48 protein-coding genes (1 of these 48 running past the window's edge) are annotated in these 57,671 nt (G+C 61.5%); 34 read left to right on the plus strand and 14 right to left on the minus strand.

What is annotated here, in order from left to right:
• The 9 genes from BV034_RS03105 to BV034_RS03145 all read right to left on the minus strand — a co-directional run.
• Nucleotides 1–189, minus strand: a 189-nt coding sequence (locus tag BV034_RS03105; RefSeq protein ID WP_265592561.1) for a hypothetical protein, incomplete at its 3' end; no start/stop codon positions are given.
• A complete protein-coding gene (locus tag BV034_RS03110) occupies nucleotides 186–806 on the minus strand; it encodes a hypothetical protein (RefSeq protein ID WP_265592562.1) in 621 nt (206 codons plus the stop codon). The genes BV034_RS03110 and BV034_RS03105, both read right to left, overlap by 4 nt.
• Nucleotides 803–1,366, minus strand: a complete 564-nt coding sequence (locus BV034_RS03115; protein WP_050024028.1) for a hypothetical protein — start codon at nucleotides 1,364–1,366, stop codon at nucleotides 803–805. The genes BV034_RS03110 and BV034_RS03115 overlap by 4 nt, the downstream gene beginning before the upstream one ends.
• A gap of 3 nt (nucleotides 1,367–1,369) precedes the next feature.
• Complete coding sequence (locus BV034_RS03120; RefSeq protein ID WP_050024030.1) at nucleotides 1,370–3,247, minus strand: hypothetical protein; 1,878 nt, start codon at nucleotides 3,245–3,247, stop codon at nucleotides 1,370–1,372.
• A gap of 46 nt (nucleotides 3,248–3,293) precedes the next feature.
• Nucleotides 3,294–3,701, minus strand: a complete 408-nt coding sequence (locus BV034_RS03125; protein ID WP_050024032.1) for a type II secretion system protein — start codon at nucleotides 3,699–3,701, stop codon at nucleotides 3,294–3,296.
• 278 nt (nucleotides 3,702–3,979) lie between these two features.
• A complete protein-coding gene (locus BV034_RS03130; protein ID WP_265592563.1) occupies nucleotides 3,980–4,468 on the minus strand; it encodes a hypothetical protein in 489 nt (162 codons plus the stop codon).
• A 101-nt stretch (nucleotides 4,469–4,569) separates the two neighbouring features.
• Complete coding sequence (locus tag BV034_RS03135; protein WP_050024035.1) at nucleotides 4,570–5,544, minus strand: D-2-hydroxyacid dehydrogenase; 975 nt, start codon at nucleotides 5,542–5,544, stop codon at nucleotides 4,570–4,572.
• Nucleotides 5,545–5,583: 39 nt separating this feature from the next.
• Nucleotides 5,584–6,288 carry an LrgB family protein gene (locus BV034_RS03140; RefSeq protein WP_265592564.1) on the minus strand — a complete coding sequence of 235 codons (705 nt, stop codon included), beginning with the start codon at nucleotides 6,286–6,288 and terminating at the stop codon, nucleotides 5,584–5,586.
• Nucleotides 6,272–6,646 (minus strand): CidA/LrgA family protein, encoded by a 375-nt coding sequence (locus BV034_RS03145; RefSeq protein ID WP_050024037.1) that lies wholly within the window; start codon nucleotides 6,644–6,646, stop codon nucleotides 6,272–6,274. The genes BV034_RS03140 and BV034_RS03145 overlap by 17 nt, the downstream gene beginning before the upstream one ends.
• 81 nt (nucleotides 6,647–6,727) lie before the next feature.
• On the opposite strand from BV034_RS03145, the gene BV034_RS03150 reads away from it, so the two are divergent.
• Nucleotides 6,728–7,606 carry a LysR family transcriptional regulator gene (locus BV034_RS03150; RefSeq protein ID WP_050024038.1) on the plus strand — a complete coding sequence of 293 codons (879 nt, stop codon included), beginning with the start codon at nucleotides 6,728–6,730 and terminating at the stop codon, nucleotides 7,604–7,606.
• Between the two features lie 783 nt (nucleotides 7,607–8,389).
• On the opposite strand, the gene BV034_RS03155 is transcribed toward BV034_RS03150, so the two are convergent.
• Nucleotides 8,390–10,582: a sialate O-acetylesterase gene (locus BV034_RS03155; RefSeq protein ID WP_050024040.1), complete on the minus strand. Its 2,193-nt coding sequence runs from the start codon at nucleotides 10,580–10,582 to the stop codon at nucleotides 8,390–8,392.
• Between the two features lie 107 nt (nucleotides 10,583–10,689).
• Nucleotides 10,690–11,976: a hypothetical protein gene (locus BV034_RS03160; RefSeq protein WP_050024042.1), complete on the minus strand. Its 1,287-nt coding sequence runs from the start codon at nucleotides 11,974–11,976 to the stop codon at nucleotides 10,690–10,692.
• Nucleotides 11,977–12,129: 153 nt separating this feature from the next.
• Between BV034_RS03160 and BV034_RS03165 the strand changes: the two genes are divergently transcribed.
• Nucleotides 12,130–16,338, plus strand: coding sequence for a PVC-type heme-binding CxxCH protein (locus tag BV034_RS03165; protein ID WP_050024044.1), 4,209 nt, complete (start codon nucleotides 12,130–12,132; stop codon nucleotides 16,336–16,338).
• Between the two features lie 681 nt (nucleotides 16,339–17,019).
• Here BV034_RS03165 and BV034_RS03170 read toward each other — a convergent pair.
• From BV034_RS03170 to BV034_RS03175, 3 genes are read right to left on the minus strand one after another with little or no spacing between them, the layout of a single operon-like run.
• On the minus strand, nucleotides 17,020–17,649 hold the full coding sequence (locus BV034_RS03170) for a LysE family translocator (RefSeq protein ID WP_050024046.1): 630 nt from the start codon (nucleotides 17,647–17,649) through the stop codon (nucleotides 17,020–17,022).
• 5 nt (nucleotides 17,650–17,654) lie between these two features.
• A complete protein-coding gene (locus tag BV034_RS35575; protein WP_265592566.1) occupies nucleotides 17,655–17,867 on the minus strand; it encodes a hypothetical protein in 213 nt (70 codons plus the stop codon).
• 20 nt (nucleotides 17,868–17,887) lie between these two features.
• Entirely contained in the window at nucleotides 17,888–18,886 is a 999-nt protein-coding gene (locus BV034_RS03175; protein ID WP_050024048.1) for an MBL fold metallo-hydrolase, read from the minus strand.
• 270 nt (nucleotides 18,887–19,156) lie between these two features.
• Between BV034_RS03175 and BV034_RS03180 the strand changes: the two genes are divergently transcribed.
• From BV034_RS03180 to BV034_RS03335, 32 genes are all read left to right on the plus strand, one after another.
• Entirely contained in the window at nucleotides 19,157–21,871 is a 2,715-nt protein-coding gene (locus BV034_RS03180) for a hypothetical protein (protein WP_265592567.1), read from the plus strand.
• 71 nt (nucleotides 21,872–21,942) lie between these two features.
• The gene (locus tag BV034_RS03185) at nucleotides 21,943–22,494 is read left to right on the plus strand and encodes a transcription termination/antitermination NusG family protein (RefSeq protein ID WP_265592568.1); all 552 of its coding nucleotides are present in this window, start codon (nucleotides 21,943–21,945) and stop codon (nucleotides 22,492–22,494) included.
• A gap of 420 nt (nucleotides 22,495–22,914) precedes the next feature.
• Nucleotides 22,915–23,991, plus strand: coding sequence for a 3-deoxy-7-phosphoheptulonate synthase (locus tag BV034_RS03190; protein ID WP_050024054.1), 1,077 nt, complete (start codon nucleotides 22,915–22,917; stop codon nucleotides 23,989–23,991).
• Nucleotides 23,992–24,041: 50 nt separating this feature from the next.
• Entirely contained in the window at nucleotides 24,042–25,028 is a 987-nt protein-coding gene (gene rfaE1, locus BV034_RS03195) for a D-glycero-beta-D-manno-heptose-7-phosphate kinase (protein WP_050024056.1), read from the plus strand.
• Between the two features lie 52 nt (nucleotides 25,029–25,080).
• Nucleotides 25,081–26,034: an FkbM family methyltransferase gene (locus BV034_RS03200; protein ID WP_050024058.1), complete on the plus strand. Its 954-nt coding sequence runs from the start codon at nucleotides 25,081–25,083 to the stop codon at nucleotides 26,032–26,034.
• A complete protein-coding gene (locus BV034_RS03205; RefSeq protein ID WP_050024060.1) occupies nucleotides 26,034–26,879 on the plus strand; it encodes a glycosyltransferase in 846 nt (281 codons plus the stop codon). The genes BV034_RS03200 and BV034_RS03205 overlap by 1 nt, the downstream gene beginning before the upstream one ends.
• 28 nt (nucleotides 26,880–26,907) lie before the next feature.
• The gene (locus tag BV034_RS03210; protein WP_050024062.1) at nucleotides 26,908–27,516 is read left to right on the plus strand and encodes a D-sedoheptulose 7-phosphate isomerase; all 609 of its coding nucleotides are present in this window, start codon (nucleotides 26,908–26,910) and stop codon (nucleotides 27,514–27,516) included.
• 75 nt (nucleotides 27,517–27,591) lie between these two features.
• Nucleotides 27,592–28,434 (plus strand): glycosyltransferase, encoded by an 843-nt coding sequence (locus BV034_RS03215; protein WP_050024064.1) that lies wholly within the window; start codon nucleotides 27,592–27,594, stop codon nucleotides 28,432–28,434.
• A gap of 12 nt (nucleotides 28,435–28,446) precedes the next feature.
• Entirely contained in the window at nucleotides 28,447–29,568 is a 1,122-nt protein-coding gene (locus BV034_RS03220; RefSeq protein WP_050024065.1) for an acyltransferase, read from the plus strand.
• A gap of 85 nt (nucleotides 29,569–29,653) precedes the next feature.
• Complete coding sequence (locus BV034_RS03225; protein ID WP_265592569.1) at nucleotides 29,654–30,310, plus strand: CmcI family methyltransferase; 657 nt, start codon at nucleotides 29,654–29,656, stop codon at nucleotides 30,308–30,310.
• A 28-nt stretch (nucleotides 30,311–30,338) separates the two neighbouring features.
• Entirely contained in the window at nucleotides 30,339–31,700 is a 1,362-nt protein-coding gene (locus BV034_RS03230; RefSeq protein ID WP_050024070.1) for an oligosaccharide flippase family protein, read from the plus strand.
• Nucleotides 31,701–31,703: 3 nt separating this feature from the next.
• Nucleotides 31,704–32,591: a hypothetical protein gene (locus BV034_RS03235; protein WP_050024072.1), complete on the plus strand. Its 888-nt coding sequence runs from the start codon at nucleotides 31,704–31,706 to the stop codon at nucleotides 32,589–32,591.
• Between the two features lie 31 nt (nucleotides 32,592–32,622).
• Nucleotides 32,623–34,161, plus strand: coding sequence for a hypothetical protein (locus BV034_RS03240; protein WP_050024073.1), 1,539 nt, complete (start codon nucleotides 32,623–32,625; stop codon nucleotides 34,159–34,161).
• 20 nt (nucleotides 34,162–34,181) lie between these two features.
• Nucleotides 34,182–35,294 (plus strand): glycosyltransferase family 4 protein, encoded by a 1,113-nt coding sequence (locus BV034_RS03245; RefSeq protein WP_050024074.1) that lies wholly within the window; start codon nucleotides 34,182–34,184, stop codon nucleotides 35,292–35,294.
• A gap of 9 nt (nucleotides 35,295–35,303) precedes the next feature.
• Nucleotides 35,304–35,993 (plus strand): class I SAM-dependent methyltransferase, encoded by a 690-nt coding sequence (locus BV034_RS03250; RefSeq protein ID WP_038163108.1) that lies wholly within the window; start codon nucleotides 35,304–35,306, stop codon nucleotides 35,991–35,993.
• A complete protein-coding gene (locus BV034_RS03255) occupies nucleotides 35,990–37,162 on the plus strand; it encodes a glycosyltransferase family 4 protein (protein ID WP_050024075.1) in 1,173 nt (390 codons plus the stop codon). Before BV034_RS03250 ends, BV034_RS03255 begins: the two co-directional genes overlap by 4 nt.
• Complete coding sequence (locus BV034_RS03260; protein WP_050024077.1) at nucleotides 37,155–38,351, plus strand: glycosyltransferase; 1,197 nt, start codon at nucleotides 37,155–37,157, stop codon at nucleotides 38,349–38,351. The genes BV034_RS03255 and BV034_RS03260 overlap by 8 nt, the downstream gene beginning before the upstream one ends.
• A gap of 6 nt (nucleotides 38,352–38,357) precedes the next feature.
• Nucleotides 38,358–39,482, plus strand: a complete 1,125-nt coding sequence (locus tag BV034_RS03265; RefSeq protein WP_050024079.1) for a glycosyltransferase family 1 protein — start codon at nucleotides 38,358–38,360, stop codon at nucleotides 39,480–39,482.
• On the plus strand, nucleotides 39,479–40,471 hold the full coding sequence (locus tag BV034_RS03270) for an exosortase/archaeosortase family protein (RefSeq protein WP_050024086.1): 993 nt from the start codon (nucleotides 39,479–39,481) through the stop codon (nucleotides 40,469–40,471). The genes BV034_RS03265 and BV034_RS03270 overlap by 4 nt, the downstream gene beginning before the upstream one ends.
• Before the next feature lie 13 nt (nucleotides 40,472–40,484).
• On the plus strand, nucleotides 40,485–41,234 hold the full coding sequence (locus BV034_RS03275) for an exosortase-associated EpsI family protein (RefSeq protein WP_050024089.1): 750 nt from the start codon (nucleotides 40,485–40,487) through the stop codon (nucleotides 41,232–41,234).
• Nucleotides 41,224–42,075: an ATP-dependent sacrificial sulfur transferase LarE gene (gene larE / locus BV034_RS03280; RefSeq protein ID WP_265592570.1), complete on the plus strand. Its 852-nt coding sequence runs from the start codon at nucleotides 41,224–41,226 to the stop codon at nucleotides 42,073–42,075. Before BV034_RS03275 ends, larE begins: the two co-directional genes overlap by 11 nt.
• 38 nt (nucleotides 42,076–42,113) lie before the next feature.
• Nucleotides 42,114–43,025: a class I SAM-dependent methyltransferase gene (locus tag BV034_RS03285; protein ID WP_050024091.1), complete on the plus strand. Its 912-nt coding sequence runs from the start codon at nucleotides 42,114–42,116 to the stop codon at nucleotides 43,023–43,025.
• Nucleotides 43,022–43,774, plus strand: a complete 753-nt coding sequence (gene larB, locus BV034_RS03290; protein ID WP_050024093.1) for a nickel pincer cofactor biosynthesis protein LarB — start codon at nucleotides 43,022–43,024, stop codon at nucleotides 43,772–43,774. Before BV034_RS03285 ends, larB begins: the two co-directional genes overlap by 4 nt.
• 37 nt (nucleotides 43,775–43,811) lie before the next feature.
• Complete coding sequence (gene larC, locus BV034_RS03295; protein ID WP_050024095.1) at nucleotides 43,812–45,008, plus strand: nickel pincer cofactor biosynthesis protein LarC; 1,197 nt, start codon at nucleotides 43,812–43,814, stop codon at nucleotides 45,006–45,008.
• Entirely contained in the window at nucleotides 44,992–46,407 is a 1,416-nt protein-coding gene (locus BV034_RS03300) for a DUF362 domain-containing protein (RefSeq protein WP_265592571.1), read from the plus strand. Before larC ends, BV034_RS03300 begins: the two co-directional genes overlap by 17 nt.
• A gap of 16 nt (nucleotides 46,408–46,423) precedes the next feature.
• Nucleotides 46,424–47,800, plus strand: a complete 1,377-nt coding sequence (locus tag BV034_RS03305; protein WP_050024098.1) for a phenylacetate--CoA ligase family protein — start codon at nucleotides 46,424–46,426, stop codon at nucleotides 47,798–47,800.
• 383 nt (nucleotides 47,801–48,183) lie between these two features.
• On the plus strand, nucleotides 48,184–50,349 hold the full coding sequence (locus BV034_RS03310) for a bi-domain-containing oxidoreductase (RefSeq protein ID WP_050024100.1): 2,166 nt from the start codon (nucleotides 48,184–48,186) through the stop codon (nucleotides 50,347–50,349).
• 15 nt (nucleotides 50,350–50,364) lie between these two features.
• Nucleotides 50,365–52,188 carry a heparinase II/III-family protein gene (locus tag BV034_RS03315; RefSeq protein ID WP_265592572.1) on the plus strand — a complete coding sequence of 608 codons (1,824 nt, stop codon included), beginning with the start codon at nucleotides 50,365–50,367 and terminating at the stop codon, nucleotides 52,186–52,188.
• A gap of 35 nt (nucleotides 52,189–52,223) precedes the next feature.
• Complete coding sequence (locus BV034_RS03320; RefSeq protein WP_050024108.1) at nucleotides 52,224–53,525, plus strand: nucleotide sugar dehydrogenase; 1,302 nt, start codon at nucleotides 52,224–52,226, stop codon at nucleotides 53,523–53,525.
• A gap of 5 nt (nucleotides 53,526–53,530) precedes the next feature.
• Entirely contained in the window at nucleotides 53,531–54,721 is a 1,191-nt protein-coding gene (locus tag BV034_RS03325; RefSeq protein ID WP_050024110.1) for a glycosyltransferase family 4 protein, read from the plus strand.
• A gap of 15 nt (nucleotides 54,722–54,736) precedes the next feature.
• Nucleotides 54,737–56,632, plus strand: a complete 1,896-nt coding sequence (locus BV034_RS03330) for an O-antigen ligase family protein (RefSeq protein ID WP_050024112.1) — start codon at nucleotides 54,737–54,739, stop codon at nucleotides 56,630–56,632.
• A 120-nt stretch (nucleotides 56,633–56,752) separates the two neighbouring features.
• Nucleotides 56,753–57,671 carry the 5' portion of a ribose-phosphate pyrophosphokinase gene (locus BV034_RS03335; protein WP_009958572.1) on the plus strand. It continues 20 nt past the right edge of the window, so 919 of the gene's 939 nt are visible here — the first part of the coding sequence; its start codon is at nucleotides 56,753–56,755; its stop codon lies off the right edge, out of view.

Here is a 57,671-nt window from a genome sequence, read left to right on the forward strand (position 1 = left end):
AGCCGGGGACGGGGCGGTGGGGGCGGCAGCGGATGGCGCCGCAGGAACGGGTGAGCCGGCCGGTGCTGGAGCCTCAGGTGCGGCCGGCGCAGCGGGGGCTGACGCGGGCTTCAGGTGCAGGGGATCACCCAGCAGCAGGACCGGGCCTGCGAGGGATGCAAGGGTGATAATAGCCTTCCAGACGGTCATGGATTCGGGGTGCTCGGGGGTTCGAGAGGGGCAAGATGGGCGTCCAGCCGGGGGGGCGTCGTCTGCATCGGTTCCAGCCGGAGATTGCGGACCATGGCGTGGGGCATCAATCCGGTTTCGGCCCTGTCGATGTCCCGGAAGACCACCGCAGTGGCCCCCACCTCCACCACCAGGGCACGGAAGAGTTCGCCGCGGAATGAGAGTTCGATGACATCACCTTCGAACACGCTGCGTGCTCCGATGATGAACTCCTTGGTGTCCAGATTGACGGCGTTGAGCTTCAGGGTCTGCAGCGCCTGGTTCAAGGTAAGTTTTGGCGTCGGCCGGGCGGGATCCTCCTCCACAATGAGAGGGAGGGTGTCTTCGCGGGGAAAGGTCGGCACGCCAAAGGGGTCCACATTCCTCACGCGGGAGCCGAGGCGCTGGGCGAGCACTTCCACATCGCCGGCCTTGGGCAGGCTGGGTGCCTTGGGCAGCCAGGTGGCGGTGTCGATGCCAAAGAAGAGGGGCTTGGCCTTCTCTGCGGACTTCGTGGCAGGAGCCTTGGGGGTGGGGGCGCCCAAGGTGGTGACCGCCGTGGCAAGGGCCACTGCGGTGAGGGAGCGCAAGAACTTCACGGACGAGCCTCCCCTGCCTTCCAGCATGCGTGGGTGGTGTCGATCACGAGGTAGTCAGGCCGCTTCATGAGCAGGTCGGACTTCCGCGTGATCTTGAGTTCCTCAAGCATGGCCTGGGGCATCAGGCTCTCAACCTGGAGGAGGGATTCCTGCATGGGGCCGATGCCGCCCTGGTAGCTGGCCTTCACGCGGATGACGTCGCACTTCACGCTTTTGGCGACCTTGCCGCGGTCCTGCGGGAAGATGAGGCTGCTGCGTTCCAGTTCGATGTCCTTGTACCGCGGCAGTGCGGTGTCGAGGATCTTGGTGTAGAGCTGGCCGGGATCTGCCCCGAGCATCTTCTTCTGATCTTCAAAGGCTTTGCGTCGCGGGGCGATCCGGGCTTCCAGCACCTTCATGCCAGCAATTCGCTTGGTCTCTTCATCATAGCGCAGCTCCTTTTCCGCCCGGACGGAGGTGAGCTTGGCCGTGCCTGCTGCGACACCGGCCAGCAGGACGCAGTTGAAGATGGCCGGGGTGACCAGACCGAATCGGATGATGGGTTTGGTGTAGGCGCTCATGGTCTAGAACGGCTTGGCGATCGGCACTGCGAGGGGGTCCTTTTCCGAGAGGGTCTGGACGATGGTGGCCTCGAAGGTGTAGGAGAAGGAGAGCGAAGGATCGCGGGCCACATCGGCAGCGCTGGCGGCGGCGGTGTAGCGGGGGTTCCGGTTCTGAGTGAGAGTAATCCGGAACTGACGTTCGGCGCTGGGGGCGAAGCTGGTGTCCTGAGTGACCTCGGCGATGTTCGCAAAGAAGGCGGTGAGTCCGCGCTGGCTGTTCAAGTTGTTGAGCAGATCCAGCCCCTTGGCTTTGGCCAGCCCCTTGAAGGTCCACTCCCGCTCCAGGCCGACCGACTCTTTCGATGCCGCAGCGCCACCTTGTTGCGGGCCCGATGGCACGGCGCTGTTCAAGATGTAGCTGAAGGACTCCAGCCTCACTCCGGATTCCTCCGGGAAGAGTTGCAGAAGAAGCTCCACATTCGTCCAGCCTTTGGAGCGGGGCAGGAGCAGGCGCTCCGTCACGTTGATCTGCCGCTCTTCGGTGATCAGCTTGGCGTGATTGGCTTCAGTCAGTTTCACCTGTTCCGGAGTCAGGTGCCAGGAGGGATGGTTCATCGCGGCGAACAGCGAGAAGGTGGTGTACCCTCCGAGGCCGATGAGAAGGAATCCGAGGATGTAAACAAACCAGGTGGAAAGCTTCAGCAGGCGGAGGTCCGCCAGGGAAGGGTAGAGGGCGTCCAGCTTCGCCGTGTGAAAGAAATTCTGCGAAGCCCAGCCGTCCCAGAGATTCTTGAAGGTCTCCGTCCTGGCCAGCGCAGATTGACCGCCAGCCATGGCCTGGCTCATCTTGGGGTCGTAAAGCAGAAATTCGGGGCGGTGGCCGGGGAGTGACTCCGTCGTAGGAAGACTGCCCAGCTCCAACTTCCGGCAATCGAGCTTCTGCCGCGAAAGGGAGTAGATCTCCAGATCCCGCATCGCTTCCTCCAGGGAAGTGGGGTTCGATGAAGCAATGATGATTTTTGGCGGAACGGGACCAGACTCACCCGAGGTCACCAGCTCGGCTCCTACGGCGATGTTCCAAAGGAGGTCACCGAAACTGGCGGGTACGGTATTGTTGCCGCGATGAGAAAGGCTTCGGGCGGACCGGAGCTCCCCCGACGGGGTGAGCGCGAAAACAGCGGTGAACTTCAAGTAGGGCAGCACCACCAGACAGCCGCCGGAAAGCTCAGGCATGACCACGGCCATGGCGGCAAATGCTTCGGCAGGGGCGCTGGTAACAGAGACGCGAACCGGGAGGCGCAGTTGCTCACCGCTTTCCACAAGCCGGTTGAGAAAGGATTCACGCTGCCGGGGCAGGGCCATGGCCGCGGATCGCTGCTGGCCTGCCGCCGCACCCCAAAAAGGGAGCAGTCTCCAGGAGATGGTATCCACGGAAACCTCGCGGTCGGCCAGCGTTTCCTTGGGAGCGTCCACCAGGTTGTACCGGATCAGTCCGAATTCGTCCGAAGCGTCTCCAGCGGAATCCGTGAAGGCGGCTACCTCCGCGAGGGAGAAGTCATCGGCCACGTGGAGGATCACCCCCAGTGCCTTGGGTCGTGTCCCAAAGTACTCAGCCGAGAGCAGGTTCCCGAGCATTTCGGGCATGCCCTCGGCGGTGGTCAGGCTGGCCAGCGGCAGGGATGGCCCCTGCCGCCAGCGTCCTTCAGAACGGGAGAAGGTGGCGGAACACACCTCCCTCCCCCCGTCGAACCAGAGATGCCACTGGAAGGCGATCTCCCCAGGTTCCTTGTACCAGTTGCCGTCAGATGCCCGACTCGTCTTGGACGCCACCATCCGAGCCTGGCGATAGACATCGGCAGGCTTCAGATCATAGGGGTCCGAGATGGAAAAGGCAGCCACGACAAATGGGGGCGGAGAGGTCTGAGAGAGGCTTCCAGAGGGCGGCTCACCAGTCGGCGATGGTGCCGGCGACCAAGGCGTGGGTCGGAGGACCCGTCACGGCGCAAGTCGCGAAAGCGGTGCCAATCGCGGGAACCGTGCCAGTCACTGTAGGAAGGGAGCCATCGCTGGGGCACGGAGGAAGGGCTTCCATGTAGCTGCCAGGACCAGCGGCGGGCACCGGGTCAGTCACGGCCAGGTTGTTGTAGTTGGCGTAGGAACGCACCGCCTTCTGGATCGTGGCGAGCTGCATTCTGCACTTGGCCTGATCGGCTCCTTTGCGGTAGGCACCGAGACCGAGGAAGACCACGGCGATGAGGCCAAGCAGAAGGGCGATGACCAAGCTAACTTCAATGAGGGTGAAGCCAGCAGCGCGCTTGAAACGACGGGTATTGTGGAGTTGATGGATTTTCATGGCGTTAGATTATTTGCAGCACGCCATAAATTATTTAGAAATTATAGAAAAAGCAATTTATCCGTGCTGCTTACGGACGTTGCAATTGCATGAAAAAAATTCGCTTGACGCTCTAGCCCTTATATTTCTAAGGGAAAATTTCTATGCCAAAACGGGCATAGAAACTAATTTTCTAGCGAACAATGGACAAAAAATAGCCATTTTCCGCGAACAAATAGTGCAATTTGGGGCCAAAATGGCCCCATTTCACTACCAGATTTTTTGGAGTTTCCTGAAAATTACAGATCCGATGGAAGCCCTACTCCTTCAAGCTCCTTGTTGGTCACGGACATCAATTTCCAGTCGGACGGCTTCCAACCTTCCTTTTTCCAGGTGAAAACCCAGGGCTCCTGCATCTGGTTGACCTTGGTCATGACCATCTGGCTGACACCCATGCCATTGCCTTCAATCCGTGCGTGACCGCGGACTTTGACGATGGTGTCATTGGCGGAGATGTCGGTGTCCTCCCACTTGATCTCCAGGATGATGAAGCCTGCCATCAGGTCGCGGGCCAGATCCAGGGCTTCAGCAGGGCGGCTACCCCACTGATCCTCGTAGTTGTGGGAGAGGAATTTCCCCGCCGTTTTCCAGTCGCGTTTGGAGGCGAACTTGAAGAGTTCCAGGTGTCGGGCTTTGGCCTGTTTTTCAGCAGACTGCAGATAGGGCCAGGCCAGCCAGCCCAGGACGAGGACAACAACAACGACGGCAATACGAATGATAAGACGCATGGGTTTTTTTATGGGGTTTGGGGTACCCCATTTCAACACGATACCCGCCTGCATGGCAAAACCAATCGCAGGTCAGGCTGGCAATGCGTCATCTCAAAGGATTACATCACCCTGTTGTTCAGGGGTTTGCCAGCGAGGTAGCGTTCGAGATTGTCCAGAAAGTGCCGGAATACCGTGTGCAGTTCATCGTGGTGTCCCCCGGCAATATGCGGTGTGATGAAGCAGTTCGGCAGCTCGCGGAGCGGGTGACCTTCGGGAAGAGGCTCGGGGTCAGTCACATCCAACCAGGCGGCGGCGGGCTTGCCGGATTGCAAGGCGTTGGCGAGGGCAGTTTGATCCACGGTAGTCCCGCGCCCGATGTTGTAGAAAATGGCCCCCGGCTTCATGGCCGCGAAGTGGGCGGTCCCAAAAAGCCCGCGGGACTCGGCGTTTTCCGGGAGGATGTTGATGACGTGATCGGCCGCAGGCAACTCAGACAGAAGGGCCTCGGGAGGGATGACGCGGATGCCTTCGTCGCCCCGGGCGGTCCGGCGCATCGCGGTGATCTTCATGTCGAACGGGGCCAGCATCTTCACGAGCTTGGCGGCGATGGCTCCGTACCCGGCGATAAGTACGGATTGCCCATGAAGGCTGCGACACCCGTTGCGCAGCGCCATCCATTCGGCCCGGCCATTGGGGAAATGAGAGCCCAGCGATTGGGGGAGGAGACGGGCCTGGGCCAGCATGAACGCGAAGACGTGTTCCGCACAGGCCTGATCATAGACGCCGGAGCTGTTGGTCACGGTGAGGCCTCGGGACTGTGCTGCGAGCCGGAACTCGGGCGTGTCATAGCGGGTAAAGCCCGCGGAACTGACCTGGAGCCAGGAGGCTTTGGATGAGGCAAGAACGCCCTCCGTCCGTGGTTGCCCCAGAATGATGTCAGCCTCCGCCATGAGAGGATCGACCGGAGCTTCTGCCAACACCGAGGCCCCCGGCTGGGTGGGGAGGATGAGTTGATGGGGCTGGATTTGTTCCTGGAACCAGGTCAGCAATTCTACAGGAGCTTTGATGTCGGTGAAGATCTTGAGGGGAGTCATCAGGCTGAAAAGGGTGGAGTGAAACCAATACGACTGCCATCAGGCAATGCGGGGGAAGATTGCCAGAAGGATCGTGATGCCCACGACATTGAGCAGCCCCGCCATGATCATGATCACCCCTGCCACCGCGCCTTCCTCCCGGCCCAATTCGTAGGCCTTGGCGGTGCCAGCTCCATGGGCACCCATACCGAGCATGGCACCCCTGGCGAACGCGGTACGAAGGGGGAGCCAGGAGATGAGGGCCTCGCCCATGGCTGCGCCGAAAAGGCCGGTCACCGCCACCAGACACGCAGTGAGCTCCGGCATGCCGCCGATCTCCCGGGACACGGCCTGTGCAAACGGCGTGGTGACCGAGTGCGGCAGCAGGCTGGCCTGCCATTCCGGGGAAAAGTGCAGGACCTTGGCCAGGATCCACGCACTGGCCAGCGCCAGCAGGCTGCCGAAAACCACCCCGACCGCGAGTGTGCCCCAGTGCTTGCGGATCAACTGCCGATGCTCATGCACCACCACGGCAAAGGCCACGGTGGCGGGGCCGAGCAGGCTGCCCAGCCACCAGGTGCCGCGCAGGTACTCGCCATAGGGAATGCCAGTGAGCAGCAATAGGGCGCCGCAGCCCACCCAGGCGATCACCATGGGAGAGGTCCACCAGCGTGGGAGACGCTGGTAAAGCTGGCGTCCACCAGCGTAGAGTCCCAGGGTTACCCCGGCCCAGAGGCCCGGCGACAGGTCAATTTCCATCGCCATGACGCAACCTCCACCGCAGGCTGGTTTCCACCACGAGGGCAGTTCCGATCATCACGGTCAACGTGCCCGCGATGGTTGCGAACACCAGTTTCAGGCCATCGAAGCTCACGAGTTCCTTGTACTTCACCACGGCGAGCATCGCCGGAACGAAGAACAGGGAGAGGTGCTTCAGCATGCCCGTGGAGCCGTGCTGCACCCAGGAAACGGGAATCCAGCGGAAAAGCAGGCAGATCAGGAGGCCGAAGAATCCGAGCACGCTGCCGGGCACGGGAAGGTGAAGCGCCTTGACGATCATCTCGCCAGCCAGCCAGAAGGCCACGAGGACCAGACATTGCAGGAGGACGAGGGATTGGCGCATCGCGGAGCATCCCTCACCTCTTTGAATAGACAAAATGAATCCATGGAATACTTTGGATTCCAGTTTAGAATGCAGAGCGCTATGGAATCACGGGCTTTGGCCGTCTTTGCGGAAGTCGTGCGGCAGAAGAGCTTCTCTGCGGCGGGCAAGGTCTTGGGGTTGACCCAGCCCACGATTAGCAAGGCGGTGCAGCAACTGGAACACGACTGCGGTTGCCTCCTTTTTGACAGACAGGGGAAGAAGTTCAGCCTGACCGCCGCTGGCGAGGTGGTGTACCAGCGTGCGCAGGTCATCCTCAAGGAACACGAGCGCCTTCGAGACGAACTCGCTGGCATTCATGGGCTGGAGCGTGGCCGGCTCCGGTTGGGGTTGCCTTCCTTGGGCAGCAGCCTGCTGTTCGCGCCTCATGTGGCCAGCTTCCGCCGCCAGCATCCAGGGATCGAGATTGAGCTCCATGAGCAGGGCAGCTTGCATCTCCAGGAGCGGGTACGCGCCGGCGAGATTGAGGTGGGAGTGTCTTTGGGCCCGGTGCCAGAGGAGTTCGACTGGCAGCCGGTGAGTGATGAGCCGCTGGTGGCGCTGCTGCCTGCAGGACATCCCCTGGAGCGAGAGGCCAGCCTGGAACTGGCGGATCTGAAGGACACACCGTTCGTACTTTTCGAGCCCGGTTTTTCCCTGAACGCGGTGATCCTCGATGCCTGCCGGATGCGGGGTTTTGTTCCCGTGGAAGCGGCCCGCAGCGGGCACGTGGATTTCATCATTGCCTTGGTAGCGGCGGGACTGGGCGTGGCGCTTCTGCCCAGGCTGATTGTGGATTCGAGGGAACAACGCGTCTGCACCGTGGTGCCGCTGCGTGATGAAGACCTGCGCTGGCGTCTGGGTTTGATCTGGAGGCGGGGCGGGGATCTGTCGCCAGCCGCGAGGCGCTGGCTGGAGGTGGTACGGGAAGGGGTGGGGTGAAGTGCCAGGCGTCTGGCGGCCTGTGCTGGAGAAGCCAGGGGAGCGCACGCATCTTGCGTGCTGTTTCCGGCATCTTGCCGGGAACGTCAGTCAGCGGGTGACCTCGCGAAGTGCAACCAAACCTTCGAACGATGTGGAGGTGTTGATGGCGATGGGGAGAAAGCGGATGCTGTCGGCTTTCCCACCTGATCCTCCTTCGCGGAGGTGCCCAGGGTTGACTCGTCTTGCCTTGCGGGACTCGTCCAACCACTGGGCTGTGCTAGAAATCCCCTTCGGGGATTAACTGCGGACTGAGCAGGTGCCATCCACTCGCTCAGTTGAAGTTCTTCCTCGAAGAGGATGGGGCTACAAGCCCAACGTTGACGAGCTTCCAGCGAGTCTACGTTGGGTACGGGTGTGGGAGGTCTTTACTCCGAAGGAGTTGTGGCGGTCTGAGAGCCTTTCGCATCCAAGGTTCCTTGGCAGGCACAAACTTTCCCGTATGCGATGTCTGTATCGTGGAGTGCAACCACTTGCCCAAGAGGTGCTATGGCCGTGGACGGGCTCCGATCAAGGACCAGGGTTTAAGAATATAACGTGAGCCGCGAAAGCGGTGTCGAGCCACCGGCACTCCAAGACGCTTCGCGAAGTTGAAGGCGGTGAGGCTGTTGGCTGACAGCAGTCGGTTGGTGGTCAGCTCGTCTGGCTCATTCTCTTCTGCTTCGTCAGCAGACGCGCGACTGAACGGGGATGGAATCCCCTGCTCCTTTTTGCAAGGGTCGCGCGCCTCCTGGCGGAGGTAAGTTATTTCATCTTCACCAGCACACGCAGGCGCTTGTAGAGGTAAGTGGAGGCATTCTGGGTGAAGGTCCAGTCCTTGGTCTGGCCGGGGCTGTTGCCAATGCCGATGTCGGCCTGAGGGCCGGCACCCCAGTGGTTGATGGCGATCAGCGTGGTCTTGGCTCCGTGGTGGTTCACCTGCATGGAGCCATAGCCGTCAACCAACTCGGTGAGCTGGTCGCCGGTGTCAAACTCGGCGTCGGAGGCGCCGGGCACGGCGGCGGTGTTGGCAGGGCCGTAGTTGTCGGGCCAGAACTCGAGGTTCAGGGCATCACCTGCCGGACCGTTGGGCACGCCGGGCACGTTGCTCAGGATGACGGCGTTTTTCACCGGGATCTGGAATTTGGCTCCAGAGGCGGAGGTGGGCACGCCCAGCTTCTTGAGCTCGCTGGTGAAGCCATCCACGGAGACGAAGCAGTACTTGGCGGGGCTGGAGGGCTCCTTGAGTTCGAGGAGCCACGCCACCTTTTCCACGGTACCCTTCAGGGTGTCGGCGTTATTCACCTCGTAGGCGGGGGTGTTGCTGAGCTTGGACAAGTCCAAGTCATAGAGCACCTGATAACCCGCAGTTTCAGGGAGCTTCTTCGCCAGCAGATCAAAGACGGAAACCTTGCCCCCCTGAAAGGGGTAAGCAGGCCATCCGGCCCCGTTCACGAGGTTAGGTTCGGCGAGCTTGTTCCAGCCAAAGCGGACTGCGGTCGGCTTGGGCACCCCGGGGGCAGTGAGGACCACGGCGTTGCCTTCAATGGTCGCCTGGGCTTTCACATAGGCCGTGTCCTCGCCAATCACCTCGAACCAGTCGAGAGGCTGGCCATTGCGGGACTTGAGTCCGCCGTCGGCGTGGTCAAAAGTCACCCGCAGTCGGCCTTCTTCAGGCTGTACGGATTTGACGATGGGGCCGGAGGCAACCACGTCCGTCTTGCCATAGGTGTGCTTGAGCGCCTGCTGGGCCAGACGGCGGCCCACCTCTTGTTTGTTCTTGGGGTGGATGTCGTTCAGCTCGGCAATGTCTGTGGTGGGTACGATGCCGGTGTTGGGGATGGAGAGCGCCGCGTACTGGGCCTCCCAGAAGGAAGCCAGGACCTCTGGCGGCTCCTGGCCATACTGGAACGGGGCGATCTGCACGTAGTAGAACGGGAAGTCGCCTTGACCCCAGGCCTTGCGCCAGCCACCGACGAGGGCCTTCATCTTCTCAGTGTAGAGGGTGCCTTCGCCGTGGTTGGATTCGCCCTGGTACCAGATGGCTCCGCGGATGGGAAAGCCCACATAGGGATGGATCATCGCGTTGTAGAGCGTGGTTGGATCGCCATGGGTGGCAAAAGGTGTCAGCTCGCCGGGGAAGGTTGGGCTGGGCGAGACACCGTTGCCAGAATCCAGCGCGCCGGGGACGGTTTTGGTCCAGGCTTCAATGTCTGCCACATGCTTCAAGACGCGCTCGCGGTACTGGGGATTCCCAGGTTGTTTGAGCTTCACCTGGGCGGCGAGGTCACGGAGCCGCTCCAGCCCCTCGAAGCCAGCGGCCGGAACCCAGGGTTCAATCCGGGTGCCACCCCAGGAGGCGTTGATCAAGCCCACCGGCACCTTCAGGTGCTTCTGCAGCTCGCGGGCCATGAAATAACCGGCGGCGGTGAACCCGCCCACCGTGGCCGGGCTGGCGGTCTGCCAGGAGCCGTTGAAATCATCCTGGGGCACGGGCTTGGGAACCAGCGGCACTTTGATGTGGCGGATGGTGGGATCATTGGCCGCCGCGATTTCCTGGGCACTGTTCAGACTGTTTTGTACTACCCACTCCATGTTGGACTGGCCGGAGCAGAGCCAGACCTCTCCCACCAGGATGTCGCGCACCGCGACGGTGTTGGAGGCGGTCACGTTCAACTCCAGGGGGCCGCCACCGGCAGCCAGGGCTGGCAATTCCACGCGCCACTTGCCGTCCTTGCCCGCAGTGGTTTCCACCGGAGCTGTCTGGCCCAGTTTTACCGAAACCTTTTCGCCCGGGTCCGCCCAGCCCCAGACTGGGATCTTCACGTCCCGCTGGAGCACCATGTGGTCCGTGAAAATATGCGGCAGTTTGACTGCGGCCGGGGCGAGGGTGGGCAGGAGGCCCGCCAGCGCCAGCAGCGCCAGGGATCCGCGTTGAGAGAGGGTGAGTGAGAGCATGGTAAGGAGATGACAGTGAACGGGCGTGAGGTCCCGGAATCGCCGACCATACAGAAATCCATGGCCGAACAGTACAAAAATCCTCGGGACAGAAACGAAGGTCCGGATCAGAGGAGGCCTTCCCGGCGGGCCTTCCAGTACATGGCAATGTGATAGACGATCCCGCAGCTGGACATGTGGGCGTAGTCAGACTGAACCAGGAACTTCCGCATCCACTCCTGCTGGGCGACGGGGATTTTAGGATCGTTCACCATCATCGGCACCAGTGCGGACTCGCCCGCCTCGCGGATGTTGTGCCAGACCTTGCGGTACTCGCCCCACTGCGGGTTCATGTAGCCTTTCTGGTTCTTCCATTCCGGAACGTGACGCCAGTCGGGGCCAACCATGGCCAGCATCTCCGGGCTCATCTGGGCGAGGCGTGCTCCCGTTTCGGCCGTGCGTTTCATGGCAATTTCGCCCACGTGCACCATCGTTTCGCGGATGCGCGTTTTGAGGGCGGCATCGGTCTCAAGGTGATAGAGCACCTCGAGCGAGCACTGCATCTGGAGCATGGCGTAGGCGGGTTTCTTCTCGTCGGGATGGGCCGATTGCTCCACGGCAGGCACCACGTAGCGGCGGTATTCCTGATGAAACGCTTCGTTGCCGGTGACATCCCAGGCCACGGCATAGATCATGGGCAGGCGGGCCGCTTCATGAGCCTGCACCTCCCACATCTTGCAGATGCCGAGCCCGCAGGGTTGGTCATCGGCGCGCAGGAAGTCGTAGCCATTCTCCGGAGTGACGTTCTTGATCATCCGGTTGGCGATGGCGGTCATGAGGCTGCGGATCTCCACCTTGGTCGGCTCGTCGCAGAGCGGGCTGTGATAGTAGCGCCAGAGACCATGCACGCAGTGGGTGACTTGGTCCCGGGAAGAGTTGATGTACACGCCTCCGAGATAGTTCGGGCTGATGCCCCGGGCGACGAAGCCTTCTTTGCCATGCACGGTGACGCAGGCCTTGATCCCGCTGAAAACGCGACGCGCGTCGGCTTTCAGCGAAGTCTCTTGTGTGACGTCATACCGGTCGCTCAGCACGCTGAGCATCGCTCCCCCCAGGATCATGCAGTCTTCCATGCCCGTGCCGTAGCCGCAGGGGTTGGGGTACTGGCGTTTCACTTCGTCTGCGGTCGGCAGATGCGTGAGTTCCTGGCCGGGTTCGTAGCTGCTCAGGTAGTCGTAAAAGAGCTCGGTCTTGGGGTTGAAAAACCGCTGCCAGGCGATGTTCCAGGCCTTTTCTGCCTGCGGAGCGAGCTGTTGGGGGGATTCATTCACGAGCGCCGCGCCTGAAAGCGTCGCCGCAGAGAGGGTGACCAGAGCAAAAACGGAGATGAGCAGAGACAAGAAGGGGTTCGGCATAGGGGAGAGGGAATCAAACGGCAGGTGAAAGGGTTTTTTGACCGGAAGGCGTCCACTACGGAGTGGGAAGAGGAAAAAATCCTTGTTTTTGATGTCTCAACCCAGTCAGCATCCGCCATTGCTCCACCCAAGCCGCCTTTACTCAATTCTTCCATGATCCGAAAACTCATCCCCTTCACCGTTTTCGTCGCTCTGGCGGCGTCTGCGGTCGCCCAGGAGACCTTGCACTTTCCCGCCAAATCCGGTGTGGGAGCGGGCAATGGCAAACGTGTCGTCCTTGTCTCGGGAGACGAAGAATACCGCACGGAGGAGAGCTTCCCCATGCTCGCGAAGATTCTCAGCCAGAAGCACGGTTTCGACTGCACGGTGCTCTTCGCGATCAATCCCGAGGGCGGCTACATCGATCCCAACTTCCAGAAAAACATCCCGGGCACCGCGACTTTGGACAAGGCGGATCTCCTGATCATTGGCACCCGGTTCCGCCAGTTGCCTGACAACCAGCTCGCCCCCTTTGCCGCGTACTTGAATGCGGGCAAGCCAGTGATCGGCTTCCGCACCGCCACACATGCCTTCACGGGCGGAGCTGCCACCGGGGACTTCAAGTGGGCGGAGTTCGGTCTCAAGGTCTTGGGCGAGAAATGGGTGAATCACCACGGTGCCCACGGCAAACAGGGCACCAAGTCGGTGGTGGAGCAGGCCAATGCCTCCAATGAGGTGCTGCAGGGGGTGGGTGAGATCTTTGCGCCTACGGATGTGTATGGCATCGCCAATCTGGACCAAAAGGCGGCGACCATCCTCCTGCGTGGAGCGGTGACGGAGTCGCTCGATCCCACCTCGAAAGCGATCGAAGGACCCAAGAACAATCCCATGATGCCGCTGGCCTGGCTGCGGGAGTACACCGCCCCCAATGGCACGGCCAAAGGGCGCGCCTTCTGCACCACGCTCGGTGCTTCCTCGGACTTCGTGGATGAAGATCTTCGCCGGCTCGCGGTCAACGTTTCCTATGCCCTGCTCGGACTCAAAGTGCCGGACAAGGCGGATGTCGCCTATGTGGATGCCTTCGAGCCGACCTTCTACGGCAACAACAGCAGCGATTACTACAAGACGCTGAACCGGAAGCCCGGTGACTATGTTCTGGGCAAGAGCCCGGCAACCGGTAAAGGCGCTGCCAAACCGGCGGCCAAGCCTGCGGCCGCGAAGCCCGCAGCAGAGAAGAAGGACGAGGTGCCTCCGCACGCCTTCAATGCCGAGCCTGCCCCCGCCAAGGCCAAACGTGATCAATCCGTGGCAGCTCCTGCCAAGGGCGAACGCATTGTGCTGGTCGGCAACGGTCTGGCAGAGCGCGACGTTTACTACGGTCGGATCGAAACGGAACTGAACCTGCGCTATCCTGAGAAGGAGTTGTTCTTCCGCAACATGGGCCACGTGGGAGACACCCCCGGATTCCGCCCGCACCCTGCCCGCGTTTCGCAGTGGGCCTTCCCCGGGGCTGAGAAGTTTCATCCAGACAAGAACGTGCATCATGGCAAGGGGTTCTTCCCCACGCCGGACCAGTGGCTCACCCATCTGAAAGCCGACACCATTGTCGGGTTCTTCGGTTACAATGAGTCCTTCGACGGTGCCAGCAAGGTGGGCAACTTTGAAGCGGAGATTGATGCCTGGGTGGCTCACACCCTGAGCAAGGCCTACAACGGCAAAGAAGCCCCCCGTGTGGTGCTCGTGTCTCCGATCGCCTATGAAGATCAGAGCGCCAAGCGCGATCTGCCGGATGGCCATGCAGAGAACGCCAACCTGCTGCTCTACGCCGCCGCCATGGAGAAGGTGGCCAAGAAATACGGGGTGACCTATATCGACCTTTTCACGCCCACCAAGGAGATCTATGCCAAGGGTGGACCGGTCTTCACCACGGGTGGTTTCATCCCCACCAGTGAGGGTTACAAGACCATCGCTGACGTGCTCGCCACAGGCCTCTATGGCCATCAGTCCCGCGTCTCCAAGGCAGATCCGGAGAAAGTGCATGAAGCTGTTCAGCAGAAGCAGTGGTTCTGGAACACGGACTACAACATCCTCAACGGAGTGCACACCCACGGTCAGCGGTACAATCCCTATGGCCCGCAGAACTATCCGGACGAGGTGAAGAAGTCCCGAGAGATGACCGCGCTGCGCGACCAACTCATCCATGACCTGGCCAGCGGCCGGAAGAACGACCTCGTGGTGGATGATTCCAAGACGCATGTGCTGCCTCCGGTTCCCACCAACTACCAGCCGAGCGCCAAGAACGGCAGTGAGAAGTATCTGTACGGCGATGAGGCGCTCAAGACCCTGTCGGTGCCGGAAGGCTACAAGGTGGAGCTCTTTGCCAGTGAGAAGGAGTTCCCCAATCTGGCCAACCCCATGCAGCTCTCCTTCGACGACAAGGGTCGTCTCTGGGTGGCCGTGATGCCGACCTATCCCCACTATCGTCCCGGCGACGCGTTGCCGAACGACAAGCTCCTCATCTATGAGGACACCAACGGCGACGGCAAGGCGGACAAGGAAACAGTTTTTGCGGATCACCTCCATCTGCCCATCGGGTTCGAGTTCGCCCCGGAAGGCGTCTATGTCTCCCAAGAGCCCAACCTCGTCCTGCTGCGCGATACCAATGGCGATGACAAGGCCGACAGCTCCGAGATCATTCTGGGCGGGTTTGACTCGCACGACACCCACCACGCGATCAGCGCTTACACAGCGGATCCCAGCGGTGCCTTCATCCTCTGTGAAGGGGTGTTCCTGCACTCCAATGTCGAGACCCCTTATGGCCCGGTGCGCTGTGTGGACGGCGGTTTCCTCCGCTACAGCCCGCAGCGCGGTCATCTGGAGCGCACGGCGCAGCTTTCCATCCCAAACCCCTGGGGAGTGGTGTTCGACAAGTGGGGCCAGGATTTCTTCCTGCACACCTCTGGTCCGAGCATGAACTGGATGCTGCCCGTCTCGGTGAAGCCCGCCTTCGGTAGCAAGACCCCTTCGACCCCGGACCTCATCCCCAAAGGACAGTCGGTCCGCCCCACGACCGGTCTAGAGATTGTTTCCTCACGCCACTTCCCGGATGAAGTGCAGGGCGATCTTATCCTCTGCAACGCCATCGGCTTCCTGGGCATCAAACAGCACCAGATCCAGGACGAAGGCACCGGCTGGAAGACCTCCTTCCGTCATGACTTGTTGAAGAGCACGGACGGGAACTTCCGCCCGGCGGATTTGGAGTTTGCCCCGGATGGTTCATTGTATGTGCTGGACTGGCACAACGTCTTGATCGGTCACATGCAGCACAACGCCCGTGACCCGCTCCGCGACCACGTGCATGGCCGCATCTACCGCATCACCTATCCCTCCCGCCCGCTGGTAAAGCCAGCCCAGGTGGCAGGAGCCTCCGTGCAGACCCTGCTCAACAACCTCAAGGAGCCTGAACTGCGCACCCGCTACCGCTCCCGCCGTGCCCTGCGCAGCCATCCGGCGAGCGAGGTCCTGCCAGCGGTGAAGGCCTGGGTTGCCGGGCTCGACAAGAACGACGCACAGTACGAGCACAACGTGCTGGAAGCCCTCTGGGTGACCTGGGGCATGAACGAGGCGGATGAAACCCTGCTGCGTCAGACGCTTAATGCCAAAGACTTCCACGCTCGCGCCGGCGCGGTACGGGTTCTGAGGTATAACACCCATCGTGTGGCGGACCATGTGGCCCTGCTGGAGAAGGCGGCCGCCGATGAACACGGCCGCGTGCGTTTGGAAGCGATCGTCGCGGCCTCCTGGCTGCCCAACACGGCCGCTGCCAAGAACATCGTCGCCATCGGTTCCAAACAACCGCTGGATGAGTGGAGCAAGAACGCCGCAAAGACGGCCGCCGACCGGCTTGCCGGGGTGGCAGAAGTGGCCGCACCGGAGCACCCTGTGATTGCGGCTCCGGCCGATCTCTCGCCCGAGGCGAAGAAGCAGTTCATGCTGGGCCAGGAAGTTTACTTCCGTGAAGGGCACTGCACCACCTGCCACCAGCCCCACGGTGGTGGCCTGGATCCTGCCTTCCCCTCGCTTCAGAAGAGCCCCTGGGTCACTGGGGACCGGGATCGCCTGATCAAGCTGGTGCTCTACGGATTGATCGGACCCATTGAAGTGGACGGCAAGCAGTACAACGGCCAGGTGCCTATGACCCCCTTTGGCGGCATGCTGAAGGACGAGGAAGTTGCGGCGGTGATCACGTTCGTGCGCAACCATTTCGGCAACAAGGCCGAACCGGTGACCACGAAGGACGTGAAGGCCATTCGCGATGCCAATCCTGGACGCATGATGTTCTACACGGTTGAAGAGCTGCTGAAGCAGCATCCGATGAAATAGCTGTGCTGTAGTTGTTTTGCGCGGCCCGCTTCGCCATCGTCAGGTGGTTGAAGCGGGTTGTTTGTTATTGGGGACGAAAAGGTGTGGTCTCCAACAGTGCCTGCCGAGGAATTTGGCGGGGCTGACGTGGAGGCGTTGATTGCGGTGGGGAGAAAGCAGATGCTGTCGGCTTTCCCACCTGATCATCCTCCGCGGAGGTACCCAGGGTTGACTCGCTTGAGGCTCGTCCAACCACTGGGCTGTGCTACAGATCCCATACTGGGATCAACTTCGGTCTGAGGCGGGCACCTCAAGGTGGTTCCTTGGTAGCCACCCCAAAACGCGCGCGATTGGTCGGTTCTCCTCGCATATTTCCCGGTATGTGGTGATGTGGCCGGGAGAGAGGGGCATAGGGCCAAGGGGAACGCTGGGATGAATGGTGGCGGGGCGTTGGGCAGGTGAAAGACGATCGCGGGATGACGCCGTAGACGCTTCAGTTAGTGTCTCCTCACGTCGTCAGCTACGCCGGTGTTGAGAGTGGTCTGGCAGAAGGGAGTGGAGCTGGAGCTGTTGTTGCTTGAGGCATGCTGATGGGATTGGCTGGCGCAATTCCGCCAACGTGGGATCTGTAGGCTCGTCCTCTTCGAGAAGAACTTCGATTGAGTTCTGACCGGGCCAGGACCGGTTGCTCGTCCGCCCCGCTTACTTGCTGGTCGCCAGCCTCAAGCCGAGCAACACCAACAAGGCGCCCGCCGTGCGATTCAGCCAGGTGCCGAAGCCGGGGCGCTCGCGCAAATGCCGTCCGAGGGAGGCGGCAAAAAGGGCGAGGAAAAAACACCAGATCGTGCCGGTGGTCACAAAGGTGAGCCCCAGCAGGATGAAGGCAGCGAAGGGGTTGCCGCTGTCCTTCGCGATGAACTGGGGGACAAAGGCGAGAAAGAAGAGCGCCACCTTGGGGTTGAGCACGTTGGTGAGCAGCCCCTGTCGGTAAACCTTCCCAAACGAGGAGGCTGGGGGTGCGTTTGAAACAAGGGAGTTGTCCTGCTTGGGGGAAAGCAGCATGCGGATGCCCAGCCAGATGAGATAAGCCGCGCCCGCGAACTTGATGACCGTGAAGGCCGTGGCTGAAGCCGCCACTACGGCAGACAGCCCAAGAGCTGCAGCCAGGCTGTGCACCAGAGCTCCACTGGATATGCCCAGCACCGATGCCATGCCCGCCGACCGACCCTGTGCCATGCTGCGACCCAGGATGTAGAACGTGTCCTGCCCCGGGGTCAGATTGAGCAGAATGCAGGTGCCCACATAGAGGCCAAAGTCGTGGATGCCGTACATGGGTTTTAGGAGAGACGTTCCTCTAGTTCATCAATGGTCAACCATTGCGCTGATTCCGAATCGGCAATCTTCGCTCGCACAGCTAAGACCTCTTCGTGCCAAGCTGGTGAAACGCGGTTGGACGCTTCTTGATCCGGTGATCCGCCGAGTTGCTCAATCGTGGCCATCTCTGCCATCCGTTTAGACGCCGACATGATCGAATACTGTGCGAAGGTCACGCGGAGATCAAGTGGGCGGTTCAACCCGCCGCTCGCATGGAGGACCAGAGGCCGAGCTGTTCCATGACCTGATAGCCCGAGTCTTCCTCCTCGCGCACTTGTACGGTTGGGGAAGGAATTGGGACGGGTGTCGGAGCGGGGGCTGGGTTCAACGCTTGCTCCAGATCCTCCACCACTGGAGCGACCTCCAGGGACGGGACGACAACCGTTGGGGCCAAGGCTGCATTGGCCCGTCGGGCGACTTCCAGCCAGGGGAGGGGCCCGTGGCGGTTCGCGCAATGCACTTGGGCAGTGGTGACGCCAGCGGAGTGCAATGCGGCCGTGATCTTTTGGCGGGCGACGTTGGGGCAGTTGCAGTCCTCGCTCAGGTGTCCCAGAATCACGTGCTGAAGATGCTCGTGCGCGAGGTGTTGCACGAGCTCGGCGGCCTGCTCATTGGAAAGGTGGCCGTGCCGACCACTGATGCGCTGTTTCGTAGCCCAGGGGCGCTTGGTGTCGGCTTCCAACAGTGGGCCGTCGTAGTTGGCCTCCATGAAGAGGGTGTGTACTCCCTTCAACCGGTCACGGATGAGGTTGGTGATGAAGCCCACATCGCTGAGCACTCCCAAGCGGGAATCTTCGTCCTGAATGAGGAAGCCGACAGGATCTACCGCGTCGTGCGGGACTGGGAAACACTCGATGTGGAGATCTTGAAACTGGAAGGCCGCGCCGGTTTGCATGATCCGCCAGCGGGGCCTGGCTTTCTCAAAGCCACTCATCAGAGTTTCCTGGGTGAGCGGGGTGCAGAAGAGAGGCACCTCATGCTTCCGGCAAAGAACCTCCAGACCGGCGGTGTGGTCGCCATGCTCGTGGGTGAGCAGGATGCCATCGAGCTGTCCGACGTTCAGCCCGACCTGCTCCAGACGCTGCGTGATGCGGCGTGCGCTCAGCCCGGCGTCCACGAGCAGGCAGGTGCGCTCTGTGCGGAGCACTGCACAATTGCCTGAACTGCCGCTGCCGAGCACCGTGAGGGAAAGCATGGCCGAGCTTAGCGGGAGATGGCCGCCGTGAAAAGCAGAAATGCCCGCCAAGGAACCTCAAGGGGCGATCACGAATCAGACCGCCCAAACTCCCCTTCGGAGTAAATTCAACACTCGCACCTACCCAACGTAGACTCGCTGGAAGCTCGCCAACGTTGGGTTTGTAGCCACATCCTCTTCGAGGAAGAGCTTCGACCGAGCACAGCAGTTTGGTCAGTTCTCCTCAGGTCCAGAGCAGATTCTTTGCACCCGTAGAAAGGGCAGGCTATCATGGCGGGAATGTATGTGTGGATCCGCCGACTGATCTTGCTGGTGCTGCTGGGCTCCGGCATCTCGGCGGCTGGCTATGTGCGCAGCGATGGGTTCTCGCGTAAGTGGCGCGAGTTCGTGATCGAGCAGTTCAAGCACCGCGGGGTGTACCTGACCCTCGACCGTCTGACGCTGGATCCCTTCGAAGGCGTGGTGGCGCGCGGCATCACGGTGTTTCAGGACGCTGATCGCAAGAGCGTCGTCGCCGAGGTGGACCGGCTCCACCTGGATTTGGACTACGGGAAGATGCTCCGCAACGAGCTCTTCCTCGAAGGCGTGGACTTGCGGGAGGCGAACCTGTCCTTCGCCGTGGATCCCGAAGAGACGGATTCGGAAGTCATCAAGCTCGAAGACATCAGTGCCCGTCTCTATATGATCGGGGATCGCATTGAGGTGCGGAAAGCGGAAGCGAAGCTCTTTGGCCTGGCCCTGCATCTCCGGGGATCGGTGTTGAAGCCCAAGTTCACTGGTCAGAGTGAGGACCCTGCCGCAGTAGAAGAGCGCAAGCGTCGGCGTATGGCTTTGCTAAAGGCCCGGCGTGGCTTGATTCTGGACACGGCCCGCGTGCTCAAGCACTTCGAGACCGCAGTAGCTCCAAATCTGGATGTGGAGATCACCGGGGATCTGGCCAAGCCAGAAGAGATGAATGCCACCATGCACCTCCGGGCGAGCGACCTCCGGCATGGCACCTATGTGTGTGAGGATCTGGATGTCCTGGCCAGCTACTCAGGGGAGACCGTGGACCTTTCCCACTTGCGGGTGCGGGATCGTCTGGGGCAGCTGGAGCTGGCGGCGGCATGGACCTTGGGGGGCCAGGATGTGGATTTCCACTTCCGCTCCACCGCAGATCTTCCCGGCTTGTGTGCAGCGGTCTTTGAAAAAGAGGCGTTTCGCGAAGTGGTCTTCTATGAGCCCGTGAGTGTGCGGGCAGAGGGCATCTATCACCTCAACCAGCCGACGGCGGAAGGGGGCGGTCTGCCCGTGAACTGCGTGGGGAGTGTGGATGCTGGACGGTTCGCCACCCGGGGAGAGATGCTGGAGGGGCTCTCCGGCAGCTTTGGGCTTGCTCCGGAGGGGTGGTATGTGCGGGATGTGCGGTTGCGGCATTCCACTGGGAGCCTCGGGCTGCAGGCCATGTGGCGTCAGGGGGAGGGCTTCAAGTATCGGGCGCTGCTTCAGATGGATCCCCATGTGTTCCTGCCCTTCGCCAAGCTCCCGCAGACGCAGGAGATCATCAAGCGCTTCAAGTTCCGGCACGAGTCCAGCATTTTTGCCGAGGTGGAAGGGTCTGGGCCGAATCCAGACATTGCGAAGTGCGTCAACCAAGGGCGGGCCGAATTGCACAACTTTGCGTACCGCGGTCAGGAGTTCGAGCGCTTGAGCGCGGATGTCCAGTTCAGCGGGCCGAGGCACAACTACACAAACGTCGAGATCGAGCGTAAAGAGGGCCGTGCCACCGCCCGGGAAGTGCGCTGTGACGATGTGGCCAAAACGGTGCAGCTGACCGGGGTGCTGGCAGATCTGGACCCCGTGGCGCTGACCAGTTGCTTCAATGAGCAGACGGCGGCGGTGATCAAGCGCTACCGTTTTGACAAACATCCCCGTGTGGAGCTGGACGGGCTGATTGGCTACAAGTATGGCAACAGTGACTTCAAGGTGAAGTTCAAGTCCACGGGCACCGCGCACTACGTGCTGTGGGATGAGGACTACACAATCCATCTGCCCGCCGGGGAACTGAAGTTCAAGGGCCGTCAGCTCGGCTATGCGGTGACGGGAAAAGTCTTTGGCCAGGACATGGCTTGCCGGGGCACCGCCGACCTCACCCCGGATGTGCATGACTACACGGTGTCCTTCCAGTCTGGTAGCTTTCCCTATGGCGTTTTTGGCAAGCCATTGCCTTTTGAGCGGGTCTCTGCGGAGGTCGTGTGCAAAAAGGGCGTGGCAACCTTCAACGCTGGGGCGCGGCTCTTCAACGGCAGCTTCACGCTCAAGGGGAAGATCAACGACGCCATTCGCCAGCCCGCCTACGAGGGCGAACTGCGCATGAACGGCCTGAGTTTCAAGCGCTTCGCCCGCGTTTATTCACCCTCCAACGACACCGAAGGGGACCTGACCGGCCATTTCATCTTCTCGGGCAAACTGGGTGACTGGCGGACGCTGAAGGGACGTGGGGCCCTCATCATTCTCAACGGCAACCTCTATGCGGTGCCCATCCTCGGCCCGCTCACTCCCCTGATAGGGGCTCTGCTGCCCCGCCCCATGAGCGGCTACAACCTTGCCAAAGAGGCGGATTGCACCTTCCAGGTTGCCGACGGTTTTGTGCGGACCGACGATCTGGAGGCCCTCACTGGTGTATTCAGGCTGGTTTCGAAAGGGCAGGTCGACTTCCTGGAGGACCGCATCAAGTTCGAGGCCCAGGTGAAGTTCCGAGGTTTGCCGGGACTGGTGCTCTTCCCGGTCAGTGAGATCTTTGAGTATGTGGGAGAGGGGAGCGTGGGGGAACCCATGTGGCGGCCCCGCTACTTCAGCACCACCCAGGAGAAGGAAAAATTTCGCAAGCCCGGTGAAGCTCCGGATGTGGAGCCCGCTGCTGGATCGGTGCCCAGGGCCATCCCCGTCGGACCGCCCACCCGCAACGGGCGCGGCGCTGGCAGCCCCGCCCGCAAGAATCCCTGACCTGGCCGACTGCAAGATAGCTCTTGCATCCCCCTGCGGACGGGATGATGCACCCCAGCAGATCACCCACGATGCCCGAGACTGAGACAGCCCATTGGTATTGCGTTCATACTAAACCGAAGTGTGAACACATCGCGGCAGCCTCGATGCGTCAGTTGGAGCATGTGGAGACCTTCTGCCCCCGCATCCGCTTCCAGCGCAGCACGCCGCGGGGGAAGGTGTGGTTTGTGGAAGCCCTCTTCCCCAGCTACTTCTTTGCGCACTTCGTGTACTCGGAAGCGCACCGGGCGGTGAAGCACACCCACAACGTCATCCGGATCGTGGGATTTGGCGGTGATCCGGCTCCGATCCCGGACTTCACCATCGAGAGTCTGCGGGAGGAGATGCAAGGGGCCGAACTCCGTGAAGTGAAATACGGGGTGGAGGTGGGTGATACCGTGGAAGTGGCGGAAGGCCCCATGCGCGGTTTGAAAGGGATCGTGGAGAGCCTGGCCAACGGGGAACAGCGCGTGAAACTCCTCCTCGAGTTTCTAGGCCGCCAAAGTCTGGTGGAGGTGCAGGCGTCGAAATTGCTAAGTGAAAAAGCCCCTCGCGACGTGATGGCAGTCAAAAAAGGCTTGTGAGCCACCCTTGCGGCTCATTTCGCTATCCGGTCTCGAAAGTACCGCTTGCAAAGCAGGGGTGGGAATTTTTTATTTTCGCCGACTTTTTAACTTTGCAAAGTGCCTTGCCGTTATAGAATTACCATAATTGTGATGATTTCCGAATTTGAGAGAGGGTGGACGTTTCCCATGTCCTCAGGCTCTCAGAAGGAGATCAGCCGCGAGTCCCACTTTTCCAGTGCGCCTTGCCAGTGAAAACGAACGATGTGCTGACGATAACGGTTCTGGCGTGGCCCAGTTGACCGGGGGCGGCAGCTTGATCAGGAGGGAAGCCTCCTCCCTCGATCGCGGCAGAAGTCACGCTGAGATTCTGACGAATCACTTGCGCGTCGGCCCCACCCGCGGACTTTGGCCATCCCCCTTTCCACAGGGGACCCGATCATGAGTGACAAGCACCGTACAGACGACCTTCGCATCGAGCATATTCGCGACCTCGTGTCGCCGAGCATCTTCATGGACCAGATTCCCTTGGGGGAGGCCCACGAAGACTTTGTGACGGGTTCGCGTCAGTCGGCAGAAGACATTCTCATGGGACGCAGCGACCGTCTGCTGGTGGTGGCAGGCCCGTGCTCCATTCACGATCCCAAGTCTGCCCTGGAGTATGCCGAGCTGCTGAAGGGTGCCCGTGAGAAGTACGCTGGGGAGCTGGAACTGGTGATGCGTGTCTATTTTGAGAAGCCGCGGACCACCGTCGGCTGGAAGGGCTTCATCAATGATCCCGGCTTGGACGAGAGCTTCGACATCAACACCGGTCTGCGGGAAGGCCGCAAGCTGTTGGTGAAGATCGCGGAGATGGGCGTGCCCGCTGGCACGGAGTTTCTGGATGTGATCACCCCGCAGTACATTGCGGATGTCGTGAGTTGGGGGGCCATTGGTGCCCGCACCACGGAGAGCCAGGTGCACCGCCAGCTCGCCTCCGGCCTGTCCATGCCGGTAGGCTTCAAGAACGGCACGGACGGCAATATCCAGATCGCACTGGACGCCATTGCGGCAGCGCAGGGTTCGCATGTTTTTCTCTCTGTGACCAAGCACGGCACCGCAGCGATCGTCCAGACCAAAGGAAACAACGCCTGCCACGTGATCCTGCGTGGGGGCAAGGCCTCACCCAACTACGATGCGGCCAGCGTGAGCAACGCGGTGGAGCAGCTTCGTTCGCGCGGTCTGCCTCCGCACCTGATGGTGGACTGCAGCCATGGCAACAGCCTGAAGGACTACAGCCGCCAGCCGCTGGTGGCCAAGGATGTCGCCTCCCAAATCGCCTCCGGAAGCACCGGGGTGACGGGGGTCATGATTGAGAGCCACCTCTGTGGCGGTCGCCAGGATGTGAAGCCAGGTCAGGAGCTCACCTACGGTCAGAGCATCACGGACGCCTGCGTCTCCTGGGAGACCACCCTGGAGATGTTTGACGATCTTGCCGCGGCAGTCCAGGCACGGCGTGCACTTGCAGCGAAGGCTTAAAGGGGCCGCACCCCGGCCGCCCAGACAGTGATTCAGACTCCCGCCACCGCGTGACCTCAGCCGACCTCGACCGCTTCCGCCAGACCCGCATCCTCGTCATCGGGGATGTGATGCTCGACCACTTCGTCCGGGGCAACGTGCGCCGGATCTCCCCGGAGGCCCCTGTGCCGGTGGTGGAGGTGACGGAGGAGACGTTCAATCCGGGTGGTGCGGCCAATGTGGCCTGCAACATCGCCGGCTTCTCCAACCAGGTGTCTTTGATGGGACGGATCGGACGAGACCATGCTGCGGATCATCTGGGGCGCCTGCTCCAGAGTGAAGGCGTGGGCACCCAGTCCATGCTGGTGAGCAACACGATCCCGACGATCTCGAAGGCGCGCGTGGTGGCCCGACAGCAACAGATTGTACGGGTGGACCGCGAGAAGCTCGTGGCCCTGACCGCTGAGGAGCTCGAAGAGGTGGAACAGAAGCTGAGCGCAGCCGCTGGCGAACTGGACGCGATCATTCTGGAGGACTACGGCAAGGGATTCATCACTGAGCCATTGATGCGCTCAGTGACTCGCATCGCCCAGGCCTCCAACATTTTGGTCACGGTGGATCCATCGCCTCGCAATCCGCTGCCCTGGAGTGGGGTGAGCCTGGTAAAGCCCAACCGGCTGGAGGCCTTTGCGGCCGCCGGACTTGAAGATCATCATCTGCCAGTGCCGGCAGAGCAGAACGAAGAACTGCTGCGGGTGGGGCAAACCCTCCTGGAGCGCTGGGATACGCCCATGGCACTGGTAACTCTGGGTGAGCAGGGTATGATGCTCTTCCGCCGCGATGAGGCACCGCATCACATTCCCACCCGGGCTCGTGAGGTCTATGACGTGAGCGGCGCGGGGGATACGGCCATTGCGGTGCTCACGATGGCGCTGGCCAGCGGGATGGACCCTGTGCAGGCTGCAGACGTGGCCAACCATGCCAGCGGCATCGTCGTGGGCAAGCTGGGCACCGCCTGCGTCACGCCCGAGGAGTTGCTGGCGGCTTACGATTCGTAGCGCCGCCGCATGCGCGTATCAGGACGTCGCTTCCTGAAACCCAATCCGGATCATGAACTACGTGTTTGCCAAGGAGGTGGGCCCGGTCCGCTATGTCTGGAGGCGCTGCCTCTGGCGGCTGCTGCAATCTCTGGGGGGGCGTCCTACGGACTACCTGCTTCCCACTGGCCTCCGGCTTCCCCTGCCCAAGGGGAACTATTTTGCCTCGGACGTCTTCGTCACCCAGGCCTCGGTGGACTGGCATGCCGAGCACATTCTGGCGCGGTATCTGATGGAGCATCCCGGTAGCAGGCAGGGTGATTTCCTCGATGTGGGCTCGCACATCGGATACTACGCGCTGCTTCTGGCTCCGCTCGTGCGACGGGTGTATGCCTTTGAGCCTGATCCGAGAAACCGTGAGGCGATGGCCCGTACGGCCGCCCGTGCGGCCAACGTGGAGGTGGTGGAAAGGGCGGTGGCCGACCAGGACGGCCAGGTGGGTTTCTGCGAAGGAGAGGCCTCCTCAGTCAGCCATCTCGCCGACAAGGCGGAAGACGCCCAGCAGTTGGTGGAGGCGGTGACGCTGGATCGATTTGTGGAAGAGCGGCAACTTCGGCCCCTGGCGGTGAAGGTGGACATCGAGGGCTTCGACATTCTCGCCCTGGAAGGCGCGCGTCTGACGGCCCGTCGGCACCGGCCCGTCTTTCTGGTGGAGTTCAACCTGGAAGACGAGCGGCCCAATTCCCACGAACGCCTCGGAACCTTTTTGGAGGAGGTGGGCTATGAGCTCCTGGCCATCGTCAGAACGGAGGCCGGTCCCTTTCGTTGTGAATACGAGTTCAAGAAACTGTCTGCCTCTGAGGTGGCGGCCGCCCACACGAAAATGTTGTTCCTTGTTCCCGCAGGCGATCGATGGTTCGCAGCGTGCCTGCAGCGCCGCCCTCGCTGGAGTTCCCTCGAACTCCGGCCCGTAGGAGTGGCCCGTGTGCTGACGGAAAGCGTGCAACCCTCCAACCCCAAAAACTGATGAAAGGTTTGACGGATGAAGCCCAGCCGGCGGTCCCCAAGGCGCCTGTGACAGGTGTGGTGGTGAGCTTCAACGAGGCGGATCTTCTGGAACGCTGTCTGCCCTCGCTCTCCTTCTGTGATGAGGTGCTGGTGGTGAACATGGAGTGCACGGATGCCACACCGGAGGTGACTGCCCGGCATGGAGCCCGGATGGTGGAGCACCATCGTGTGCCCACCGTGGAGCTGGTGCTGGAGTGGGCCTCCACCCAGGCGCGGAATGACTGGATCCTGAGCATCGATCCCGACGAGGTGGTGGACCCCAAGCTGGGGCGTCAGATCACCGAACTGGTGACAGGGCCGGAGGAGCCCAAGATTGCGAGGGTGGAGCTGCCCTGGTTGTTCTACTTCAAAGACCACGCCCTGAAGGGCACCTACTGGGGCGGGGAGAACTACAAGCGGGGCACGATGTACCACCGCCACCGCGTCACCCATGTGCATCATGTCCACCATCGCCCCACTGCAAATGAGGGGTTCGAGTCCCGTGTCATTCCGTGGGAGGGGGACAATGTCCTACATCACTACTGGATGACCAGCTACGCCAAGTTCGTGGAGAAGCACCTCCGCTACATCAAACTCGAGGGACCCCGCCGCAAGCACGCCGGGGACAAGTTCTCGTGGTGGAAGACCATTTGGGACACGGGCTTCTCCTTCGCGTGGTCGGTCATCCGACGTCGCGGTTATAAAGACGGCATGGTAGGCCTGGGACTGAGCGGTCTGTACGCGTGGTATGTCGGATCTAGCTGGCTCTCCCTGCGGCGGCTGGAGAAAGAATTGAAAGCTTCCCAGACGGCTCCTAAGGCGTAGATTCCGGCCTGCCATCCCATCCCATTTCATGAAAGTTGCTGACCCTTCCGTTGAATCTGAATCTCTGATCCTGAACCATTTGGAGGATCATCTTGCCGTGGTCGCGGCGCTGAAGTCGTTCACGCCGCTCATCGATACCCTGTACCGTCGTATCATCGAGAGCCTGGAAGCAGGCGGGAAAGTCCTTTTCTTTGGCAATGGCGGCAGCGCCGCAGACGCCCAGCATCTGGCTGCGGAGTTTGTGGTGCGTTTCCGGCAGAACCGTCGGGCCCTGGCCGGAATCGCCCTGACGACGGATACCAGCATCCTGACGGCAGGCGGGAATGACTTTGGTTTTGAGAGCATCTACGCCCGTCAAGTGGAGGCGCTGGCCCGGCCTGGAGATGTGGTGATTGGCCTCTCCACGTCAGGCAACAGTGCAAACGTGCTGGCGGGGCTGGAGGAAGCCAGGAAGCAAAGGTGTTTCACCGTGGCATTCACCGCCTTGGGAGGCGGACGGTGCGCGGAAGTGGCTGATCTGGCGTTCAAGGCCCCGTCACCCACCACGGCCCGCGCCCAGGAGTGCCACCTGCTGGTGGGCCACATTCTGTGCGATCTCATTGAAGAGCACCTGCTGGCGCAAGAGCGCGGCAACTGATCTCGATGAAGGGGCGTTTTGCCCCAGGATTTCGAGTTTTTAGCTGATCTGAAATCCCCAAGCCAATCTGTCTGGATGGTGATCCCGGTGTTCAACCGCCGGGAGATCACCTTGGGCTGCCTGGAGCACCTGCAAGCCATCGGCGTCACGGGGTGGTGCCAGGTGGTGGTGACGGATGGGGGCTCCTCAGACGGAACCGTGCAGGCCATCCGGAGCCGCTTCCCTGAAGTGGCGGTGCTGGAAGGCCGGTGGTGGTGGATGGAGGGGATCCGCGCAGGTATGGAGCACGCGCAAAACCAGGGTGCCGACATGTATGTCTGGCTCAATGACGACTGCCGCCCTACGGCGGGCAGTGTGGAGGCCCTGGTGGATCGGGCTCGGACCACGGGCCATGTCTGCGGTGGCGTGACGCGATCCCCGCTGGGGGCGTATGCGGGCATGCGAAAGACTTCCTTCGGTCTGCGGCCGTTGGATGTCTCCACCTTGATGCCGGGGAAAGTGTTGCCGGGAGATTCGCTGGTGGGGAACTTTGTCGCCTGGCCAGGAGAGGTGGTGGCTGCCACAGGACTCCCGGATGCGGTGATGTTTCCCCATCTCTGCGCGGATCACTACTACACGTTGGAAGCCGGCCGGCATGGTTTTCCGTGCGAACTGGTGGGCGGGGTGGAGGCTGAAGACGTTCATCCCGACATGGGATGGGCCCGGCAGTCCATCCTGCGTGGCGATCAACCGGTGGGATTTGTCGCCAAGTGGCTGCTCCAGTGGAATCCCCGGGCCGGTCTGCTGCCGGAGCTGCGATTGCACCGCCGCTTCTGGGGGCCGGCGGGCGTGCTGATCCCACTGGGACCCTGGTTGAAAAAGTGGATTCTCCTTTCCCTGCGCATCGTTTTGCCAAAGGCGGTGCGGTCACGGCTCTAGCCATTCTATTTCATGAACCCGGTCAAACATGATGCCAGAAGGCTGCCTTCCCTGGACGGTCTGCGGGCGGTGGCGGCGATGATGGTGGTTTTCGCCCATTGTCAGGCCACACAGGGCTGGCCGGACTGGCGGCTCCTCAATGAAGCCATCAAAACCGCCTCGGGATTTCTGGGGGTTCAGGTGTTCTTTGTGATCAGCGGCTTCATCATCACCCGCCTGCTGCTGTTGGAAAAACTAGATGCCGGGGCGGTTTCTCTCCCGCGCTTCTGGTCACGGCGGTTCCTCCGGATCATCCCGCCACTGGCGGTGTACCTGCTCTGTTTGTCCTTGTTGAAGGCTCAGGGGGCGGTCTCTTTGACGACGCTCTCCCAGGTGGGCAGTCTCTTCTTCTTCCGGAACCATCTTCCGGAGGCGGACGGCCTCAATGCCCACTGCTGGTCCCTGTCTGTGGAGGAGCAGTTCTACCTGGCCTGGCCGTTCTGCGTGGCGTTTCTGCAGTTGAAGCACCTGCGTACGGTGGCGTTGACGGTCATGGTGATCTCACTGGTGGCACGGACGGCCACGAATGCGCTTGGTGGCACGGAGTGGCGCTGGCTGATTTATCATGCGGACTGCCTGATGGCCGGGGCGCTGGCCGCCATCTGGCTCCAGGAGAAAGGGTTCGAGGTGATCAAACCGCTCAAACGCAGCGGCATCATCTGGCATTTTGTAGGACTGATGGGGATGCTGATCCTCAGCCGCGCCTGTGCCACGAATCTGTCCCGCTTCTTTGCGCCGATCCAGCCCACCTTCGTGGCGGTGTTTGTGGCCTGGTGGATACTCCGCCTCGTGAGTGTGCGGGAGGGGGTGACGTATGCCATCCTGAACACCCGGGTGGCGATCTGGCTGGGGGCGATTTCCTACAGCACCTATCTCTGGCAGCAACTGGTGAGCGCCCCGGCCAAGAGCTGGCATCACGGCACACCCTGGTTTGCCCATTTTCCTCTCAATGTGCCCATGTGCATTGTGGCGGGGGCTCTGAGTTACTATCTCCTGGAAAAGCCCCTCCAGAACCTCCGCCGGCGCTGGGATGCCTGGATGGGCATCAAATCCAAGACCCTCCCCACGGCCCCGGTCGAGCCGGCGGGAAACTGAGTGCGCCATCGTCACGGTCGCCGCGTCAAAACAAGATCAACTGTTATTTCCTATGGCTGAGAACCCGCTTGAAAAACACTGGTTGATGTCCAACCCCCTCTTGCGCGTCATCCGCAAGGTGGCCGCCCGGATCTACTATGACACCCTCATCCGCAAGACCCAGACTTTTGGTGATGTGACCTGGCTGGGAAGGCCGGTGTGGCAGAACGTGCAGGACCTGTGGACGCTGCAGGAGGTGATCTGCCGGATCAAACCCTCGCTCATCATCGAGTGCGGGACGAATCGCGGGGGCTCCTCCTTCTTCTTTGCGACCCTCTTCGACCTGATGGGGACGGACGGGAAGATCGTCACGGTCGATGTTGAGAAGCTGCACGACATGAGCCATCCACGCATCACGTACCTGCTGGGCAGTTCCACCTCGGACGAGATCTACAAGCAGATCAAGGCGATGGCTGATGGGGTGACGGGACCGATTCTGGTCATGCTGGACAGTGACCACTCCCAGAAGCATGTGGCCGGGGAACTGGAGCGTTACGCGCCCCTGGCGACGGTGGGGAGCTACTGCTTCGTGCAGGACGGCTGCATCGATACCGAATTCATGTACCGCAAGGCGCGACCGGGTCCGCTGCCAGCCATCGAGGAGTACGTAGCCGCCCATCCGGAGTTTCAGGTGGATCATGCGCTGTGTGAGCGGTTCGTGGTAACACATCATCCTCTGGGCTGGTTGAAACGGGTCGCCTGAGGCGACGCCGCGCCGACATCCCCGCCTCATGGAAGAATCCGCTCCAGCGCCCGCCAAGCCGCAGTCATTTCTCGCCTGGTTCCGCAAGAGCCGCGGGACGACGGTGGTGAAGAACATCGGCTGGCAGTTTGCGACCAAGGTGGTTACCACCCTGCTGGCACTGGCGGCGGCGGGGTTCGTGGCGAGAGCACTGGGTCCAGAAGGCATGGGGCTCTACCGGAACGGGCAGGCGGTGGCGGGGCTCCTTGCTTCCGTGGGCGTAGTGGTGTCCCAGCAGGTGCTCATCCACCGCATGCTGACGCATCCCGATCGTGAAAGCAGCTACCTGGGCTCGGCCATGGTGCTGGTGGGTGTGGGGGGGCTGGTGGCGATGCTGGTGGGGGCTTTGGTACCCTGGAGTTTCGAGGGGACGAGTGGTCGGTTGGTGGTCATGGCGGCGACCTCGTACTTTGTAGTGCTGTTCATGGTGCCCATGGCCGCCTGGTTTGAGTCCCGCATGGCCGGGCGTGTCTTGGCGGTGTCCAATATGGCGGGGCTCGCCCTGACACGGGTGTGGGAGATCGGCTGCTCGGTGCTGGGGGTTGGGGTCGTGACCTTTGCGTTCTCGCAGCCCTTGGGCATGGTAATGATGTCGGCGCTGGTCGTGCTGGCTTATCGGCGGCGCAACGACCGGCCTGCCCACTTGCAGTGGGACCGGACGGCAGCCCGGGACATGCTTACAGCGTCGCTGGCCTGGGCGGGGCTCGGAGTGGTCAATCATGCCCAGTTGCGGTGTGAACTGTTTTTCCTGACCGGGATGAAGGGTACGGCTGCCGGTGGGCAGTACAGTGCGGCCAGCGAGCTGGTGCAGCCCTTCCTGGTTATACCCGGGTTCATGATGTCATCGCTCTTTCCCAGCGTGGTGCGATCCTATGCTGCGGATCATGATCTGGGGCAGGCAAGGCTGGTGCAGTACCTCAGGCTCAGCGCTGCGTTGGGGCTGCTCAGCGCGCTGTCCATTTCCGTGGCGGGTCCTTTCCTGGCCCATTTGATCTACGGACCCAAATTTGATGCCGTGGCTCCCATGATCCGGATCCTGGGGTGGTATCTGGTCCCGGCGTTCCTCGCCCCACCCTGTGTGGCGTGGATGGTGAAGGAGAACCTCGGGTGGCTGGCAGCCATCTATTCGGTGGCTGGCCTGCTGCTTACGGTGGCCATTGATTTGACTTTGATTCCTGTGGCGGGCGCCATCGGGGCGGCGATCGCGACACCATTGGCGGCCTTGTTGATTGGGACGGCGCTGCCGCTTCTCCATGGACGGACGCGGTGGCTGGCGGCGACCCAATGGCGGGCGCTTTTCTGGCCGATACCGGACCTGCAGGCGATCATTCCAAAGGAAAACAGAACCTGATCTATGGGCATTGATCTCAATACGGTGCGCTTTCTCACCTGGACCATGAGCCGGGGAGTATCGTTCCGCAAAACGGCCATGCTGGGACGCCAGGGGTTCATGGGAGTGAGACCGTCCCAGCTTGCCAAATGGCAGGCGGCAGCACCGGAGGGTGCCCGGCCCGGGGTGGAGATTCTGACGGATCCCCGGCAGTACTGCGAGCCGCTCTTCAAGGCGTTGAAGGCGGAAACAGTTCACAGCTACGACTTCAGCAGCTACGAGCACGCCACCCATCTTTGGGACCTCAATGAAGCGCCACCTGCGGCGGCGCTAGGCGCCTATTCCGTGGTGTTTGACGGGGGAACGCTGGAGCATGTGTTTGATTTTCCCCGGGCACTTCAGGGGGCGCTTCAACTCCTCGAACCTGGCGGGCACTACATCTCCGTGACTCCGGCCAGTGGATGGTTCGGGCACGGGTTCTACCAGTTCAGCGCGGAACTTTTCCAGCAGATCTTCACCGCAGGCAACGGCTGTGAACTCACGGCTCTGATGATGTTTGAGGATCGGGAGGACGCGCCAATCTATGAGGTGCTGCCTCCCGGACTGGGTCATGAGCGGCACAAGTTTGCCTCCCTGCGACCGGCGTCTCTCGCGGTCGTGGCGCGGCGGGTTGGGCCCGTGCCTGATCGCTTGCGGGCGCAGCAGTCGGACTATGTCGCCGCTTGGGAGACGAGTTCTGCGGGTGCTGGCGACCAAGCGCCGACGATGGCGGGACCTGCCAGATCTCCGTTGGCAAGCCTGGCTGGCGGGCGATGGGGCGCGGTCATGCGCCGTTGGCTGAAGGGCAGGTACCTGGCAATGGGGGGGAACCCTTTCTTTGACTCCAGCATGTACCGGAAAGTGGAAATGTAAGCCCGCGAGGGGGAGGTTATATCGACATCACATGAACAACCGGCTCATCACAGTCTTTGTCATGGTCCTGGGGCTGATCTGCAGCATCTTTGTGATCCTGCAGATCATCTTCAACCCCACCGGGGGGCTGGCAGGGCTGCTCAAGTACGTGGCGGTGCCGCTCGTGTTGATCAGTTTCCTGACACCGAAAACGGGGCTCGTTCTGCTCTGCTGGGTCAATTTCTACGCGGACTACTACAAGAAACTGGCCGTGTACTACGGCACCTCCAGCATGATGACGGTGATGGAGGTGCTGGCGCTCTCCATGGCCATGGTGGGGGCCATTCTGCTGGGTACGACGGCCCAGTCTCTGTTGCGCGGACCCGTGCCGGACCGGACGTCGATCATCATCTCCATCGTTTCTGCGGTCATGACCGCGATGCTGTTCTTCTCTGACTCCAGCGGGGGCATGAGCGGGCGGGTGCAGTATGCAATCAACGGCGGTCTCTATCTGGGGCTGTCTGCGGTCATGTGCTACCTGCTGCCCGACAAGGAGGCGGCCATGAGGCTGTGCCGGTTGCAGTTTTGGCTGGGTGTGCCCTGGGTCCTCTGGGCCATGCGCCAGTATATCTGGGGTTTCACCGAGATGGAATGGTTCTACGCCCGGAAGGGCTTTTCGCCGGTGCTGTCCGGTCAGATGCTGGGAGCGGGGGAGGAGGCCCGGCCTTATGGGTTTGCCGGGAGTTCCTCCGCATTCGGCGTCATCACCTACCTCTTCATGTTCGGCGTGTGGCATGCCATCCGCTATGAGAAGATGCGGGCGCTGTTCTGGCTTGGCTCCATCATTTATTTCATCGGACTGGTTGTGTCCACGCAGCGGACGATTCTGATTTTGCCGTTCATCACCTTTGGGGCGTACCTGTTGTTCCGCACCCCGGCTGGGACGAAGTTTTTCTACGGCGCGACGGCCGTGGCCCTGCTGTCAGGCATTCTGGCCTCAGACTTTCTCCTGGCGCGGCTCGGCGATGCCAATGACAGCATGCGCATTGAAGGGAGCGGCTGGGCGTCCAAGGTGGTGCAGGTGGGAACCTTTGCCGACCGCCTCAAGGGCTGGACCCGGTTGAAAAAAGCCAAGTCGTACAGCCTGTTTGGGAAGGGTAACGCGATCGTGGCCTTCGACAGCGATGACTACAGTCATGACGTCATCAACCGCATCCTGATCGACTTTGGCGTTGTGGGGCTGACGATCAGCATGGGCTTCCTCATCTGGATGGCCAAGACGGTGCACACCTTCACGTTCCGCATTCGTGATCCAGTGAACCGGGATGTGATCATCTTTGTGGTGGCGGTGGTGGGCGTGAACGGCATCGGCACGCTCATGTCGGGGAACAACACCCACACCGTTCCCATCAACCTGGTGCTGGCCACGCTCGTGGGGCTGGCCGCAGTGGTGTACCGTCGTGGTCAGGAAGCAGAGGCGGAAGAAGCTGCGCTGGAGCCAGCTGTCGCCCCGCTGCCCAAAGGCCTGCCGTTGGCAGGCGTGTCCAGAGAGGAGCGGGCTCGCATCCGCATGCGTCCGAACCGTCGGTGATGGCACGTGAACCTTTGCCAATGAATCGTCCCGTCAGACTGCTCCTGGTCTCCTTCACCCTGCCGCAAGTGGGCGGGCTGGAGACCATGATCAGGTTGATTGCCCGTGAGTTCGTACGGCTCGCGGAGGTGGAGATCCGCATTGTGACACCCACAGCAGGTGAATGGGATCCGCAGTTGCCCGGCGTTACCGTGCACCGTCAGCTTTCACTGATGCAACTTCACAGCCACTACCAGTGGGCAGATGCGGTGTTCTTCAATCACTTCTATCTGAAGTTTGCCCTGCCCTTGTTCTGGATGCCGTCCAAGCCTGCGGTGCTGTCCATCTCCGGATACACGCCTCCTGCGCAGGTGGAGCACTGGAAGCACCGCTGGATGGGCAGACTGATGCTGGCATTGCTGTATCGGGCCCATGCCGTGATTGCGTGCAATGCCTGGTGCCGGGATCTGCTGCCGGTGGAATCCACCATCGTGCGCAATCCCTATGACGAAGAACGGTTCGCACTGCATCCTGTGGAAGGGGCCCGCCCGGGCGATGTGCTGTTTGCCGGGAGGATCACATGGTCAAAGGGATGCGAAGAGTTGATTGAAGCGTTTGCGGAGATTCTAGGGCCATCACCGGCGGACGACTCGCCCCGGCTTACTCTGGTGGGGGATGGCGAACTGCGAGAAGTGCTGATCGCCCGCGCAGCCAGCTTGGGAATTGCCCGTTGGGTGACCTTCACCGGACCCATGGATGGTGAAGGCGTGGTGCGGGAAATGCGCCGCCATCGCATCTTGGTGGTGCCATCCCGGTATCAGGAGCCGGTGGGTATCGTGGCGCTGGAAGGCATCGCCTCCGGCTGCGTGGTGGTGGGCTCTGAGGGCGGCGGGCTGGCGGAGACCATCGGGCCATACGGATTCACTTTTCCCAATCGCGATGTGCCAGGGCTGATTCGGGCGCTGAAAGCGGCGCTGGCGTTGTCTCCAGCAGAGCGCACGGAGCGTTTGCAGGGGCGTGAGTTGTACCTGAAACCCTACCGCGCCGGCGAGGTGGCCCGCGGTTATTTGAGAGTAGTGTCCGGCGTTTTGCCGCCGGATTTGCGAATGAGTTTCCCCGCTCTGTTCGCGGGCCCTCCATCATCCCTCCATTGAGTTTTTCCCATGTTGCGATCCCTCTTCCGAAGATTTTGCTACACCCAGAACACCATCCGCTACCGGGTGGAGTGGCCCCGCCTGCGTGATGCTTTTGAAAAGATTCCCCGGGCGGGTGTGTTGTTTGACGGTGGTGCCGGTTCGGGTGAATTCATGCGAAAGGCGCTCGTGGGCGGCTATGCGGAGAAGGGGATCGCGCTGGAGTTTGATGAGCCAACCTTTCAGGTGATGCGCGGCAATCTGGGGCGGCGTCCGGATGCAACGCTGATCCAGGGCTCCCTGCTGGAGGTGCCGCTGCCTGATCACACCGCAGACGTGGTGATGTCCACCCAGGTGCTGGAGCACATCGAAGATCACCAGAAGGCGGCTTCGGAGCTCATCCGGGTGCTCAAGCCGGGCGGCCACGCCATCATCACCGTGCCGCATCCACCGGAGCCCTTTCCGAATGACGGGCATGTGCGGGAGGGCTACACCGAGGCGGATCTGCGGGCGCTGTTTGAGCCGCTGGGCATGACCCTGCTGCATACGGATTATTTCCTCACCCGGGGCACGGTGAACCGGTTCATGAAGGCAGACAAGCTGCCGGTGCACGGGGCGTTTGTACCGGTGGCGCTCATTGACGCGGAGACCTCCCTGGGGCCGGAAGACCGCCGCGCTGACCTTCCCTTTGGGATTCTGGGCTTGTTTAAGAAGGCATGAAGCTGCTCATCGTCGATCCCAATGTCAGTCTGACCAGCCCCTCCATGAAGGGCGTGGTGCGGTCCCTGCCGCGGTTCAAGGAACTGGGCTTTGAGATCGAGGTCTGGTGCTGGTACTGTGATGATGGGTTGCCGATTGACCGGATCGTGAAACTCCCCACTCTGGGGCGGCTGCACACCATTGGCGGTTATGTCTTTGCCCTCTGGGCGCGGCTGCGTGCCTGGTGGTTGTTCCAAAAGAAGCGTCAGCCTCGCCCCGATCTCGTGTACACCATTGCATGGTATCTGCCGGATTGTGACGTGTGCCATGTGCAGTTTTCCCCATTCGACTGGGAGCTGCGTCAGCGGGTGCTGGGCATCAAGTCCCTGCGGGATGTGTACGAGCGCGTGGTGAACCTCGTGACCCTGGTGATGGCCCGGCATTTCTTGAAGACCACCACGGCCCGCCTCTTCATCCCGGCGTCGGATGCGGTGGCGAATGATCTGCGTGAGGAAGGCCTGGAGACTCGCATCCAGGTGCTGCCGAACTCCTACGACGCCGCGCGGTTCCATGAAGGGGTGCGGGCCCCGTATCGTGAGGCGACAAGGAAACAACTAAGCCTGCAGCCGGGTGACCGGGTCTTTGTGTTCGCCAGCGCCGGGCACTACCGTCGCAAGGGATTCTTCCTGGCAGTGGAGGCGCTCAAGATCGTGCGCCAGCGGCACCCGCAGGTGAAACTGCTTGTGGTCGGTGGCACGCCGGCAAGACTTCAGGCCCTGCACGATTCCCTGGACAAGTCACATCCCGACTGGCGGGAGTGGATGGTGTTCTGCGGCATGGTGTCAGATGTGGAGCGCTACTATGCAGCGGGGGATGCCTTTCTGTTCCCTTCGTACTCCGAGGCTTTTGCCTTGGTGGAGGTCGAGGCCGCAGCGTCGGGGCTGCCGCTCTTTCTCACCCGTCATCATGGCTCTGAGATGATCCTGGATGACGGGCGCAACGGCCGGTTCATGGAGTTTGACCCGGTGCAAATGGCGGAAGTGATTGAGCCTTTTGTGACGGGGGCGTGGCAGCCCGGAGATCTGCACGTGCATGCGGCCATGGACAGCGAGACGTATGCCCGCCGTCTGGCGGACGAACTGGTGATGACGGCGGCCACCAAACCGAGGAATGAGGTGCAGGATGTCTGAACCGACGGTGGCCATCGTGACCAAGGCTCGCGGTACCTTTTTCAAGCCGCTGTACGAAGCCTTTTCCCAGGCTCAGCCGGAGGGCTGGCGCACGATGCTGCTCTGGCCGGCGGAGCACGGCAGCGAACATCCCGAGGAACTGGTGACACCTCGTGCTGACAACCTCGATATCGTGCCGTTGCATTCGACGAGTCATGACCTGAAGGCCAATGATGCCGCTCTGGAGGGACGGGCCACGCGATACCAGACACAGCTGCCAGCCCGGGAGATGTGGGCCCGGCTCGCGGAGCGCGATGTGCGGGGCATCTTGATCCATGAGTTCTCGCCCTTCACGTTGCAGGCCCTTCTGTACGCCCGGTGGCACCGGATTCCTGTCTGTGTCTCCACCGAGGTGGGGCGGGGGAATGCGCAGTTCTTCGGGCGTCGCACCCGCTGGTGGCATGCCTTGTGGGGCAGGCTGGTAAATGGTGTGGTGGCGTGTTGCCCCGCCGCGCATCAGCCGCTGAGCCGGAAACACGTGCCGACGATCTCGACCTATCATGCGGTGGACAGCCGTCTCTATGTGCCGGTTGACCATGCTCCAAGCCAGGTGGTGACCTTTGCCTATCTGGGCCAGTTGATTCGTCGCAAGGGCCTGGACCTGCTTCTGCAGGCCGCCGCCCGCATGAAGGAGAACGGAGAGAACCGCTTCCGGATCCGGCTCATTGGAGGAGGGGATGCGGGTTGGCTCCATGAACTCGCCCACGCCCTGGGCCTGCGGGAGCACGTGGAGTTTACCGGGTTTCTGAGCGGAGCGGCCATCCGCGAAGCGCTGGCCAGTGCCGATGTCTTTGTGCTGCCCACCCGTCAGGACACCTACGCTGCCGTGGTGCACGAGGCCGCCTGCCTGGGGCTGCCCTTGCTCATCAGCAAGCACGCCGGAGCGGCAGAGGCGCTCGTGAAGCCCGGCCAGAACGGATACATTTTTGACCCTGAGGACACTGCCTCCTTTGCCGCGAAGATGCAGTCGCTCATGCCCGCCCGGGTGAGGGAGCCGATGCGGAAGATCTCCCGCGAAGTGGGCGAGGCCCATAGCGCGCATGCCCGGGGTGCCGCCCTCTGGCAATGGATGGTGGATCATGCCCTGGTCACCACGCGGCACGGGGAAGCGACGCTGGAGCGTCACGTCATCCAGGAGGCCGGACTTTAGGACAACATGGCTGTGAATCACCCTACCATCCTGCTGGCTCCCGTGCTCCGTGCGGAGAAGTGGACCAGCATCGACCTGCACAAGGCAAACACGCTGGAGCAGTACGCCCGTTCTGCGCCGGACTGGCGGGTCGTGGACATCGCCCCGGAGGAGGGGTTGGCCAGTCTCCCGTTTGGCAAGCGGATCATTCGTGATTTCCTTTATCCGTGGCGTGCCCGTCGTATGGGGGCGCAATACAACCAGAACGGAACCCGGCCGATCCTGCATGTCATTGACCACAGCTATGGCCACCTCTGTGCCGCGTGGCAGCCCAGTGTGGTGACCTGCCATGACCTGAACCACTTCACGGCGCCGACCCTCACGGGACCCGCCCTGCATGCCTGGAGGCTGCGGGTGAGCATGATGAAGCGGGCAGAGCGCATCTTTACTGTGAGCGAGACTCTCGCCAGGGAAGTGCGTCACCATCTGGATCTGCCCGATGAGAAAGTCGTGGTGGCCTACAATGGCATCGATACCGATGTGTTTCGTCCCCTGCCGCGCGAGCAGGCAGCGGCAAGGTTCCCGGAACTGGCGGCGCTGGCGGAGAAGAATCTGCTGGTGCTGAACATTGGGAACAACATCGAGCGGAAGAATCTGCCGACGCTGCTGAAAGCGGTGGCCCATCTTCGGAAGGAAAGGGACCTGCCGGTCCAGCTCGTGAAAGTGGGACCCAATCTGCGGGGAGATGGCTTTGGGCCGATGATCGATGAACTGGGAATCGCGGAGGCGATCATTGATTTGGGAGTGATCCCGCCTGCGGATGTGGCGCTGATCTGTCAGCTTTGTCACGCGCTTTCCTTCCCCAGTACGTATGAAGGATTTGGGAGACCCACTCTCGAAGCCCAGGCGTGTCGTCTGCCCGCTGTGCTGGCAGATGCTTCCTGCATGAAGGAGGTGGGGGGCGCAGGAGCCCTGTACCACGAGCCAAAAAACCCAGTGCAACTTTCACAATTTCTGGAAAAAGTAATGACGGATGCAGCCGTTCGTGAAAGGCTTTGCGATGAAGGGGAAAAAAACATCCAGGGCTTTACCTGGGAGGCGCATGTGAAAAAGCTGGTATCCGTTTACGAAGAGATCGCCGCCAAGGCATGAGCACCCTCTCGGACACTTCCGCCGCAGCGCCCTCAGCCTCCCGGGCTGAGTCAGATGGTTCATGGAAGCGGTGGATCCCATTAGGGCTGGTGATGCTGCCGCTCTTCTGGCTGGTTTTCATGCTGCCGTATGCGGCAGGCTACGGAGACTTCCGCCGCACCATCTTCAAGATGTTGCTGAATTCGTGGTCGGACCCCACCTGGCAGCATGGTGCGCTCGCGCTGCCCCTGGCGGTCTTTCTGGGCTGGCGCCGGAGAAAGGAACTGGAGTTGTTGCCCGAGCAGCCGTCTGTGTGGGGGCTGGTGGTGGCTTTTCTGGCCATGGCGATGTACTGGGCGGGCTATCGGGGGAACTTTTACTACTTTGGCTACGCCAGCATTCAGCTCTTCGTGGCGGCCATCATCCTGTGGCTCTGGGGATGGCGGCAATTTCGCGTTCTCGTGTTTGCCTGGTTCATCCTGGGATTTGCCTGGCCCTATCTGTTTCTGGAAGACACGCTGGCCTTCAAGCTCCGGTACCTGATGGTCACGGTGACGGCCAAGGTACTAAACTTTTTCTCTGTGGACACTGTGCAGGATGGCACCCGGCTCATCTCGGCGGCCACGCCCACCCGTCTGGAGGGAAGCTGGTTTCGCCTGAATGTGGACGGGCCCTGCAGCGGTCTGCGGTCACTCTTCGCGCTCATCATGGTCTCGGCTTTGTTTGCCTACTTTCGCCAGCGGACGTTCTGGCGTCAGGCGGTGCTTTTTGCCATGAGCATTCCTCTGGCGATCGTGGCGAACATGATCCGGATCCTGGCCCTGATCGGTGCGACGATGTTGTTCGGGCAGGAGTTCGCCTTGGGCAAAGGGGAGGAATACACCTCCAACTTTCACCTCATCACTGGAGTGGCTGTCTTCATTCTCGCTATCGCTGGCCTGATGGGGGTGGAAACACTGCTCAATCGGGTACTGGGTCCGGAGAAACCGCGTTCCTACTGGAAAGATTGAGAGGCCTGATGCCATGATCTACCGCGCCCTCATCATCAGCTTGTTCCTCACCGCCACCGTGGTGGTGTGTGTCTATTCCCCCGAGATCCGGGGTGGGCAGGAGTCGGGTGTGATCATGACGCTGCCTGAGGATTTGACCAAGTTTGTGGCAGAGATGGAGGAGCCGGATCCGGTGGAAAAGGCCCTTTTGCCGGAAGATACGGAGTTTGCCAAAGCGAAGTATTACACGCCGACGTTGGACCTGAATCGACGCGACATCGCCCACTGTTCCATTGTGCTCAGTGGTGCGGAACGCAAGAGCATCCACCGTCCGGAAGTGTGTCTCCAGGGACAGGGCTGGAACCTGATGGAGAGCCGCATCATTCAGGTGGAGATGGGCGAAGGGAAGCGGCTGCGGGTGAAGGATCTGTACATCGAAAAGCCCATCACGATGTCAGACGGCACCAAACGCCAGTTGCGCGGGCACTATCTCTACTGGTTCGTGGGCACCGATGTCACCACACCCAGCAACAGCGAACGCATCTGGCTGACCCTCTGGGACAATGTGGCCCGCAACATCAATCACCGTTGGGCCTATCCGTCGTTGATGGCCATCGTGACGGAGGACTTCACCCCGGAAGAGGTGGGGCAGCGGCGTCGAAACAGTGATGAGACCGTGGCGATGCTGGCGGACCTGATCCGGCAGCTGGCACCCAAGTTTCAAAAAGGATTGATGCCAGACGGGCCTGACAAGGGCCATACGGCCATGAGTCATGGGAAATAACGGAACCGGCGACCTGCTCATGGGGAAGCTGGACGCGCTGCGCCACCATCTGGCGGAGATGAAGCAGGCGGCGGTCGCTTTCTCGGGCGGGGTGGACAGCTCCCTGTTGCTCAAGGTGGCAGTGGATGTGCTTGCGGATGAGGCTGTGGGAGTCGTAGCGGTGTCTGCCAGCCTGCCCAGACAGGAACGCGACGATGCTGCTGAACTGGCGAGGTCCATGGGAGCCAGGCTGGTGTTCCTTGAGACCCTGGAGGTGCATGATCCGGCCTATGCGGCGAATGCCCCCAACCGTTGTTTTCACTGCAAGGATCATGTCTACGCCGCCCTGTTGAACTACGCCCGGGAGCAGGGCATACCCCACATCCTGGATGGCATGAACTCCGAGGACACGCTTGATTTGAGGCCGGGGCGGGCTGCGGCGAAGAAGCATGGTGTGTCGAGTCCCCTGCATGAACTGGGCTTCAGCAAGGCGGAAGTCCGCGCTGCTGCAAAGCACCTTGGTCTGCCAAACTGGGACAAACCTGCCGCTGCCTGCCTCTCCTCGCGCATTCCGTATGGCACCGCGGTCACCAGCAGCCTTCTGGCGAGGATCGAGGCTGCAGAGATGTTTGTCAGGTCACTCGGTTTCCGCGAACTTCGCGTCCGTCACCATGGCGACATCGCACGCCTGGAGGTGCCCTCGTCAAGTTTCGCCCGTGTTTTGGAACGTCAGGCTGAATTGGTCGGTGGACTCAAGGCGCTGGGATGGGTGTACGTCACCCTGGATCTGGACGGACTTTCCATGGGCAGCATGAACAAAGTGTTGAAGACGGGCCGTGGTGCCGCGATGCAAGATCCCTGACGGCTCAGTTCCACAGACATCCTTAAAGTTGTCTCCTTATGAGCTCGCTAAACCCACCTTCCCAACCGTCGCCTGAATCAGACGATCAGGCCCGGGCTATTGAAAAATGGGGCACGCAGCGGACGACGAATCTCAATCACGAGATCGAAGCGTCGGACCTGGCGGTGAACGAGAAGAACCGGGTCTGGTGGGAGAATCTTCCCATGACCTATGCGGACTGGGAATCGCAACAGCGTGAACCGGTGACCGCAGAGGACTTTGAACGGACGGACGGGTTCTATTTTGGCACCAATCCCTACATCCGGGAACAAGTCGACTTCACTTCCCTTGCGGGCAAGCAGGTGCTGGAAATTGGCTGCGGCGCGGGTTCTGCCGCCTGCGCCTTTGCCCGGGCGGGAGCCCATGTCACCGCGGTGGACATCACAGAACAGGCGGTAAAGCTCACCCGGAGAAATGCCGAGCTCAAAGGCATCACCAACCTGGAGGTGCGGCAGATGGATGCGGAGAAGCTGGACGGGCTTGCAGACGGGCGTTTTGATTTTGTGTACTCCTGGGGGGTGCTTCATCACAGCAGCAACCCTGAGCAGTGCTATCAGCAAGTGGCCCGGGTGATGAAACCCGGGGGCACCGGTCTCATCATGGTGTACCATCGCAACAGCATGCGCTACTGGTTGAAGGGGCTGTACTGGCTGGTGGTCAAGGGCAAGGTCCTGCAGGGACATTCGTTCCCCAGTGTCCAGCGCTTCTACACGGACGGGTATTATCACAAGCACTATTCCGCCAGCCAGTTTGCCGAATCCCTGCATCAGGCGGGGTTGGTGACGGAGCGCACTGCGGTCACGCACATGAGCTCCCGCATGATCCCGTTTGTGCCTGAAGGACTTCGCCAGTGGTTGAAGTCCCGGATCGGCTGGCTGCTGGTGGCCCATGTGAAAAAGGCAGGCTCATGAGCAACGGCTGGAACATTGAGGAACTCTTGCAGGGGGTCGCTGCGGGGCGGGTTGGGATTGAGGAAGCAACGGAGCGTCTCCGCTCGCTGCCTTTCAGTGAGTCACCTGGCTTGTCGCTCGATACGCACCGTGTGCTGCGGCTGGGCCTGCCCGAGGTGGTCTATGGCCGGCACAAGAACGAGGCGCAAATCCGGGCGGCCCTGGAGGGCCTGGTGGCGGCGCATGGCTGTGCACTGGCCACCTGGGTCTCTGAGGCGCATGCAGCAGGTCTTCTGAGCGTCTTCCCGGACGGCGAGTATGATCCAACCTCACGGTTGTTTCAGATCGGACGGATGCCAGTGCCTGCAGCAGTGAAGACGGTGGCGGTGGTGTGTGCTGGCACGTCGGATCTTTCCGTGGCGGAGGAGGCGGCGCGGACGGTGGAGTTTGCGGGACATCACGCTCTGCGGGTTCACGATGTGGGCGTGGCGGGATTGCATCGCCTGCTGGCCCGGCTGGACGATTTGAAAACAGCCCAGGTCATCATTGCTGTTGCAGGGATGGAGGGTGCCCTGCCCAGTGTGCTGGCGGGGCTGGTCCGGCCCCCAGTCATCGCGGTGCCGACCAGCGTGGGATACGGCACCAATCTCGGTGGGCTCACGGCGCTCATGGCCATGCTCACCTCCTGCTCCACCGGCATCGGTGTGGTGAATGTGGACAATGGCTTTGGTGCGGCGATGCTGGCGCTGCGTATCGTACAAGGGGATTGAGACTGACCCCCAGACCTGCCAGTTCTCCAATTAGTTCATGAAAACCGCCTACTTTGACTGCATTGCCGGAGCCAGTGGCGACATGCTCCTGGGCGCGCTGCTGGATGCTGGCTTGCAAGAAGCCGACCTGCGGGCGGAACTGGCCAAGCTCCCCATCAGCGGCTGGGACATTCGTGTCCGCCGCGTGGACAAGAACTGCTTCACCGCCACCAAGGTGGACGTGCTCGTGAGTCCCCAGCCTCATTCACGGCCACTGCCCGAGATCGAGCGGGTGGTGCGGGAGAGCACGTTGAGCGACGCGGTCAAACAGCAGGCTCTGCAGGTGATCCGCATCATCGCTGCCGAGGAGGCTCGCATTCACGGCATGCCGGTGGAGGAGGTGCATCTGCATGAGGTAAGTGGTGAAGACGCCATCATTGATATCGTGGGCACCATCGCGGGCATCGAGCTCATGGGGATTGACCGCGTGCACTGCAGTCCGCTGCCTTTGGGGCGTGGTTTCATCCAGGGGGCCCATGGCTCCATTCCGCTGCCTTCACCGGCCACGGTGGGCATCTTGAAAGGCGTGCCCATTGTGGGATCGCCTATTCAGGCGGAACTCGTGACTCCTACGGGAGCGGCCTTGCTGAAACATTTGTCTTCGCATTTTGGTGAGTTGCCGGCCATGCGTCTGGATGCGGTGGGTTATGGTGCGGGCACCTGGGATCTTGCCATCCCGAATCTCTGCCGGGTGTTCATTGGCGAAGGTGCTGGCGATTTAAAGTTCGACACAGACACCGTGGCGGTGCTGGAGACCAACATCGACGATCAGACGGCGGAAGAACATGGCCACATCATGGAGCGGTTGCTGGAGGCTGGAGCCCTGGATGTGACCATGACGCCCACGCACATGAAGAAGAACCGTCCGGGCGTGATCTTGAATGTGATCGCCAAGCCGGAGGACCAGCCGGCCATGCGGGACCTGATTCTCACGGAGACGAGCTCTCTGGGGGTGCGTGAGCAGAGCATGCAGCGCAGCACCCTGCCGCGGGACTGCATCCGGGTGAAGACCCAGTTTGGCGAGGCCATTGTCAAAGTCTCCCATCTTCCCGGAGGGGCGCACAAGTATGCGCCGGAGTTCGAGGAATGTCGCATCCTGGCCCGCAAGGCCGGGGTGCCTCTACGCGACGTTTATGTCGCGGCCGAGGCGGCAGCACGGTCGGTGCATGAAGGGGCGCATGGTCACAAACACTGACATGGGAACTCCGGCTGACTTGATTCCTGGTTTCGGTGTCCCTCTGGTCTCGGTGGAGCAGGGGGCTGCCACCTATGCAGACGGCCCAGAAGTGGTGGCGATGACGCGACGGGCGCTGGCGGCGCTTGATCTGGCACCGGACTTCATCCGGCCTGACGAGAAGGTCGTGCTCAAGCCCAACTGGGTGAAGGAGCATGACGAACGTCATCCTGGCCCGGATCAATGGGAGCATGTGGTGACCCATCCCGCCGTGATCGAAGGAGTCATCCGTTGGGTGGCACCGTTGTTGCGTGAGAGCGGCTCCATCATCATCTGCGATGCTCCTCAGACGGACTCATCCTTCGCGACCCTGCGCAAGTATTGCCGGCTGGATGAAATGGTGGCCCGCTGCCAGCAGGATTTCCCGGGGGTGAAGATTGCCTTGCTGGACCTGCGACCCGAGGAGTGGCATGCGGTGGACGGTGTGACGGTCAGCAAGACGGAGCTTCCGGGTGACCCGCTGGGCTCCACCCATGTGCGGTTGAATGCGGACAGTGAGTTCGTTCTTTTCCACGGGCTCGGGAAGCTCTACGGGGCCTCCTACAACATGGCCGAGACAAATGAACGCCATCAGGAGGAGACGCATGAGTACATGCTCTGCCGCACGCCGATGGATGCGGACGTGCTCATCAACATCCCGAAGCTCAAGTGCCACAAGAAGGTCGGGCTCACCTGTGCGCTGAAGAACTTAGTGGGCATCAACGCCAACAAAAACTGGCTGCCTCACCATACTGAGGGCACGCCCGATCAAGGCGGAGACCAGTTCCCCGCAGCGACAGTGAAGGCGAAGCTGGAACACTCCCTGATGGGCAAGATCAAGAAGGTGCTCTTTGGGAAACACCTCCTGAGCAAGCTCTTTGTCCCGTTGAAGAAAGTGGGGCGTCTCATTTTCGGTGACACCCAGAAGGTGGTGCGATCCGGCAACTGGCATGGCAATGACACCTGCTGGCGCATGGTCGTGGACCTGAACAAGTGCCTCTTCTATTTCGATGGTTCTGGCGCACCCCGCACGAGCCCCCGTCGCTATCTCGCGGTGGTGGATGGCATTGTGGGCGGGGAGGGGAATGGCCCGATGGCCCCTGATCCCAAAGCCTGCGGCGTGATCGTGGCCGGACAAAATCCGCTGGCCGTGGATACCGTGTGCGCGGGGTTGATGGGCTTCGACTGGCAAAAGGTGCGCATGCTGGCCGGAGCGTTTGAGGTGAGTCGCAAGCCGGTGTCCGGATTTGGGTTCGATGACATCACCGTGCGGTCCAACGACCCGCGCTGGAGCCGCGCCCTGAGCCGGTTCGAAGCGGCGGATACCTATCATTTCAAGCCGCACTTCGGCTGGGTAAACCATGTGGAGCGGAAGTCGTAGCACTCCTGCCTGACTCATGTCCCTGGAAGACAAGCTCTACCCGCTCCTGCGAGTTTACGAGGCGGCCCCCCAGCCGGTGAAATCGCTGGTGGGACGGGCCTACCGGGCTATTCCGGCCCGACTGCGTCACGGCAAGGAGTATGAGCGCTTCCAGCGCGAGGCTGCGGCGTCGGAAGGCTGGTCCCAGGAAGAGATCGCGAAGTATCAGGTGAAGGAGTTGCGGGAGACGTTGCTCGCGGCCGGTGAGTCTTCCTTTTACCGGGAGAGCTTTCTGGCGGCAGGGGTGGATCCCCGGAAGCTGGAGTCGCTGGATCAGTTGAAGGACTATCCGCTGCTCACCAAACAGGATCTGATCGCGAGTCGCGAGGAGATGGTGAATCCGCGCTACGGTGCGGCAGACCGGCTCTACATCACCACCGGCGGAAGCAGCGGCGTCCCTGTCGGTTTTTATCTGCAAAAGGGAGTCAGCCGTCCCAAGGAACAGGCCTATCTGGAGGCACAGTGGTCCCGGCGTGGCTACCGCGTGGGGGACAAGGTGGCAGTGGTCCGGGGAATGGTGACCTCATCCAAGGCCCGCGGCGGCATCAGCTACTATGATGCCACGCGGAACTGGCTGGTGCTTTCATCGTACCACCTGACTCCGGAGCGCATGGATGAGTATGTGACCGCGCTGAACCGGTTTCAGCCGCGCCATCTGCACATGTATCCTTCGGCGGCGCTGATCCTGGCCAGGTTGCTGGAGCAGAAAGGGGTGCAGCTTGCGTTCAAGCCGGTGTCGCTGCTCTGTGGTTCCGAAAAGCTGACGCAGGAAGCCCAACAGTATCTGGAGGGCGTGTTCGGTGCTCCAGTGTTCCATTGGTATGGGCACAGTGAGCGGGCAGTGCTGGCGGGGCAGGGCCGACAGTCCAACTTGCTCCATTTCTGGCCGGGCTATGGGTATGTGGAGTTCGGAGCGCCCAATGAAGAAGGGTTTCAGGAAGTGATCGGCACCACGTTTCACAATCATGTCATGCCCTTGGTGCGCTACCGGACGGGCGACTATGTGAAGGTGGCGTCCCAAGGCGCAGGGGAGCGGCCGTGGCCCTCTGTGGAAGCCGTGGCTGGCCGGGAGTATGAGTTTCTTGTCAGTGCCACGGGCCGGCAGATTTCTTTGACCGCCATCAACATGCACGATCGCATCTTCGACGGCCTGTGCGCTGTGCAGTTTTGCCAGGCCGAGCCCGGGAGAGTGGAGTTGCGGTATCAAACCGGCCCGGGATGGACCGGGGCCACCCGCGGCATCCAGGAAGGTTTGAGCCGGAAGTTGGGCGATGATTTTGAGCTGGTGATGCGTGAGGTTCAGGAAGTGGAAAAGACCGCCGCAGGGAAGCACAAATGGTTGGTGAAGAAGTAGCGGAATGCGGAAGACGAGGCCTTGTGGAAGAAAGCGGGCTTGGTCTTGAATCCGGCGTATGAGTTCTGAGGATATGGCGTCAGGGACGGGCAAGGCGATGGGCGAACCGCTCCGCGGCTCAGGTGCGCAGACGCCAACCATAGGTAGTCCTCGCTACGCTCGGCCGACCTATGGCTATTCATGGTGAACCCTCCGGGTTCGAGTTCCGATGCGTCGAATGGATTGGATTACCCCAGTGACTCCTGTCGATTGGATCTGAGATGAAATCATGCAAGTTCTGTCCTAACCTCACCCGCCCCCCCCAAAAAAAACACCCCATCCTGTTAATCTCTAAAAATCTTGTAAATCCTGTCTGAAGGAACGTCCTTTCACCACTTCCCACTTTGAAACAACTCGCACAATACCAGGACGGCCGGCTTGAACTTCAGGAGGTGCCTGCGCCGACGCCTCCTCCCGGGGGTATCCTGGTGCGGGTCACGCACTCGGTGATCAGCCCGGGTACGGAAAAGATGAAGGTGGAGCAGGCTCGCATGTCGCTGCTGCAAAAGGCGAAGGCGCGGCCGGACCAGGTGAAGAAGGTGCTGGACACGGCCCGCACCCTGGGCTGGAGGGCGGCGATGGAGAAGGTGAAGAACCGTCTCGAATCGCCTTCGCCGCTCGGTTATAGCGCGGCAGGGGAGGTCATCGCAGTGGACGAAGGCAACTCCCGGTTCCGCGTGGGCGATCGCGTAGCCTGTGGTGGGGCAGAGTGCGCGTTTCACGCCGAACTCGTGGCGGTGCCGGATCTTCTGGCGGCTCCGGTTCCGGATGGGGTAGCAGGCTGGCAGGCGGCTTACACCACGCTGACCTCCATTTCCATGCAAGCCGTCCGGCAGGCAGACGTAAAACTGGGAGACCGCGTGCTGGTCATGGGCCAGGGGCTGGTGGGTCAACTGGCCACGTCTCTCCTCGCTGCTAGCGGCGCGCGCGTCATGGGCGTGGACTACGTCGCTTCCCGTCTCGATGTGGCAAAACAAATGGGCGCGGAGCGCGTGGTGCATCCCGGTCAGACGAAGGTCGAAGATGCAGTGCGCGAATGGACGGAAGGCCTGGGTGTGGACGCGGTGCTGCTCTGCGTGGGGGGCAAGTCTCCGGCTCCAGCCGAGCAGGCGATCACGTGCCTGCGGGATCGCGGCACCATGGTGATCGTCGGCATCTACGATGCCACCCTGGAGTGGAAGACCGCGTACATGAAAGACATTCAAGTGCGCTATTCCCGCAGCTATGGCCCGGGGCGTTACGATCCCCAATATGAATGGGGTGGTCGGGATTACCCGGTGGGCTATGTGCGGTGGACAGAGAACCGCAACTTTGAAGCGGCGTTGCACTTGATGAAGTCCGGCGGATTGAATCTGTCACCCGTGACCACCCGACGGGCAGCCTTTCATGATGCCGTTTCGGTGTACAACGATCTGATGGCGTCGGATAACGCAGACATTGGCGTGGTCCTGGAGTACGCATCGTCCTCATCGGCTACAGAAGAGATCGTGCCAACCATCCACACCCGCCTGGCCCCTGAGGTTCGAGGAGAGAAGAAGCCGACAGGGTCTGTGCCCGCGCTTCACGTCATCGGGGCGGGCAACTTCGCCCGTACCATGCTGCTGCCGCATCTGAAAGGGCGGGTGCCCTTCGGAACCATTGTCAACCAGACCAGTCTGAGTGCCCGGCATGTGAAGGAGAAGTTCGGCTTTGCTGAGGCGGCGACCGATGCCGCCTCCGTGCTGGCCGCCTCGTCTGAAAACGCGGGCGTGGTGATTGCCACCCGACACCACCTGCACGCGCCCTTGGTGCTGCAGGCACTGGCAAAGCAAGCGCACGTCTTCGTGGAGAAGCCGTTGTGCCTCACTCGTCAGGAGCTTGCGGAGATTGATGCGGCCATGGAATCTTCCACCGGCAGCGTCCTGGTGGGTTTCAACCGTCGTTTTGCCCCGGCCACAGCGGAAGTGAAAAAAGCTCTCTCTGGCATTCCTGGGCCAAAGACGCTGGCCTTCCATGTCTTCGCGGGCAAGCTGGCCCCAGATCATTGGTATGCGAACTTGGATGAAAGCGGCGGTCGGGTGTTGGGGGAGGCGTGCCACTTCTTTGACTTTGCCTGCCACCTCTTGGGGCGTCCCGTTCAGGTCACGGCACAGACGGTCTGGCCGGTGCGAGGAAGCCACAGCTTCCCAGACTCTGTTACGGCACAGATCGCCTTCGAGGACGGCTCTTGTGCCCAGATCATCTACACGGCGGAAGGCGACTACGCGTTCCCCAAGGAGACGTTCCGCGTTTTTGCTTCGGGTCTGGTGGCGGAGTGCGAGAACTTCCAGAAGCTGACGCTGTACAAGGGGCGTAAGGCCGTGACCCACAAGTACGGTTCCAAGGGCCATGCGGAGGAGATGCAGCAGTGGGCCGCTTTCCTGAGCGGCGGCGCTCCTCATCCGCTGCCCTATGCGGACTCGCGCCAGAGCATGTTGCTGACCTTTGGTGTGCTGGAGAGCCTCCAGCAGAATGCGCCAGTCAAGCTGTAGGTCGGGTTTCAAATCATGTCGATAGGATGGTATCTGCATCGCCTCCGGGCGATGAGCGTCCCCGAGCTTTGGCACCGGGTGACGGAGCGCTGGAAACACCGGTCTGACGCGGGTTTCGCAGCGCGTGTTCGCCCTGTGAGAACAGGTGAGTGTGTGCCGGGTGTTCCTCATTTGCCAGAGGCTGGCGATGCTCCGCCATCGTTGAAACAACGGCTTGCCGAAGATGCCGCCAGCCTGCGGGCTGGACGATGGCATCTCTTTGGCTGGCGGGAGGTGCAACTTGCCTGTCCGCCTTCATGGCATCGGGATCCCTTGGGCGATCTTGTGACGCCCAAGGAGAGACTGGCACATCAATTGAATCACCGGTCGCTGCCCGCCGGAGTGGATGTGCGCACCCTGTGGGAGATCAGCCGGTGGTCAGAGATGGTGCGTCTGGCCATGCACGGTTGGCTGAGTCAAGATGCTACGGCCATCTCGACTGCCCAGGACTGGCTGGAGGACTGGGTTCAGGAAAATCCGGTGGGCTACGGCATTCACTGGACGAGCCCGCTGGAGGCAGGGCTGAGGCTTATCAATTTCACCTGGTTCGATGCCCTGGTGCAGGCAAGTGGCAACGCGGCCGTGCAGGAGAGTCAGTCCCGGCTTGTCCAGCAGGTGGTGGCACCTCACGCCCTGTGGATCTGGCGCTACCTGTCCTTCGGCTCCTCTGCCAACAACCACTTGCTGGGCGAGCTGGCGGGGCTGCTGCACGCGGTGAAACGCTGGCCGGATCTTGAGGTGGTGGTCTGCCCGGCCGGACGGCTGTGGTCCGAGGTGGAGCGTTGTGTCCTCGAACAGTTTGCGCCGGATGGAGGCAACCGTGAACAGGCGCTGCACTACCACCTCTTTGCGTGGGAGATGGCGTGGCACTGCGCCCGCCTCATGAAGGTGGAGCGCGGTGAGGCCTGGAACCGGCTGCTGCGGGCGGCCTCATTCTTTGTACATGCGGTGCAGCCCACCGAACCCTGGCACTATGGCGACTCTGACGACGCCGAAGTGGTGCCCCTGTGCCTGGACCGGCATCTGGCGGAGGGCGAGTGGCAGGCCTGGCTGATGGGCCGGACGTCTGGGGAATCCCTGCGCTTTTGGCTGGGGGCCTCGCCCAAGGCCTCGACGACCACTTCAGGATGGTGGGTGGCTCCGGACAGCGGAATGGCGACCTATGAAAACCACGGGTGGAAGCTGCGGGTGGATGCCTCGCCGCTCGGGTTCGGGGCCATGGCCGCCCATGGGCATGGGGATGCGTTGCACGTCTCCGTATGGGATGGGGATCTGGCGCTGGTCATTGATCCAGGCACAGGTGGCTACTACGGCATGAAAGAGCAGCGCGCGGCTCTGGCCGCCTGGGAAGCCCACAATGGCCCGCAGCCCGCGGAAGGCTTCCAAACCCCGCGCCGCTTGGGCACGTTTCTCCTTCTGGACCACCATGTGGCTCCCCGATTGGAGGATGAAGGCGGCAGATTGACCGCCAGTCTATGTCACGAAGGCAGGGATTGGAAACGGTCCGTGACGATCGTCGGAGATGACCGGGTCTGCATTGAGGACACCGTGACGGGAGGCTCCGCTTTTGACCTGCGGACCCGCTGGCATCTCGCTCCTGAGGTGGAGGTGACCCCTGCCGGTGAGGCTGAATTCCTGCTACAGCGGCAGGGCAGGCGCTGGCGGGTGACGTTTGAAAACGCCACCTCCTGCACTTTGATGACCGGGATGGCGTCCCGTCGTTATGGCAGGTTTGAGGACTGCCAGGTGATTGAGGTGGTCGGAGAATTGAACGTAAAAAGTGTTTGGACGCGGGAGTGATCTCTTGATGGTGGGCGCGAGCACTTCACAGCACTATGCAGGTTAGCATCTTTGGACTCGGATATGTCGGCGCCGTCACCGCAGCCTGTCTTGCGGACAAAGGTCATGGAGTCATTGGAGCCGATGTGCAACAGGCCAAGGTGGATGCCTTCAATGCCGGGGAGTCGCCCATTGTCGAGCCCGGTCTGGATGCGCTGATGCAGGCTGCCCGGCAGAGCGGGCGTCTGCGGGCCACCACCGATGTGACGGAGGCGGTTTCCGAGTCAGAGGTCTCCATCGTCTGTGTGGGCACCCCGTCGCTGGAATCCGGGCGTCTGAATCTGGACTTCGTGCGCAAGGTCTCCCAGCAACTGGTGGACGCGGTCAAGGAAAAGGACGCGGCTCACACCATCATCTTTCGCAGCACCATGCTGCCCGGGAGCACCCGTACGATGGTGCACGACTTCTTCCAGCCGCTGCTCGATGCCGGGCTGGTGACGATCTACTACTGTCCGGAATTCCTGCGGGAAGGCACGGCGGTACGGGATTTCCGTGAACCCTCCCTTTGCGTGGTGGGCACCCATGACGGAGCGCCTCCGACTGGCACAGAGCCGTTTGAGCTTCTCGGCGAGAATGCCGAGATCCTCGCCTGGGAAGGGGCGGAGACCATCAAGTACGCCTGCAACTACTTCCACGCGCTCAAGGTGGGGTTTGCCAACGAGATCGGCCGCGTCAGCAAGCACCTGGGGGTGGATGGCAGCCGCATCATGGATGTGGTCTGCCGGGATGAGAAGCTGAACATCTCCCGTTATTACATGAAGCCCGGCAACCCCTTTGGCGGCTCCTGTCTGCCGAAGGATGTCAGCGCGTTGAGCTCCTTCGCCCGCATGGAAGGGGTGAGCCTGCCGGTGCTGGACAGTGTGCTGAGCAGCAACCAGTCGCACCTGGATGCGCTGTTGAAGCTCATCACCAGCAAGGGTTCCCGGAAGGTGGGCATCCTGGGTCTGGCCTTCAAGTCGGATACGGATGACCTGCGGGGAAGCCCCATGGTGGCGGTGGCGGAGACGCTTCTGGGCCGGGGCTACCAGCTGAGCGTGTACGATCCGCAGCTCAATCTCTCCCGTCTGATGGGGGCCAACGAAGCAGAGATGCAGCGCCGCATGCCGCACCTGGCGCAACTCCTGCAGGCCACCGCAGCCGAGGTGGTGGCGCAGAGCGAGGTGGTGATCGCCGCGCAGAAGTGCGCGCCATTGGAGGAGCTGGCCACGGCGGCGACGGCAGACCATTGGGTCATCGATGTCAACGGATGGCGGGAGCTTGATACGCTGTCCTGGAAGTACGAGGGCAGCTGCTGGTAGAGCCCATGTCGAAGCCCCTGCGCATCCTCATCATTGTCGAGAACCTGCCGGTGCCTCTGGATCGGCGGGTGTGGCAGGAGGCCTGCGCGCTGCGGGATGCCGGGCACGATGTCACGGTGATCTGTCCACAGATGCGGGGCTACACCACGCCCGAGGAGGTCCTGGATGGCATCCAGATCTACCGTCACTGGATTACCGAGGAGGCCAAGGGCATCAAGGGGTTCCTGGGAGAGTACGCCAGTGCGTTGTGGGGTGAGCTGGGCTGCGCGCTCAAGGCCTGGCGTCGCAAAGGGTTCGATGTAGTGCATCTCTGCAATCCGCCCGACCTGCTGTTCCTCGTAGCCCTGCCCTTCAAGTTGATCGGAGGGGTGAAGGTGATCTTCGATGTGCATGACCTTTGGCCGGAGATGTTCGAGGCCAAGTTTGGCCGGCGGGGGCTGCTCTACTGGGCGGTCCGGATTGCGGAGCGCTGTACCCTGGCTGTCGCCGATGTGGTCATGGCCACGAACCAGAGCGTGCTGGCGGCGGTGAAGCATCGCGGCGGGAAAAAGGACGACGAGGTCTTTGTCGTCCGCACCGCGCCGAACCGTCTCAACACCTCACTTCCCGCTGATGAGGGACTCAAGAAGGGCCGCAAGCATCTGGTGGGATACATCGGGGTGATGGGCAATGCCGATGGCGTGAACTATCTGGTGGATGCCGCCCGCTACATCGTGCAGGACCGCAAGCGGAATGACGTGCAGTTCCTGCTGATGGGGTCTGGCCCCGAGCATGCAGATTTGGTGAAACAACGCGATGCGCTGGGCCTGCAGGGGCATGTGGACATGCCTGGGCGGGTCAGCAACGAGTTCCTTTTCACCGGGCTGAAGACGATGGACCTCGGTGTGGCGTGTGATCCCATCAATGACTACAACGACCATTGCACCATGAACAAGACGCTGGAGTACATGGCGTTTGGCAAGGCGCAGGTCATGTTCGGCACGAGGGAGGGGCGCTATTCTGCCGGAGGGGCGGCCCGTTATGTCATGGAGAACTCCGCGGAGCGTCTGGGGGATGCGATCCTGGAGATGCTGGACGATCCTGTTGAGAGCGCCCAACTGGGGCGCATCGGCTACGACCGTCTGACCCGGGAGCTGAGCTGGGAAAAGTCCGTCGAGCAGTTGCTGGCGGCCTATGAGCGGGCAGTACAGCCCTGAGGCGACAAAGGAACCATGGCCGCACGATTCATCACTGCCGTCATCGTCGGGCTCTTCCTGCTGGGCCTGCTGCTGACGGGCGTGCTGGGCACGGAAACGCGCCTGCTCTTTTACTGGCCTGCCTGCGTGGCGCTGGGCCTCGCAGCCGTAGGGGCGTCACTGAGATGGCGCTGGCGGTTGAAGTTTGCGCCCGCCGATGTCTGCCTGGCATCAGTGCTGGTGCTGGCAGCCTATTTTGTCGGTCGGCAGCTGACATCGCCTGTGGTGACTCATGCGCGGGAGGATCTCTTCATCCTGTTGGGCTGTCTTGTCACCTACACGCTCTCGGCCACGGTGTTGAGCCATCCTGGAGCGAGGCTGTGGGTTCTAGGAGTGTTACTGCTCACCACGCTGGGAAATCTGGTGGTGGGCTTCATTCATTTCTCGGGCCGGTGGTCGTTTCACGTGGTGCCCAGCTACATGCGTGCCTTCGGCGACGAGCATCGCATCGGCGGCTTTTACAACAATCCCAACCACCTTGCGGCCTTTCTGACGATGATGTCCCTGGTGCTGGCCGGGATGGCGTTGTTTGGCCGTGGAGGGGCGGCCAGGAAGCTGCTCCTCGGATTTGTCGCCCTGTCCGCCGCGATTGGCGTGGCGCTGACGGTCAGCCGTGGTGCCCTGGTGGGACTGGCAGCTGGCGGCGTGGTGCTGGCGGCGTTGAGCCTTTTCATCTTGTGGAAGACCTACCCGCATCTGGTCGGCAAGCTGCTGGTCGCGACGGCGGTGGTGCTGGCCATGGGGGGCATGGTGCTCTTTGGCGTGTTCTCAGAGCAGTTGCAGCGTCGCTTTGGCATGTCGGCGTTTTCGGAGGGCGAGCCCCGCATGCAGATCTGGAAGGCGGCGCTGGAGCAGCATCAGACGCATCCTCTGATCGGTGCAGGGGCACGCATGTTCTATGAAGGCTGCGTGACCTACCGCCAGGCCATCGCGCCCCTCTGGCTTCAGGAGGCGGAGTTTGTGCACAATGAATGGCTTCAGACGCTGGCGGACTACGGCTGGGTGGGGCTGGTGCTGCTGCTCGCGGTTCTAGGCATTCACCTGCGCAATGCGGCCGGATTTCTCCGATGGTTCGTCACTGACAAGTTCGACCGGACCGCCACGCTCATGAGCAACGGGCTCGGACTCGCCGTTGGTGCTGCGGCTGCCATTGTGGCCACCATGGCGCACGCGGGGTTCGAGTTTCACTTTCACGTGGCGGCACCGGCCCTGCTTGCTGCCTATCTTCTGGGGGTGCTGGCCAATCCGGGATTCTCTCCCGTGGGTCAGAAGCCGCTGAGGGTGCCGGGGTGCCGGCCGTTGTTGAAGTTCGCGCTCCTCGCCGCTGGAGCGGTCATGCTCTTCGGTTCATGGAAATATGGTCGCGCCGAATTCTACGCGGAAAAAGCCTCGCTGCTTGAGAAGGACAAGAGTCCGGAGGTGACGATGGAGCGGCTCGACTGGCTGACCCGTGCGGCAGATCTCGATCCCGAGAACGGAGACTACTGGTACCAGCGCGGTCTGGTGCGGCTTGAGACGGCGGCTGGCCAGCCTGAGACCCTGGCAAAGAGTCTGTTGAAAAGAGGGGCCGAGGACCTGGATCGTGCGCACCGCCTCAATCCCTATAGCATGTACCCCTCCCTGGCGCTGGCCGACGCGTACGACGCCCTTGATGAACCCACACGGGCGGTGCAGGCCATCGATGATGCACTCCGCGTCGCGCCGCTGTATGAGATGCCCCGGCTGGCCTATGCTTTGCATCTGCACCGCCAGCAGCGCTGGGCAGAGGCGGAGGAGGCCTACTTCTGGGCTGATCAGGCGGCAGCCGGACGGACAGGGGAGGCGCATCCGTTTTACTTGAGGATGCTCAAGGACGCTGCCGCAGCGCCGTAGCGGTCGCTTCAAGGTCTTCAACATCACACCCAAATAGGGCCGGGACTCTGCCCGGCCTTTTTCGTTTCCCTGCATCGCCGGGTTGATTTGTCAGGGAATCTTTGTTCACTGCCTCCGTTCATGAACAACAAGCTCCGAATCCTCAGCGGTACCGCCCATCCTGCCTTGTCCCAAGCCATCGCGGACAACCTGGGGGTGCCCTTGGGTTCAGCAGTGGTTGAGACCTTCCCGGACGGCGAGACCTTCGTGCAGATCAACGAGAACATTCGTGGTCGTGATGTCTTCATCGTCCAGCCGACCTGCCCGCCGGCCAACCAGAACCTGATGGAGCTGCTGATCATGGTGGATGCCGTCCGCCGCGCCAGTGCGCACCGCATCACCGCCGTGCTGCCGTTCTTTGGCTACGCCCGTCAGGACCGCAAGGACCGCCCCCGCGTGCCCATTACCGCCAAGTTGGTGGCTAACCTCCTGGTGGCTGCCGGGGTGAACCGTGTGCTCACCATGGACCTGCACGCGGGCCAGATTCAGGGCTTCTTCGACATCCCTGTGGATCATCTGTATGCTTCCCCAGTGCTCATCAAGGCCATCCGCGAGCGGGGCTTGGAGGATATCGTCGTGGTGTCACCCGACGTCGGTGGTTTGAAGATGTCCCACGCCTATGCGAAGGCTCTGGGCGCCCCGTTTGCCATTGTCGCCAAAAATCGCATCAGCGCTGAGGAAGTCGAAGCCCTGAGCGTGATCGGTGACGTGAAGGATCGCAATGTCCTGCTGGTGGATGACCTCACGGAATCCGCGGGCACCCTCACCGCCGCCGCCCGGTTGCTGGCAGAGAAAGGGGCCAAGAACATCTACGCGGGCGTTTCCCACGGCGTCCTGAGCGAAAAAGGGCATGAACGCCTGAAAAATTCACCGATTATCGAGCTCTTTTCCACGGACTCCGTTCCGCAGGCGCATGGCAATAAAGTCACCGTATTGAGCGTGGCACCGCTGTTGGGCGAGGCGATTAAACGCATCCATTCGGATGAGTCTGTGACGTCAC

Origin of the sequence: Verrucomicrobium sp. BvORR034, from assembly GCF_000739635.1 — a bacterium.
Classification (GTDB): Bacteria; Verrucomicrobiota; Verrucomicrobiia; order Verrucomicrobiales; family Verrucomicrobiaceae; genus Verrucomicrobium.

Bases quoted from the DNA above. Each gene is read 5' to 3' on its own strand.
- BV034_RS03250 (WP_038163108.1), top strand. From the start codon at position 35,304: ATGTTGCGATCCCTCTTCCGAAGATTTTGCTACACCCAGAACACCATC.
- BV034_RS03190 (WP_050024054.1), top strand. From the start codon at position 22,915: ATGAGTGACAAGCACCGTACAGACGACCTTCGCATCGAGCATATTCGC.
- BV034_RS03165 (WP_050024044.1), top strand. From the start codon at position 12,130: ATGATCCGAAAACTCATCCCCTTCACCGTTTTCGTCGCTCTGGCGGCG.
- BV034_RS03245 (WP_050024074.1), top strand. From the start codon at position 34,182: ATGAATCGTCCCGTCAGACTGCTCCTGGTCTCCTTCACCCTGCCGCAA.
- BV034_RS03230 (WP_050024070.1), top strand. From the start codon at position 30,339: ATGGAAGAATCCGCTCCAGCGCCCGCCAAGCCGCAGTCATTTCTCGCC.
- BV034_RS03300 (WP_265592571.1), top strand. From the start codon at position 44,992: ATGGTCACAAACACTGACATGGGAACTCCGGCTGACTTGATTCCTGGT.
- BV034_RS03140 (WP_265592564.1), bottom strand. From the start codon at position 6,288: ATGGCGATGGAAATTGACCTGTCGCCGGGCCTCTGGGCCGGGGTAACC.
- BV034_RS03305 (WP_050024098.1), top strand. From the start codon at position 46,424: ATGTCCCTGGAAGACAAGCTCTACCCGCTCCTGCGAGTTTACGAGGCG.
- BV034_RS03175 (WP_050024048.1), bottom strand. From the start codon at position 18,886: ATGCTTTCCCTCACGGTGCTCGGCAGCGGCAGTTCAGGCAATTGTGCA.
- BV034_RS03255 (WP_050024075.1), top strand. From the start codon at position 35,990: ATGAAGCTGCTCATCGTCGATCCCAATGTCAGTCTGACCAGCCCCTCC.
- BV034_RS03260 (WP_050024077.1), top strand. From the start codon at position 37,155: ATGTCTGAACCGACGGTGGCCATCGTGACCAAGGCTCGCGGTACCTTT.
- BV034_RS03115 (WP_050024028.1), bottom strand. From the start codon at position 1,366: ATGAGCGCCTACACCAAACCCATCATCCGATTCGGTCTGGTCACCCCG.
- BV034_RS03205 (WP_050024060.1), top strand. From the start codon at position 26,034: ATGAAAGGTTTGACGGATGAAGCCCAGCCGGCGGTCCCCAAGGCGCCT.
- BV034_RS03315 (WP_265592572.1), top strand. From the start codon at position 50,365: ATGTCGATAGGATGGTATCTGCATCGCCTCCGGGCGATGAGCGTCCCC.
- BV034_RS03180 (WP_265592567.1), top strand. From the start codon at position 19,157: ATGGCGGGAATGTATGTGTGGATCCGCCGACTGATCTTGCTGGTGCTG.
- BV034_RS03150 (WP_050024038.1), top strand. From the start codon at position 6,728: ATGGAATCACGGGCTTTGGCCGTCTTTGCGGAAGTCGTGCGGCAGAAG.
- BV034_RS03210 (WP_050024062.1), top strand. From the start codon at position 26,908: ATGAAAGTTGCTGACCCTTCCGTTGAATCTGAATCTCTGATCCTGAAC.
- BV034_RS03130 (WP_265592563.1), bottom strand. From the start codon at position 4,468: ATGCGTCTTATCATTCGTATTGCCGTCGTTGTTGTTGTCCTCGTCCTG.
- BV034_RS03145 (WP_050024037.1), bottom strand. From the start codon at position 6,646: ATGCGCCAATCCCTCGTCCTCCTGCAATGTCTGGTCCTCGTGGCCTTC.
- BV034_RS03200 (WP_050024058.1), top strand. From the start codon at position 25,081: ATGAACTACGTGTTTGCCAAGGAGGTGGGCCCGGTCCGCTATGTCTGG.
- BV034_RS03320 (WP_050024108.1), top strand. From the start codon at position 52,224: ATGCAGGTTAGCATCTTTGGACTCGGATATGTCGGCGCCGTCACCGCA.
- BV034_RS03225 (WP_265592569.1), top strand. From the start codon at position 29,654: ATGTCCAACCCCCTCTTGCGCGTCATCCGCAAGGTGGCCGCCCGGATC.
- larC (WP_050024095.1), top strand. From the start codon at position 43,812: ATGAAAACCGCCTACTTTGACTGCATTGCCGGAGCCAGTGGCGACATG.
- BV034_RS03125 (WP_050024032.1), bottom strand. From the start codon at position 3,701: ATGAAAATCCATCAACTCCACAATACCCGTCGTTTCAAGCGCGCTGCT.
- BV034_RS03325 (WP_050024110.1), top strand. From the start codon at position 53,531: ATGTCGAAGCCCCTGCGCATCCTCATCATTGTCGAGAACCTGCCGGTG.
- BV034_RS03285 (WP_050024091.1), top strand. From the start codon at position 42,114: ATGAGCTCGCTAAACCCACCTTCCCAACCGTCGCCTGAATCAGACGAT.
- BV034_RS03185 (WP_265592568.1), top strand. From the start codon at position 21,943: ATGCCCGAGACTGAGACAGCCCATTGGTATTGCGTTCATACTAAACCG.
- BV034_RS03220 (WP_050024065.1), top strand. From the start codon at position 28,447: ATGAACCCGGTCAAACATGATGCCAGAAGGCTGCCTTCCCTGGACGGT.
- BV034_RS03235 (WP_050024072.1), top strand. From the start codon at position 31,704: ATGGGCATTGATCTCAATACGGTGCGCTTTCTCACCTGGACCATGAGC.
- BV034_RS03330 (WP_050024112.1), top strand. From the start codon at position 54,737: ATGGCCGCACGATTCATCACTGCCGTCATCGTCGGGCTCTTCCTGCTG.
- larE (WP_265592570.1), top strand. From the start codon at position 41,224: ATGGGAAATAACGGAACCGGCGACCTGCTCATGGGGAAGCTGGACGCG.
- BV034_RS03270 (WP_050024086.1), top strand. From the start codon at position 39,479: ATGAGCACCCTCTCGGACACTTCCGCCGCAGCGCCCTCAGCCTCCCGG.
- BV034_RS03275 (WP_050024089.1), top strand. From the start codon at position 40,485: ATGATCTACCGCGCCCTCATCATCAGCTTGTTCCTCACCGCCACCGTG.
- BV034_RS03160 (WP_050024042.1), bottom strand. From the start codon at position 11,976: ATGCCGAACCCCTTCTTGTCTCTGCTCATCTCCGTTTTTGCTCTGGTC.
- BV034_RS03155 (WP_050024040.1), bottom strand. From the start codon at position 10,582: ATGCTCTCACTCACCCTCTCTCAACGCGGATCCCTGGCGCTGCTGGCG.
- BV034_RS03215 (WP_050024064.1), top strand. From the start codon at position 27,592: ATGGTGATCCCGGTGTTCAACCGCCGGGAGATCACCTTGGGCTGCCTG.
- BV034_RS03170 (WP_050024046.1), bottom strand. From the start codon at position 17,649: ATGTACGGCATCCACGACTTTGGCCTCTATGTGGGCACCTGCATTCTG.
- BV034_RS03135 (WP_050024035.1), bottom strand. From the start codon at position 5,544: ATGACTCCCCTCAAGATCTTCACCGACATCAAAGCTCCTGTAGAATTG.
- larB (WP_050024093.1), top strand. From the start codon at position 43,022: ATGAGCAACGGCTGGAACATTGAGGAACTCTTGCAGGGGGTCGCTGCG.
- BV034_RS03240 (WP_050024073.1), top strand. From the start codon at position 32,623: ATGAACAACCGGCTCATCACAGTCTTTGTCATGGTCCTGGGGCTGATC.
- BV034_RS03265 (WP_050024079.1), top strand. From the start codon at position 38,358: ATGGCTGTGAATCACCCTACCATCCTGCTGGCTCCCGTGCTCCGTGCG.